The sequence below is a fragment of the Streptomyces sp. BE303 genome, from assembly GCF_036290945.1.
Lineage (GTDB): Bacteria > Actinomycetota > Actinomycetes > Streptomycetales > Streptomycetaceae > Kitasatospora.
On sequence record NZ_JAQYWZ010000717.1, the window covers coordinates 57,672 to 115,342 of the forward strand.

44 protein-coding genes (2 of these 44 cut by a window edge) are annotated in these 57,671 nt (G+C 73.7%); 35 read left to right on the forward strand and 9 right to left on the reverse strand.

Annotation, left to right across the window (positions count from 1 at the left end):
- A protein-coding gene (locus tag PUR56_RS20705; protein WP_329949994.1) for an IucA/IucC family protein crosses the window boundary here: on the forward strand, positions 1 to 729 show its final stretch. It extends 1,152 nt beyond the left edge of the window; 729 of the gene's 1,881 nt are visible here — the last part of the coding sequence; its start codon lies off the left edge, out of view; it ends in the stop codon at positions 727 to 729.
- A gap of 12 nt (positions 730 to 741) precedes the next feature.
- Positions 742 to 2,907 carry an ATP-dependent DNA helicase gene (locus PUR56_RS20710; RefSeq protein ID WP_329949995.1) on the forward strand — a complete coding sequence of 722 codons (2,166 nt, stop codon included), beginning with the start codon at positions 742 to 744 and terminating at the stop codon, positions 2,905 to 2,907.
- A gap of 185 nt (positions 2,908 to 3,092) precedes the next feature.
- Here PUR56_RS20710 and lexA read toward each other — a convergent pair whose 3' ends face one another.
- Positions 3,093 to 3,755 carry a transcriptional repressor LexA gene (gene lexA / locus PUR56_RS20715; protein WP_224281048.1) on the reverse strand — a complete coding sequence of 221 codons (663 nt, stop codon included), beginning with the start codon at positions 3,753 to 3,755 and terminating at the stop codon, positions 3,093 to 3,095.
- A gap of 565 nt (positions 3,756 to 4,320) precedes the next feature.
- Here lexA and nrdR point away from each other — a divergent pair.
- Together nrdR and PUR56_RS20725 are read left to right on the forward strand one after the other, a co-directional pair.
- Positions 4,321 to 4,818, forward strand: a complete 498-nt coding sequence (gene nrdR / locus PUR56_RS20720; RefSeq protein WP_329882581.1) for a transcriptional regulator NrdR — start codon at positions 4,321 to 4,323, stop codon at positions 4,816 to 4,818.
- A 214-nt stretch (positions 4,819 to 5,032) separates the two neighbouring features.
- Positions 5,033 to 7,930 (forward strand): vitamin B12-dependent ribonucleotide reductase, encoded by a 2,898-nt coding sequence (locus PUR56_RS20725; protein ID WP_329949996.1) that lies wholly within the window; start codon positions 5,033 to 5,035, stop codon positions 7,928 to 7,930.
- A gap of 221 nt (positions 7,931 to 8,151) precedes the next feature.
- Here the strand turns inward: PUR56_RS20725 and PUR56_RS20730 are convergent, their stop codons facing one another.
- Positions 8,152 to 8,547 carry a winged helix-turn-helix transcriptional regulator gene (locus PUR56_RS20730; protein ID WP_329949997.1) on the reverse strand — a complete coding sequence of 132 codons (396 nt, stop codon included), beginning with the start codon at positions 8,545 to 8,547 and terminating at the stop codon, positions 8,152 to 8,154.
- A 68-nt stretch (positions 8,548 to 8,615) separates the two neighbouring features.
- Here PUR56_RS20730 and PUR56_RS20735 point away from each other — a divergent pair, with 68 nt between their 5' ends.
- The 14 genes from PUR56_RS20735 to PUR56_RS20800 all read left to right on the forward strand — a co-directional run bounded on the left by PUR56_RS20735 (position 8,616) and on the right by PUR56_RS20800 (position 25,521).
- Positions 8,616 to 9,293, forward strand: a complete 678-nt coding sequence (locus tag PUR56_RS20735) for a nitroreductase family protein (protein WP_329882584.1) — start codon at positions 8,616 to 8,618, stop codon at positions 9,291 to 9,293.
- A 178-nt stretch (positions 9,294 to 9,471) separates the two neighbouring features.
- Positions 9,472 to 9,708 (forward strand): RNA polymerase subunit sigma-70, encoded by a 237-nt coding sequence (locus PUR56_RS20740; protein ID WP_329882585.1) that lies wholly within the window; start codon positions 9,472 to 9,474, stop codon positions 9,706 to 9,708.
- 3 nt (positions 9,709 to 9,711) lie between these two features.
- Positions 9,712 to 10,275, forward strand: coding sequence for a Clp protease N-terminal domain-containing protein (locus PUR56_RS20745; RefSeq protein ID WP_329949998.1), 564 nt, complete (start codon positions 9,712 to 9,714; stop codon positions 10,273 to 10,275).
- Between the two features lie 223 nt (positions 10,276 to 10,498).
- Entirely contained in the window at positions 10,499 to 12,256 is a 1,758-nt protein-coding gene (locus PUR56_RS20750; RefSeq protein WP_329949999.1) for an ATP-binding protein, read from the forward strand.
- Positions 12,256 to 12,711 carry a roadblock/LC7 domain-containing protein gene (locus PUR56_RS20755; protein WP_329882588.1) on the forward strand — a complete coding sequence of 152 codons (456 nt, stop codon included), beginning with the start codon at positions 12,256 to 12,258 and terminating at the stop codon, positions 12,709 to 12,711. Before PUR56_RS20750 ends, PUR56_RS20755 begins: the two co-directional genes overlap by 1 nt.
- Positions 12,708 to 13,097 carry a DUF742 domain-containing protein gene (locus PUR56_RS20760; protein WP_329882589.1) on the forward strand — a complete coding sequence of 130 codons (390 nt, stop codon included), beginning with the start codon at positions 12,708 to 12,710 and terminating at the stop codon, positions 13,095 to 13,097. The genes PUR56_RS20755 and PUR56_RS20760 overlap by 4 nt, the downstream gene beginning before the upstream one ends.
- A complete protein-coding gene (locus PUR56_RS20765; protein ID WP_380520159.1) occupies positions 13,078 to 13,797 on the forward strand; it encodes a GTP-binding protein in 720 nt (239 codons plus the stop codon). Before PUR56_RS20760 ends, PUR56_RS20765 begins: the two co-directional genes overlap by 20 nt.
- Positions 13,794 to 15,041, forward strand: coding sequence for a cytochrome P450 (locus PUR56_RS20770; RefSeq protein WP_329882591.1), 1,248 nt, complete (start codon positions 13,794 to 13,796; stop codon positions 15,039 to 15,041). The genes PUR56_RS20765 and PUR56_RS20770 overlap by 4 nt, the downstream gene beginning before the upstream one ends.
- Positions 15,042 to 15,088: 47 nt before the next feature.
- The gene (locus PUR56_RS20775) at positions 15,089 to 16,318 is read left to right on the forward strand and encodes a cytochrome P450 family protein (protein WP_329950000.1); all 1,230 of its coding nucleotides are present in this window, start codon (positions 15,089 to 15,091) and stop codon (positions 16,316 to 16,318) included.
- 226 nt (positions 16,319 to 16,544) lie between these two features.
- Entirely contained in the window at positions 16,545 to 17,933 is a 1,389-nt protein-coding gene (locus PUR56_RS20780; RefSeq protein ID WP_329950001.1) for an ABC transporter substrate-binding protein, read from the forward strand.
- A gap of 284 nt (positions 17,934 to 18,217) precedes the next feature.
- On the forward strand, positions 18,218 to 19,225 hold the full coding sequence (locus tag PUR56_RS20785; protein ID WP_329882594.1) for a carbohydrate ABC transporter permease: 1,008 nt from the start codon (positions 18,218 to 18,220) through the stop codon (positions 19,223 to 19,225).
- Entirely contained in the window at positions 19,222 to 20,139 is a 918-nt protein-coding gene (locus tag PUR56_RS20790; RefSeq protein ID WP_329950002.1) for a carbohydrate ABC transporter permease, read from the forward strand. Before PUR56_RS20785 ends, PUR56_RS20790 begins: the two co-directional genes overlap by 4 nt.
- A gap of 119 nt (positions 20,140 to 20,258) precedes the next feature.
- A complete protein-coding gene (locus tag PUR56_RS20795; RefSeq protein ID WP_329950003.1) occupies positions 20,259 to 23,432 on the forward strand; it encodes an Ig-like domain-containing protein in 3,174 nt (1,057 codons plus the stop codon).
- Positions 23,433 to 23,781: 349 nt separating this feature from the next.
- Positions 23,782 to 25,521, forward strand: coding sequence for a DUF4153 domain-containing protein (locus PUR56_RS20800; RefSeq protein ID WP_329950004.1), 1,740 nt, complete (start codon positions 23,782 to 23,784; stop codon positions 25,519 to 25,521).
- A 267-nt stretch (positions 25,522 to 25,788) separates the two neighbouring features.
- Here the strand turns inward: PUR56_RS20800 and PUR56_RS20805 are convergent, their stop codons facing one another.
- A complete protein-coding gene (locus PUR56_RS20805) occupies positions 25,789 to 27,336 on the reverse strand; it encodes an MFS transporter (RefSeq protein WP_380360498.1) in 1,548 nt (515 codons plus the stop codon).
- A gap of 160 nt (positions 27,337 to 27,496) precedes the next feature.
- Here PUR56_RS20805 and PUR56_RS20810 point away from each other — a divergent pair, with 160 nt between their 5' ends.
- The 3 genes from PUR56_RS20810 (at position 27,497) to PUR56_RS20820 (ending at position 29,818) form a co-directional block, all read left to right on the forward strand.
- On the forward strand, positions 27,497 to 28,213 hold the full coding sequence (locus tag PUR56_RS20810; RefSeq protein WP_329950005.1) for a TetR/AcrR family transcriptional regulator: 717 nt from the start codon (positions 27,497 to 27,499) through the stop codon (positions 28,211 to 28,213).
- Positions 28,214 to 28,316: 103 nt separating this feature from the next.
- Positions 28,317 to 29,027 (forward strand): ribonuclease HII, encoded by a 711-nt coding sequence (locus PUR56_RS20815; protein ID WP_329950006.1) that lies wholly within the window; start codon positions 28,317 to 28,319, stop codon positions 29,025 to 29,027.
- Positions 29,028 to 29,422: 395 nt separating this feature from the next.
- Positions 29,423 to 29,818 carry a hypothetical protein gene (locus tag PUR56_RS20820; RefSeq protein WP_329950007.1) on the forward strand — a complete coding sequence of 132 codons (396 nt, stop codon included), beginning with the start codon at positions 29,423 to 29,425 and terminating at the stop codon, positions 29,816 to 29,818.
- A gap of 163 nt (positions 29,819 to 29,981) precedes the next feature.
- Here PUR56_RS20820 and PUR56_RS20825 read toward each other — a convergent pair whose 3' ends face one another.
- A complete protein-coding gene (locus tag PUR56_RS20825) occupies positions 29,982 to 30,701 on the reverse strand; it encodes a hypothetical protein (protein WP_329950008.1) in 720 nt (239 codons plus the stop codon).
- A 368-nt stretch (positions 30,702 to 31,069) separates the two neighbouring features.
- Positions 31,070 to 33,268 carry a RecQ family ATP-dependent DNA helicase gene (locus PUR56_RS20830; RefSeq protein WP_329950009.1) on the reverse strand — a complete coding sequence of 733 codons (2,199 nt, stop codon included), beginning with the start codon at positions 33,266 to 33,268 and terminating at the stop codon, positions 31,070 to 31,072.
- A 230-nt stretch (positions 33,269 to 33,498) separates the two neighbouring features.
- Between PUR56_RS20830 and PUR56_RS20835 the strand changes: the two genes are divergently transcribed.
- Positions 33,499 to 35,283, forward strand: coding sequence for a DUF4192 family protein (locus tag PUR56_RS20835; protein WP_329950010.1), 1,785 nt, complete (start codon positions 33,499 to 33,501; stop codon positions 35,281 to 35,283).
- 86 nt (positions 35,284 to 35,369) lie between these two features.
- Here the strand turns inward: PUR56_RS20835 and PUR56_RS20840 are convergent, their stop codons facing one another.
- A complete protein-coding gene (locus tag PUR56_RS20840; RefSeq protein ID WP_329950011.1) occupies positions 35,370 to 36,686 on the reverse strand; it encodes an alpha/beta fold hydrolase in 1,317 nt (438 codons plus the stop codon).
- Positions 36,687 to 37,472: 786 nt separating this feature from the next.
- On the opposite strand from PUR56_RS20840, the gene PUR56_RS20845 reads away from it, so the two are divergent.
- The 7 genes from PUR56_RS20845 (at position 37,473) to PUR56_RS20875 (ending at position 48,198) form a co-directional block, all read left to right on the forward strand.
- Positions 37,473 to 39,593, forward strand: a complete 2,121-nt coding sequence (locus PUR56_RS20845; RefSeq protein WP_329950058.1) for a glycogen debranching N-terminal domain-containing protein — start codon at positions 37,473 to 37,475, stop codon at positions 39,591 to 39,593.
- A gap of 112 nt (positions 39,594 to 39,705) precedes the next feature.
- Positions 39,706 to 40,464: an NUDIX hydrolase gene (locus tag PUR56_RS20850; RefSeq protein WP_380360510.1), complete on the forward strand. Its 759-nt coding sequence runs from the start codon at positions 39,706 to 39,708 to the stop codon at positions 40,462 to 40,464.
- 342 nt (positions 40,465 to 40,806) lie between these two features.
- The gene (locus PUR56_RS20855; RefSeq protein ID WP_329950012.1) at positions 40,807 to 42,930 is read left to right on the forward strand and encodes an ATP-binding cassette domain-containing protein; all 2,124 of its coding nucleotides are present in this window, start codon (positions 40,807 to 40,809) and stop codon (positions 42,928 to 42,930) included.
- Positions 42,931 to 42,933: 3 nt separating this feature from the next.
- Positions 42,934 to 43,839: a hypothetical protein gene (locus PUR56_RS20860; protein WP_329950013.1), complete on the forward strand. Its 906-nt coding sequence runs from the start codon at positions 42,934 to 42,936 to the stop codon at positions 43,837 to 43,839.
- A gap of 198 nt (positions 43,840 to 44,037) precedes the next feature.
- Positions 44,038 to 44,970 carry a FadR/GntR family transcriptional regulator gene (locus PUR56_RS20865; RefSeq protein WP_329950014.1) on the forward strand — a complete coding sequence of 311 codons (933 nt, stop codon included), beginning with the start codon at positions 44,038 to 44,040 and terminating at the stop codon, positions 44,968 to 44,970.
- Positions 44,971 to 45,437: 467 nt separating this feature from the next.
- A complete protein-coding gene (locus PUR56_RS20870; protein WP_329950015.1) occupies positions 45,438 to 47,072 on the forward strand; it encodes an RNA polymerase sigma factor in 1,635 nt (544 codons plus the stop codon).
- Between the two features lie 286 nt (positions 47,073 to 47,358).
- Positions 47,359 to 48,198 (forward strand): S1 family peptidase, encoded by an 840-nt coding sequence (locus tag PUR56_RS20875; RefSeq protein WP_443034540.1) that lies wholly within the window; start codon positions 47,359 to 47,361, stop codon positions 48,196 to 48,198.
- 154 nt (positions 48,199 to 48,352) lie between these two features.
- Here the strand turns inward: PUR56_RS20875 and PUR56_RS20880 are convergent, their stop codons facing one another.
- The gene (locus PUR56_RS20880; RefSeq protein WP_329882610.1) at positions 48,353 to 48,583 is read right to left on the reverse strand and encodes a DUF7455 domain-containing protein; all 231 of its coding nucleotides are present in this window, start codon (positions 48,581 to 48,583) and stop codon (positions 48,353 to 48,355) included.
- A 539-nt stretch (positions 48,584 to 49,122) separates the two neighbouring features.
- On the opposite strand from PUR56_RS20880, the gene PUR56_RS20885 reads away from it, so the two are divergent.
- The 6 genes from PUR56_RS20885 to PUR56_RS20910 all read left to right on the forward strand — a co-directional run bounded on the left by PUR56_RS20885 (position 49,123) and on the right by PUR56_RS20910 (position 56,318).
- The gene (locus PUR56_RS20885) at positions 49,123 to 51,234 is read left to right on the forward strand and encodes a DNA gyrase/topoisomerase IV subunit B (RefSeq protein WP_329950017.1); all 2,112 of its coding nucleotides are present in this window, start codon (positions 49,123 to 49,125) and stop codon (positions 51,232 to 51,234) included.
- Positions 51,235 to 51,390: 156 nt separating this feature from the next.
- The gene (locus PUR56_RS20890; protein ID WP_329950018.1) at positions 51,391 to 51,762 is read left to right on the forward strand and encodes a DUF1453 domain-containing protein; all 372 of its coding nucleotides are present in this window, start codon (positions 51,391 to 51,393) and stop codon (positions 51,760 to 51,762) included.
- A 216-nt stretch (positions 51,763 to 51,978) separates the two neighbouring features.
- The gene (locus PUR56_RS20895) at positions 51,979 to 53,139 is read left to right on the forward strand and encodes a sensor histidine kinase (RefSeq protein WP_329950019.1); all 1,161 of its coding nucleotides are present in this window, start codon (positions 51,979 to 51,981) and stop codon (positions 53,137 to 53,139) included.
- A 104-nt stretch (positions 53,140 to 53,243) separates the two neighbouring features.
- A complete protein-coding gene (locus tag PUR56_RS20900) occupies positions 53,244 to 53,882 on the forward strand; it encodes a response regulator (protein WP_443034541.1) in 639 nt (212 codons plus the stop codon).
- A 127-nt stretch (positions 53,883 to 54,009) separates the two neighbouring features.
- On the forward strand, positions 54,010 to 54,585 hold the full coding sequence (locus PUR56_RS20905; RefSeq protein ID WP_329950021.1) for a DUF485 domain-containing protein: 576 nt from the start codon (positions 54,010 to 54,012) through the stop codon (positions 54,583 to 54,585).
- Complete coding sequence (locus PUR56_RS20910) at positions 54,582 to 56,318, forward strand: solute symporter family protein (protein ID WP_329950022.1); 1,737 nt, start codon at positions 54,582 to 54,584, stop codon at positions 56,316 to 56,318. Before PUR56_RS20905 ends, PUR56_RS20910 begins: the two co-directional genes overlap by 4 nt.
- Positions 56,319 to 56,442: 124 nt before the next feature.
- Here the strand turns inward: PUR56_RS20910 and PUR56_RS20915 are convergent, their stop codons facing one another.
- Together PUR56_RS20915 and PUR56_RS20920 are read right to left on the reverse strand one after the other, a co-directional pair.
- Positions 56,443 to 57,348 carry a sucrase ferredoxin gene (locus PUR56_RS20915; RefSeq protein WP_329882617.1) on the reverse strand — a complete coding sequence of 302 codons (906 nt, stop codon included), beginning with the start codon at positions 57,346 to 57,348 and terminating at the stop codon, positions 56,443 to 56,445.
- Between the two features lie 194 nt (positions 57,349 to 57,542).
- On the reverse strand, positions 57,543 to 57,671 hold the end of the coding sequence (locus tag PUR56_RS20920) for a DNA gyrase/topoisomerase IV subunit A (protein ID WP_329950023.1). 2,322 nt of this gene lie beyond the right edge of the window; 129 of the gene's 2,451 nt are visible here — the last part of the coding sequence; the start codon falls outside the window, past its right edge; it ends in the stop codon at positions 57,543 to 57,545.

The window sequence follows — 57,671 nt, forward strand, 5'->3', positions numbered from 1 at the left end:
GAACCGCTCGGCCCCGCCCTGGACCCGGGCGAGCACGGCCGCACCCTGGCGGCCCTGCTGCAGACCGGCACCGACGGCCGGGCGCTCGTCGCGGAACTGGTCGCCCGCTCCGGGCTCACCCCCGCCGAGTGGACCGGCCGGCTGTTCGCCGCGATGCTGCCGCCCCTGCTGCACTTCCTCTACCGGTACGGGCTGGTCTTCTCCCCGCACGGCGAGAACGCCATCGTCGTCTTCGACGAGCACGACGTGCCGGCCCGGCTGGCGGTCAAGGACTTCGTCGACGACGTCAACCTGAGCGACCAGGACCTGCCCGAACTCCGGGGCCTGCCCGCCGAGGTGGACTCCGTACTGCTGCGCGAGGACCCTCCGGGCCTCTGCCAGTTCCTGCACTCCGGGCTCTTCATCGGCGTCTACCGGTACCTGGCGCCGCTGCTGGAGGCGCAGGCCGGACTGCCCGAGGCGGAGTTCTGGGCGCTGCTGCGCGCCGAGGTCCTCCGGTACCAGGAGCGCTTCCCCGACCTGGCGGAGCGGTTCGCGCTCTTCGACCTGTTCCTGCCGCGGATCGACCGCCTCTGCCTCAACCGCAACCGGCTGTTGCTGGACGGCTACGGAGACCGCCCGCACCGCCCGCACGCGGCCCGGCACGGCACCGTCCCGAACGCGCTCGCGGAAGGGGGAACGGTGCAGCTGCCCGGCCGACGGGGCCGGATTGTCACCCCCGCCCCGTAGGCTGGGACGGTCATGACGAACGACTCCGAATCCCAGGTCCCCGCCGAGGACGCCGCCGACGGCGTCGACTCCGCGGACACCCCGGACGCCCCGGTCGAGGCCGTCCCCCGGTCCCGCATCCCCGAGCTGCTGCACGCCGCGGTGGCCTCCGTCGGCGGCGTCGAGCGCCCCGGCCAGCTCCGGATGGCCGAGGCCGTGGCCGACGCCGTCGACAACGGCGAACACCTGCTGGTCCAGGCCGGCACCGGCACCGGCAAGTCCCTCGCCTACCTGGTGCCGGCGCTCGCCCACGGGGACCGCGTGGTGGTCGCCACCGCCACGCTGGCGCTCCAGCGCCAGCTGGTCGAACGGGACTTGCCGCGCACCGTGGAGGCCCTGCACCCGGTGCTGCGCCGCCGCCCGCTGTTCGCGATGCTCAAGGGCCGCTCCAACTACCTCTGCCTCCACCGGGCCAACGAGGGCACCCCGGGCGACGAGGGCGAGGGCCTCTTCGACCCGGTGGAGGCCCTGGGCGGCCCCACCGGCAAGCTCGGCCAGGAGGTGCTCCGGCTGCGCGACTGGGCCGACGAGACGGAGACCGGCGACCGGGACGACATGAGCCCCGGCGTCTCCGACAAGGCCTGGGCCCAGCTCGCGGTCACCTCCAAGGAGTGCCTGGGCGCCACCCGCTGCGCGTACGGGCAGGAGTGCTTCGCCGAGAAGGCCCGCGAGCGGGCCAAACTCGCGGACGTGGTGGTCACCAACCACGCGATGCTGGCGATCGACGCCATCGAGGGTGCGCCGGTGCTGCCCGAGCACGAGCTGCTGATCGTCGACGAGGCCCACGAACTGGTCAACCGGGTCACCGGCGCGGCCACCGCCGAGCTCACCGTCGGCGCGGTGAACCGCGCGGTCAAGCGGGCCGCCCGGCTGGCCAACGAGAAGGCGGTGGACGCGCTCCAGGCCGCGGCCGAGAACTACCACGGCCTGATGGAGACCGCCCAGCCCGGTCGGGTCGAGGAACTGCCCGAGTACCTGGCGTACGCGGTCACCGCGATCCGGGACGCCTCCCGGCAGGTGATCACCTCGCTCGGCGAGACCAGGGACAAGGCGCTCACCGACGAGGACGCCGTCCGCAAGCAGGCGATGGCCGCCGCCGAGACGCTGCACGAGACCGCCGACCGGCTGCTCCGGGACTCCGAGTACGACGTGGTCTGGATCGAGCGCAGCGACCGCTTCGGCCTGGGCACCGCCTCGCTGCGGGTCGCCCCGCTGAGCGTCTCCGGACTGCTGCGCGAGGGCCTGTACAAGGAGCGGTCGGTGGTGCTCACCTCGGCCACGCTCAAGCTCGGCGGGGACTTCAACGGCGTCGCCGCGTCGGTCGGCCTGCCGTCCGACGCGCGGCTGCCGGACGCGCGCACGCCGGGCGACAACCCCGCTGCGGCCGGCTCCGGCTCCGGCGCTGCTTCAGGTTCCGGCTCCGAGGACGAGCCGGTGCCGCACTGGCGGGGCATCGACGTCGGCTCGCCGTTCAAGTACCCCAAGCAGGGCATCCTGTACGTCGCCCGGCACCTGGCCGACCCGGGGCGGGACCCGGAACGGCCCGACATGCTGGACGAGCTGACCGAGCTGATCGGCGCTGCGGGCGGGCGGACGCTGGGCCTCTTCTCCTCGATGCGCGGCGCCCAGACGGCCGCCGAGGCGCTGCGGGAGCGGCTCGACAACCGGATCCTGCTCCAGGGGGAGAACACCCTGGGCGAGCTGATCCGCGAGTTCTCCTCGGACGCGACCACCTGCCTGTTCGGCACGCTCTCGCTCTGGCAGGGCGTGGACGTGCCCGGTTCGGCCTGCCAGCTGGTGGTGATGGACCGGATCCCGTTCCCGCGCCCGGACGACCCGCTGATGAGCGCGCGCCAGAAGGACGTCGAACAGCGGGGCGGGAACGGCTTCATGGCCGTCGCGGCCACCCACGCGGCGCTGCTGATGGCGCAGGGCGCGGGCCGGCTGGTGCGCGCGGCGGAGGACCGGGGCGTGGTGGCGGTCCTCGACCCGCGGGTGGAGACCAAGCGGTACGGCAGCTTCTTCCGGTCCTCGATGCCGGAGTTCTGGTACACCACCGACCGCAACCAGGTGCGCCGCTCGCTGGCGGCGATCGATGCCGCTGCGGCCCCGATCAGGCCGGTGGCCGAGCGGGGCTGAGGAGGTCCGCGAAGGGCTGCTCCCGGGGCGCGCCCGTTCCGGGGCGGGGCCCGCGGCTCCCCCGGGGACGACGGAGGGGCTCCGCGCGATGTCGCGTGGAGCCCCTTCCCGTAGGCCGTTCCCCCGTCGGTTCGTTGGTGCGCCGGCGCGCCGGTCCTTTCGGTCCCGTCGCTCCCGGCCGGTGGTCAGAGTCGGCGGAGGACCGCCACGACCTTGCCCAGGATGGTCGCGTTGTCGCCGTTGATCGGCTCGTACGCGGGGTTGTGCGGCATCAGCCAGATCCGGCCGTCCTCACGCTTGAGACGCTTGACGGTGGCCTCGCCGTCGATCATCGCGGCCACGATGTCGCCGTTCTCGGCGACCGGCTGGCGGCGGACCGTGACCCAGTCGCCGTCGCAGATGGCCGCCTCGATCATCGAGTCGCCGCGCACGGTCAGCGCGAACAGCTCGCCCTCGCCGACCAGCTGGCGCGGCAGCGGGAAGACGTCCTCGACCGTCTGCTCGGCCAGGATCGGCCCGCCGGCGGCGATCCGACCGACCAGCGGGACGTACGAGGTGGACGGTCGGCCGGCCGTCTCGGCGGTGTTCGGGCGGGCCACCTCCACGCCGCGGACCTCGTAGGCGCGCGGGCGGTGCGGGTCGCGCCGGAGGAATCCCTTGCGCTCCAGGGCCATCAGCTGGTGGGCGACCGAGGAGGTGCTGGACAGGCCGACGGCCTGACCGATCTCCCGCATCGACGGCGGGTAGCCCCGGCGCTGGACCGAGTCCCGGATGACCTCGATCACCCGGCGTTGGCGTTCGGTGAGTCCCGCCTCGTCGGTGCGGATCCCGGGAGGTCGGCCGGGCATCGAACGGGTCGGCGCCGGGTGGGCGTCGTCCAGCGCGGGGGAGTGTTCGACCGGCTGGTCCGGAACGCGGCCCACGCCGGAAAGGCCCGGGCCGGAGAGGCGGTGTTCTTCGCTACGGTCCATGCTGATGTCCACACTCTGCTGATTCGTGGTGCGCTGCCCCACCTTGAGCTGGGAGTGTTCCTGCACCGGGATGGTGTTGGTTTCGACGGTGTTCATGGCTGCCCCTCTCGACGGCTGTCCTCTCCCTTTTTCCAGCCCAACGCACCTCGTATCGAAAGGTTGCGCCAAACACACGTTCGAGTGAATTATTCGGGAGTTGGCTGACTCGATCAAGGCTTTGTTGTACATCGATTAAATGTTCGAGCCGAAGTCGGCTCAGGCAGTTTAGTCCGGGCCGACACGCCAGCGCCTCTGGATCCGCCTCAGACCTACATGTAGTGGCTACAGTCCTCTCCGTGACCCAGAACTTGTGGTTGAGACCTCAGGATCGGGTTGCCTCGGGTGCCCCGGGATCGCATAGACTCGACTCAGTCCGCACGTCCTGCCAAGGAGGGATCCTCAGGTGCACTGCCCCTTCTGCCGGCACTCCGACAGCCGTGTCGTCGACAGCCGGACCACCGAGGACGGCAGCTGTATCCGCCGCCGTAGGCAGTGCCCGGACTGCGGCCGCCGTTTCACCACGGTGGAGACCGCCGCCCTGATGGTCATCAAGCGCAGCGGTGTCACCGAGCCGTTCTCCCGGGAGAAGGTCATCTCCGGAGTCCGCAAGGCCTGCCAGGGCCGCCCGGTCACCGAGGACGCCCTCGCCCAGCTCGGCCAGCGGGTCGAGGAGTGCGTGCGCGCCACCGGCAACGCCGAACTCACCACCCATGACGTCGGGCTTGCCATACTCGGCCCGCTCAAGGAGCTCGACGTCGTCGCCTACCTGCGCTTCGCCAGCGTCTACCAGGCGTACGACGGGCTCGAAGACTTCGAGGCCGCCATCGCGGAACTCCGCGCCGAGCAGCCCGTCCCCGAGGCGGACGGCACCTGCGTGCCCGTCCCCGCCGCCGCGCCCTAGCGGCCCGGCCCCATCACCGGCCCCTTCCGGGGTCGGCAGCAACCCGACGGCCCCCTTGGGTCGACGTGTGCCCGAAAACGGCGCACAGAACATGACAAAACGTGCACGGCCAGTCGGGGGACCCGCCTGTCCGCGCATCGGAACAGCGAACCGGTCGTGCCCGGATTTTTCGGTGCACTCCGGGCGTTTGCCCAACCAGGAGGAGGAGCGAGAAGTGACAGACACCACGAGCGGTTCCGCACGAGGGTCGAAGTCCGACAGGACCGGGGCCAAGGGTGCCGGCAAGGCGCCCAAGGGCGGCCTTCGGATCGAGCGCATCCACACCACTCCTGGCGTGCACCCCTACGACGAGGTCCGTTGGGAGCGGCGCGACGTCGTCATGACCAACTGGCGCGACGGCTCGATCAACTTCGAGCAGCGCGACGTGGAGTTCCCCGACTCCTGGTCGGTCAACGCCGTGAACATCGTCACGTCCAAGTACTTCCGCGGCGCCGTCGGAACCCCGCAGCGCGAGTGGAGCCTCAAGCAGATCATCGACCGCGTGGTGCTCACCTACCGCGCCGCCGGTGAGAAGAACGGCTACTTCGCCGGCCCGGACGACGCCGAGGTCTTCGAGCACGAGCTGACGTACGCCCTCCTCCACCAGGTGTTCAGCTTCAACTCGCCGGTCTGGTTCAACGTCGGCACCAAGCAGCCCCAGCAGGTCTCCGCCTGCTTCATCCTGGCCGTCGACGACTCCATGGAGTCGATCCTCGACTGGTACAAGGAAGAGGGCATGATCTTCAAGGGCGGCTCCGGCGCCGGCCTCAACCTCTCCCGGATCCGGTCGTCCAAGGAACTGCTCTCCTCCGGCGGCAACGCCTCCGGCCCGGTCTCCTTCATGCGCGGCGCCGACGCCTCCGCCGGCACCATCAAGTCCGGCGGCGCCACCCGCCGCGCGGCCAAGATGGTCGTCCTCGACGTCGACCACCCGGACGTCGAGGCCTTCATCGAGACCAAGGTCAAGGAGGAGGAGAAGATCCGCGCCCTCCGCGACGCGGGCTTCGACATGGACCTCGGCGGGGACGACATCACCTCCGTCCAGTACCAGAACGCCAACAACTCCGTCCGGGTCAACGACGAATTCATGACCGCCGTCGAGAACGGCACCGAATTCGGCCTGCGCGCCCGGATGACCGGCGAGGTCATCGAGACCGTCGACGCGAAGAAGCTCTTCCGCAAGATGGCCGAGGCCGCCTGGGCCTGCGCCGACCCCGGCATCCAGTACGACTCCACCATCAACAGCTGGCACACCTGCCCGGAGTCCGGCCGGATCAACGCGTCCAACCCCTGCTCCGAGTACATGCACCTGGACAACTCCAGCTGCAACCTCGCCTCGCTGAACCTGATGAAGTTCCTCCGCGACGACGACTCCTTCGACGCCGAGCGCTTCGCCAAGGTCGTCGAGCTGGTCATCACCGCGATGGACATCTCCATCTGCTTCGCCGACTTCCCCACCGAGAAGATCGGCGAGACCACCCGCGCCTTCCGCCAGCTCGGCATCGGCTACGCCAACCTCGGCGCCCTGCTGATGGCCACCGGCCACGCGTACGACAGCGAGGGCGGTCGCGCCCTGGCCGGCGCCATCACCTCCCTGATGACCGGCACCGCCTACCGCCGCGGCGCCGAACTCGCCGGCGTCGTCGGCCCGTACGACGGCTACGCCCGCAACGCGGCCCCGCACCAGCGGGTCATGAAGCAGCACGCGGACGCCTCGCTGGCCGCCGTCTCCCGCGACGTCCTCGACGCCCCCGTCTGGGCCGCCGCGAACGAGGCCTGGCAGGACGTCCTCCGGATCGGCGCGCAGAACGGCTTCCGCAACGCCCAGGCCTCGGTGCTCGCCCCGACCGGCACCATCGGCCTGATGATGGACTGCGACACCACCGGCGTGGAGCCCGACCTCGCGCTGGTCAAGTTCAAGAAGCTGGTCGGCGGCGGCTCGATGCAGATCGTCAACGGCACCGTCCCGCGCGCCCTCAAGCGCCTCGGCTACCAGGCCGAGCGGATCGAGGCGATCGTCGCCCACATCTCCGAGCACGGCAACGTGGTCGGCGCGCCCGGCCTGAAGACCGAGCACTACGAGGTCTTCGACTGCGCCATGGGCGAGCGCGTGATCTCGGCCATGGGCCACGTGCGGATGATGGCGGCGATCCAGCCGTGGATCTCCGGTGCCATCTCCAAGACGGTCAACATGCCGGAGGCCGCGACGGTCGAGGAGATCGAGGAGATCTACTTCGAGGCGTGGAAGCTGGGCGTCAAGGCGCTCGCCATCTACCGCGACAACTGCAAGGTCGGCCAGCCGCTCTCGGCCAAGACGAAGTCCGGGGACCAGGTCAAGGCCGACCAGGCCCCGGCCGCCGCCGCGGTGGAGAGGGTCGTCGAGTACCGCCCGGTCCGCAAGCGCCTGCCCAAGGGCCGCCCGGGCATCACCACCTCCTTCACGGTCGGTGGCGCCGAGGGCTACATGACCGCCAACTCGTACCCGGACGACGGCCTCGGCGAGGTCTTCCTGAAGATGTCCAAGCAGGGCTCCACCCTCGCGGGCATGATGGACGCCTTCTCCATCGCCGTCTCGGTCGGCCTCCAGTACGGCGTGCCGCTGGAGACCTACGTCTCGAAGTTCACCAACATGCGCTTCGAGCCGGCCGGCCTGACCGACGACCCGGACGTGCGGATGGCGCAGTCGATCGTCGACTACATCTTCCGTCGCCTGGCGCTCGACTTCCTGCCGTTCGAGACCCGCTCGGCGCTCGGCATCCACTCCGTCGAGGAGCGTCAGCGCCACCTGGACACGGGCTCCTACGAGCCGCTGGAGGCCGAGGAGGAGCTGGACACCGAGTCGCTCGCCCAGTCCGCTCCGGTGCCTCCGGCCCCGGTGGCAAAGCCGGTCGCGGCCGTCGCCCCGGCCGCCAAGGCGAGCCCGGCGCAGGCCCACAACTCGACCGAGCTGATCGAGATCCAGCTGGGCCTCAACGCCGACGCGCCGCTCTGCTTCTCCTGCGGTACCAAGATGCGCCGCGCCGGCAGCTGCTACCTCTGCGAGGGCTGCGGCTCCACCAGCGGCTGCAGCTGACACCGGGCGGGGCCGCGTCGGACGCACCATCCGGCGTGACCGAACCCGAGGCGTGATCCTGTGAGGGAGGGGCGCCGGCCCCGGGCCGGCGCCCCTCCCTCACGCGCGGTCGGTGCCCGTGAACCAGGCACCCGCCGGGCGTGGTTCGTCCGGTCGGAGCGGGGAGCCGGGGAGTGCCGACTCCCCGCCCCCGCCGGGCGGGTGGCACGCACCGCACCTGCTCAGAGGGCCTTCCCGGCTGCCGGAGCGGCCCGGGCCCGGGCCTGCTCGATCTCGTTGATATGGGCCTCCGTCCACCGGCGGAGCGCGGTGATCGGCTCCGCGAGGCTGCGGCCGAGCTCCGTCAGGTCGTATTCGACCCGGGGCGGCACGGTGGGGTACACGGTGCGGGCGACGAACCCGTCGGCTTCGAGGACGCGCAGGGTCTGCGTGAGCATCTTCTGCGACACGCCCTCGATGCGCCGACTCAGTTCGGTGTACCGCAGGGTGCCTTCGAGGAGGGCGTCCACGACCAGAACGGTCCACTTGCCGGAGATGTGATCGAGGACCTGACGGGTCGGGCACTTCGCGGAGTAGACGTCGGCGGGCAGCCCGGACGACTCCACAGTGGTCTTCATGCGGGGAGAGTAACGCACTAAATAGTGCCCTCTTCCCCGTGGAGAGCGACTCTCCAATAGTGAGTGACATGACGAGTCCCACGATGTCCGTCGCGGAAGCGATCCGCACCCGCCGCACCGTCCGCCACTACCGGCCCGACCCGATCCCGGAGGCGGCGCTCGACGCGCTTCTCGATCTCGCCGTCGAGGCCCCCACCAGCTGGAACCTGCAGGACCGGTCGATCGTCGCGGTGTCCGGGGGCGAGGGCCGCGCCGGGCTGGCCCGGGCCACGGGGGGCCAGCCCCAGCCGCAAGAGGCTCCGGTCGTCCTGGTCTTCGTCGCCGAGCCCCAGTCCTGGCGCGAGGACCACGGCGACGTCTACGAGCAGGCACGGCGCAGCGGAGCGTGGAGCGAGGAGTTCGCCGCGATGTTCTCCGCCGCGGCCCGGGTGTTCCAGGAGGATCTCGACCGGCGGGGGCTGCTCCGGGAGTACGCGGTCAAGGACGCCATGATCGCGGCGTCCTTCGTGATGCTCGCCGCCACGGAGCTGGGCCTGGCGACGTCGCCCATGAACGGCTGGGACGAGGCGAAGGTGAAGAAGGTGATCGGGATCGACGACCGTGACGACCTGGCCATCGCCCTGTTGGTGTCGGTCGGCTATCCGGCGGAGGAGCGGCGCCATCCGGGCCGCCGTGCCCGGGAGCGCACCGTCTTCCGCGAGGCGTACGGGGCCGACGGGGCGGGGAGCGCCGAACGCCGGGAGTAGGCCCCGCGCCGGGAGTGGTCCCATGCCGGGTGCAGGTCCTGCACCGGAGTGTTCGGGCGCCTCGCGGGTGAGGTCAGGGCTGAAGGCGGGGTGGGGACATCGTGTCCTCGCCCCGCCTCTTCGGTTCTCTTTGTCAACCAGGGTTGACGCCGGGCGATTGTCAACCTAGGTTGACATCATGAGCGAGAGCGGAGAGCTCGCCGCTGCGGCGAGCAGCAGGGACCCGGCCGTGGGGTTGCGGGCGGTCCGTGCCCTGCGGGAGCTGGCGGACCGGCTGGAGGGACTCCAGGTGGGGAACGCGCGCGAGCGGGGGTGGTCCTGGCAGGAGATCGCGGTGTGTCTGGGGGTGACCAGGCAAGCGGTGCACAAGAAGTACGCGAAGCGCGGGACGGTCGACGTGAAGGACGGGGATTGAGCCATGTTCGAACGATTCACCGAAGGGGCCCGGCGGGTGGTCGGCCGGGCGGGGCAGGAGTCCGCGGAGCTCCGGCACGGCCACGTCGGCACGGAGCACTTGCTGCTGGCGGTCCTGACCGAGCCGGAGGACCCCGCGGCGCGCGTGCTGATCGAGGCCGGGCTGGATCACGAGGAGGCGCGACGAGCCGTCCGGCGGCTCCTCGGGGAGGGGGACGACGCGCAGGCGCTGGCCTCGATCGGGGTGGACCTGGACGCCGTCCGGGAGGCGGTGGAGTCGGTGTTCGGGGCGGGCGCCCTGGACGCGTCGCCGGAGGGCGGGTCGCGCAGGCGCGGGTGGTTCCGGTCGGACGGTCGGGCGGGGCGCAGGCCGTTCGGCGCGCGGGCGCGGAAGGCGATCGAGCTGTCGTTGCGCGAGTCGCTGCGGCTGAAGTCCGGTCACATCGCGGTGGGGCACCTGCTGCTCGGGGTGGTGCGGGAGGGCGAGGGGCTCGGGGCCCGGGTGATCGCCGCCCACGGGCTCGATCCGGTGGCCGTGCGGCGGGCGGTGGAAGTGGGGTTGGAGTGAGCGCGGAGTGACGGTGCGGTGAGCCAGGTGGACGGCTCGGGTGTGGTGCGGTGTACGGAGCGTTCGTGGACGAGACGGACCGTCAACTTGTCGGTTGAGCACATCGTCTGAATGGATATGATCGGCCGACTGCGTGTACCGAATCACCCGCCCGGAGACGTTTCGCGACGTCGGCCGGGCGGTCGCGCATTCGCCCCTCCCCGCTGCCGAGGACACCGCACCGATGACAGATCGCACCAGCCCCGACGGTGGTCCGCGCCGACGGCCCGCCGCGCGTACCAAGGCCCTGATGGCGGCCGCCGCCCTGCTGGCGGCGGTGGCCGGACCGGTGGGGGTGCTGCGGGCGATGGACGCCGGGCAGCCGCAGACCGCCGCCGCCGTGTGCGCGGTCGCCGCACTGTGGCTGATCGCGGTCTGGCAGGCGGGAACCGCCACCGAGCGGGCCCGCCGACTGGGCGAGGAACTGGCCGGGCACGACGACGCGGCCACGGCGGCGCTCGTGGTCGCCGATGCGGCCAGGCAGGCCAGGACGGCCGCCCTGCAGCTGGCAGCGCTCCGGGAGACCGAGCGGGACGAGGCCCTCGCCGAGCAGGCGCGCGCCGAGGCGGACGCCGCCACCGCCCGGGAGGAACTCGCCCTCGCGCGGGCCGAGGCCGAGACGGAGCGGGCCGAGCGGGCGGCGCTGGACCGGCTGGCCGACGAGGTGCTCCCCGAGGTGGCGAAGCGGCTGCGGACCGGCACGTCCGTGGACGGCGCACTGGCCGCGCACCGCGACCACCCCCAGTACCCGCTGCTGCGCGCCGTCGCGGAGGAGATCGGCCGGGGCGAGCGGCTGCGGGCCGCCGCCCTGGCGGTCTGCGCGACCGCCGCCGGCCGGGTCCAGGCACTGGCGACGAGCATGCACGCGGAGCTGCGCGAGATGCAGCACCGGCACGACGAGGAGGTCCTCGGCGACCTGCTCCGGCTGGACCACTCCACCGCGCAGGCCGGTCGGATGGCGGACGGCATCGCGGTGCTCACCGGCGCCCGTTCGGGCCGCCGCTGGGCGAAGCCGATCGCGGTGGAGTCGGTGCTGCGCGGCGCGCTCGGCCGGATCGGCGCCTACCAGCGCGTCCGGCTGCACAACGCGAGCACGGCCGCCGTGGCCGGGTTCGCCGCCGAGGGCGTGATGCACGCGCTGGCCGAGCTGATGGACAACGCCACCACCTTCTCCGCCCCGCCGGCCGAGGTGCACGTCTACGTCGAGGAGGTCCCGGCCGGTCTGGCGATCACCGTCGAGGACAGCGGCCTGGGGCTCGGCGACAGCTGGCTGCGCCGGGCCGAGCGGGCCGTCTCGGCCGAGCCGCTCGACCTCGCCACGTTGTCCGCGGGGACCAGGATCGGCCTCGCGGTCGTCGGTGTGCTGGCCCGCAAGTACGGGTTGCAGATCTCCTTCCGGCCCTCGGCGCGCGGCGGTACCGGGGTGGTGATGCTGATCCCGCAGCAGCTGGTCACGCACGCCGCGCCGGAGCCCGCCCCGGCGCCCGTCGCATCCGAGCAGATCGTGCCGGCCGGCCCGCGCCCCGCGCTCACCCCCGCGCTCACCCCCGCGCTCACCGCTCCCGCACCGGCCGTTCCCGCACTGGCCGTTCCCGCACTGGCCGCTCCCGCACTGGCCGCTCCCGCTCCCGTTCCCCAGACCCCGTCGGCCCGGGTGGCGGACCGGACTCCGGACCGGGCGCAGGCCCCGGAGTCGCGGTCGGTGCACGTCCCGGCGCCGGTCACCGACAGCGGCCTTCCGCAGCGCCGCCGCGGTCAGACGCTGACCTCGGCCGCCCCGCCGGCCGAGCCCGCCGAGCGGCCCGCCCGCACCGGCACGGCGACCGCCGCCGCCCGGTTCGGCGCGTTCCGCCGGGCCGCCCAGCAGGCCGCGGGCACCGACGTGCCGACCACGGACCCGACCACGTCCGACGCTTCCCCCGTCACCGAGAAGGACTCCTGATGAGCAGCGCCACCGACCGCGACCTCGACTGGCTGTTGGAAAACCTGCTGACCGCCACTCCCGGCACCCGGCACGCCCTGGTGCTCTCCGCCGACGGCCTCAAGCTCTGCCACACCTCCGGGCTGAACGCCGACCGGGCCGACCAGCTGGCCGCCATCGCCTCCGGGCTGCAGAGCCTGGCGCACGGCGCGTCCATCGAGTTCGGCGACGGCAGCGGCGGCGTGCGGCAGTCGATGACCGAGTTCCACGGCGGCATCCTCTGCATCGTGGCCGCCGGTGAGGGCGCTCACCTGGCGGTGGTCACCGACGAGGACGCGGACGTGGGCGTGGTCGGCCACAACATGCACGGCCTGATCGAGCAGATCGGCGCCCACCTCAGCGCCCCGGCCCGGGACGACGCCCGGCCGGACGGCGGGTCGGGGGACGTCGTGACCGGTGAGGGTGCCCGGGCATGAGCGAGCGCGGGGGGAGCACCGACGGGCGGCCGGCCCTGCCGGGCCGGGACGACGAACCGGACCGCCTGTACACCATCACCCGCGGTCGCAGCCGGGCCCCGGAGAACGCCTTCGACCTGGTCACCCTGATCGTCGCCGAGCGAGAGCCGGCGCCGGGCATGCAGTCGGAGCACGCGCGCATCCTGCGGATGTGCGGGGCGCCGACCGCCGTGGTGGAGGTCGCGGCCGAGCTGGCCCTCCCGGTCTCGGTGGTGAAGATCCTGCTCGGCGACCTGCTGGAGGCGGGGTCGATCACCGCCCGCCACCCCCGGTTCGCGCCGAACAAGGCCCGGCTGCCCGATCTCGACACGCTGAAGCAGGTGTTGCATGGACTCCAACGGCTCTGAAGCCCCGGACACCGCCACCACCCCGGACGGTGCCCCGTCCCCGTCCCCGGAGGCGGCCCCCGACACCCGGCCGGCCCGCCGGACCCCGCTGCGCCGCACCGCCGACAACGCGTTCAAGATCGTCGTGGTGGGTGGCTTCGGCGTGGGCAAGACCACGCTGGTCGGCTCGGTCAGCGAGATCCGCCCGCTGAACACCGAGGAGACCATGACCAAGGCGGGCGAGGGGATCGACGACCCCTCGGGCGCCTGGGGCAAGCGGTCCACCACGGTCGCGTTCGACTTCGGCCGGATCACGCTCTCCGCCAGCCAGGTGCTGTACCTGTTCGGCGCGCCGGGCCAGGAGCGGTTCTGGTTCCTCTGGGACCGGCTGTTCAGCGGCGCCCTCGGCGCGGTCGTCCTGGTGGACACCCGGCGGCTGGCCGACTCCTGGTACGCCATCGACCGGCTGGAGCACCACGGCACGCCCTTCATCGTCGCCCGCAACAACTTCGGCGAGCCGACCCACACCCTGGAGCAGGTCCGGGAGGCGCTCGACCTGCCGCCCGAGGTGCCGCTGGTGGACTGCGACGCCCGCGACCGGGAGTCCGGCAAGCGGGTGCTGATCGAGCTGGTCCGCCACCTGGCCGCCCGGGCCGAGGCCGAGGCGGCGGGCACCCTCGTCGCCGCCACCGCCACCGTCTATGAGGAGAGCACCCCGTGACCGAGCCCGCCGTCACCCCGCCGCCGGGCTGCCCCGCGCACGCCGGCGCCGCCACGCCGCTGTACGGGCCGCGCTTCCAGACCGACCCGGCCCAGCTCTACCGTGAGCTGCGGGCCGCGCACGGCCCGGTCGCCCCGGTCGAGCTGGCCGGCGGCGTTCCGGCCTGGTTGGTGATCGGGTACCGCGAACTGCAGCTGGTGACCGGTCAGCCGCAGCTGTTCGGCCGGGACTCCACCCGCTGGACCGGCTGGGCGGGCGTTCCGGCGGACTGGCCGCTCAAGCCGATGATGGCCCCGGTGCCGTCGATCCTGTACGCCGAGGGCGAGGAGCACGTCCGCCGCTCCCGCGCGGTCACGGACGCGCTGGCCGCCGTCGACCCGTACGAGCTGCGCAAGCACTGCGAGGAGCTCGCCGACCGGCTGATCGACGGGTTCGCCGGGCGCGGCGAGGCCGATCTGGTCGCCGAGTACGCGCACCGGCTGCCGCTGCTGGTGCTCTGCCGGGTGCTCGGGCTGAGCGAGGAGCAGGCGCCCGTCCTGATCGAGGGGGTGCTGGCCATGCTGGACGGAGGCCCGGACGCGCCGGCCGGCGCGCAGCGGCTGCTCGCCACCATGCTCGACCTGGTGGAGGAGAAGGCCGGGCACCCGGGCGACGACGTCGCCTCGCGGATGCTGGCGCACCCGGCGGGCCTGGACCACGAGGAGGTCATGCGGGACCTGCGGGTGCTGTTGATCGCCGGCCACCAGCCCACCTCGTACTGGATCTCCAACGCGATGCGGCTGATGCTGACCGACGAGCGGTTCGCCGCCTCCCTCTCCGGCGGCCGGCGCAGCATCAGCCAGGCGCTGAACGAGGCGCTCTGGGAGGACAGTCCGACGCAGATCTTCGCCGGGCGCTGGGCGACCCGGGACACCCGGCTCGGCGGGCAGCGGATCGCCGCCGGGGACATGCTGCTGCTGGGCTTCGCGGGGGCCAACGCGGACCCGTCGGTGCGGCAGGCCGACGGCCGTCCGGCCGAGGGCAACCGGGCGTACCTGAGCTACTCGTACGGCGAGCACGGCTGCCCGTTCCCGGCGCAGGAGGCGGCGGAGGTGATCGCGACGACGGCGGTCGAGGTCCTGCTGGACCGGCTGCCGGACCTGCGGCTGGCGGTGGCCGAGCACGCGCTGGTGTGGCGCCCGTCGGCGTGGGTGCGCGGGCTGGTGGCCCTCCCGGTGTCGTACACCCCGGGGTACGCGGGCTGAGGCCCGCCGTCGTGAGCAGGACCAGGACCGAAGGAGAGTTGTCACCGATGACCGCAGCCCCCGCCCCGATCGTCCCCGCCCCGATCGTCCTCGACCCGCTGGCGCGCGACAACGCCGCCGAGGGCGCGTTGCTGCGGGCCGCCGGCCCGGCGGTTCCGGTGGTGCTGCCCGGTGGCGTCGCCGCCTGGGCGGTCACCCGGCACGCGGCCGCCCGTGACCTGCTGACCGACGCCCGGCTGGTCAAGGACGCCCGGCACTGGGCGGCTCTCCAGCGCGGCGAGGTGCCGAAGACCTGGCCGCTGATCGGTCTGGCCGTGCCCGGTCCGAGCATGGTGACCACCGACGGTGCCGAGCACCGGCGGCTGCGTGTGCTGGTGGCGCAGGCGTTCACGCCGCGTCGGGTGGAGCTGATGCGCCCGCAGGTCGAGGCGATCACCCGGGGCCTGCTGGACACGCTGGCGGCGGGGGACCCCGTGGTGGACCTCAAGTCGGCGTTCGCCTTCCCGCTCCCGATGACGGTGATCTGCTCGCTGCTGGGTGTGCCCGAGTCCGACCACGCCCACCTGCGGGACCTGTACGAGCGGTTCTTCGGTGCCCGGCCCGACCCGGGGGGCATCCAGGCGACCGTCGCGAGCCTCAACGCCTTCGTCAACGACCTGGTGGCGCGGCGTCGTTCGGCGCCCGGCGACGACCTGGCCAGCGCGCTTCTGCTGGCGGACACCGAGGGCGGGGCGCTGACCGACGCGGAGGCGGCGGCCACCCTGCGGGTGATCATCGCGGCCGGCCACGAGACCACGGTCAACCTCATCGGCAACGCGGTCCGGGCGCTGCTGGCGCACCCGGACCAGCTGGAGCTGGTGCGGGCGGGGCAGGTCGGGTGGGACGCGGTGGTGGAGGAGTCGCTCCGCTGGACGCCGCCGACCAGCAACTTCCTGTTCCGTTTCGCCGCCGAGGACGTTCCGGTGGGCGACGCGGTGATCCCCCAGGGGGACCCGGTGCTGATCTCGTACAACGCGATCGGCCGGGACCCGCTCCAGCACGGGGCGACGGCGGAGCTGTTCGACGTCACCCGGGACCCGATCCGGCACCTGTCCTTCGGCCACGGCCCGCACGTGTGCCCGGGTTCGCCGCTGGCCCGGCTGGAGGCGGGGATCGCGCTTCCGGCGCTGTTCGAGCGGTTCCCGGGGCTGGCGCCGGCGGTGCCGGACGAGGAGCTGCGGCCCAGCGGCTCGCTGGTGGTGAACGCACTCAAGGAGCTTCCGGTCAGGCTGTTCTGACGCGTCGTCGGCTGCGGGACGGCCGGGCGCGCGGGCGGCGTGGCAGGGTCACAACTGGGGCACGTGGTGGTGAAGACGGTACGCGCACCTTGGCGGCACGTGGCGGCTGCGTTAACGTCATCAGATCGGCCGTCCGCCGCGTCCATGCCGAAACCGATCTCCGGTACAGCGCAATGTCGTTCTGTCGTTTTGCCGAGCGTTTCACGCCCTGGCGAGGAGGACCGCATTGACCCCCACCCCGACCGTGCCGTCCACGCGTGCCCGCCGCCGTCTGCTCGCCCTGCCGGCGCTGCTGGCCGCGGTGGCGCTGACCGCGGCCTGTTCCAACAGCTCCGGTGGTTCGGACGGCGATGCCGACGGCGGGGCCAAGACCCTGTCCGGTGACTGTGCCAAGTACCAGCCGTACGCCGGACACTCGGGCAAGACCGTGACGGTCTTCGCGTCGATCCTCAGCCCCGAGTCGGACAACCTGGAGAAGTCCTGGGCGGAGTTCGGCTCCTGTACCGGCATCCGGATCAGCTACGAGGGCACCAACGACTTCGAGTCGCAGCTGCCCGTCCGGGTGAGCGGCGGCAACGCCCCGGACTTCGCGATCATCCCGCAGCCCGGCCTGCTGGCGCAGATGGTCAAGAGCGGCAGGGTGGCCAAGCCGCCGCAGCAGACCGTGGAGAACCAGGCGAAGTGGAGCCCGGTCTGGAAGACCTACGGCTCGGTCAACGGCACCTTCTACGCCGCGCCGATGAGCGCCAACATGAAGTCCCTGGTCTGGTACTCGCCGAAGTCGTTCAAACAGGCCGGCTACGAGGTCCCGAAGACCTGGGCCGACCTGATGGCGCTCAGCGACCGGATCGCCAAGGCCGGCGGCGGCAAGCCGTGGTGCGGCGGCATCGGCTCCGGGACGGCGACCGGCTGGCCCGCCACGGACTGGCTGGAGGAGGTGGTGCTCGGCTCGTTCGGCGGCGAGGTGTACGACCAGTGGGTCAGCCACCAGGTGAAGTTCTCCGACCCGAAGATCGCCGCGGCCATGAAGACCGTCGCCGACTGGATGCAGAACCCGGCCTGGGTCAACGGTGGGTACGGTGACGTGAAGTCGATCGCGACCACCACCTTCCAGGACGCGGGCGCGCCGATCCTGACCGGCAAGTGCTTCCTGCTCCAGCAGGCCTCGTTCTACAAGGCGCAGTGGCCCAAGGAGGCGACGATCGGTCCGGACGGTGACATCTTCGCCTTCCGGCTGCCGGCGGTGAACCCCTCGGTGCCCAACCCGGTCGAGGGCGGCGGGGAGTTCCTCACCGCGTTCGCGAGCCGGCCCGAGGTGCAGGCGGTGCAGAACTACCTGTCCAGCGCGGAGTGGGCGAGCAGCCGGGTGAGGACGGCCACCGGCTGGGTCTCCGCCAACCAGGGCGTGGACAAGGGCCTGTACACCGACCCGATCGACCGGCTCTCCGCCGACGCGCTGACCGACCCGGCGGCGACCTTCCGCTTCGACGGCTCGGACCTGATGCCGGCCGCGGTCGGCGCCGGGCAGGAGTGGAAGTCGCTCACCGCCTGGTTCGCCGAGGGCCAGTCGATCCAGAAGACCGCCGCCGACATCGACGCCGCCTGGCCGCAGTAGCCGCCGCCCGGGCCGCGGTGCCGCCGCCCGGGCCGCGGTGCCGCCGCCCGGGCCGCGGTGCCGCCGTCCGGCGGCGGGCCGCGGTCCGGGCGCTGTCGGAGGACCGCCCGTCGAGGGCGGTGCGGGGCCACCCACCCGCACCGCCCGTCCTCCGCCCTCCCCTCCTCCGCCCTCCCCTCCTCCGGTCTCCGGTCCTCGGGTCGCCGACCCTCCCGCCTCCCGGACTTCCGTCCCGGCCCGTCGTTTCCTCCCTTTCGCCGACCGCAAGGAAAGGACGCCCAGCCATGTCCCTCCCCGCCTCCGCACTCGCCGACGGCGCCTGGGGCGACGCGGTGGTCAAGTTCGGCAACGGCTTCGGCGCGATCGCCGGCTTCCTCGGCATCCTGTTGCTGGTCTTCCTGGTCGCCGGCCGCGCCTCCGGCCGTCTCGCCCGCCCGCTGGCGGTCGCCGTCTTCCTCGGTCCGGCGGTGGTGCTGCTGCTGGTGGGCCTGGTCGCGCCACTGGTCCGCACCGTCTGGCTGAGCCTCCACAACGACGACAGCAGCCGGTTCGTCGGTGGCGAGAACTTCGGCTGGGCGTTCACCACGGACTCGCTGCACGAGGTGCTGGTGAACACGCTGCTCTGGCTGGTGATCGCACCGCTGGCGGCCACCGGGCTCGGTCTGGTGCTGGCACTGCTGGTGGACCGGATGCGCGGCCAGGCGGTGTACAAGTCGCTGATCTTCATGCCGATGGCGATCTCCCTGGTCGGCGCGTCGATCATCTTCAAGTTCGTCTACGAGTCCCGGGACGCCTCGCAGCGGCAGATCGGCCTGTTGAGCCAGGTCGCCGTCGCGCTGGGCTGGGAGCACCCGCCGAACTGGATGCTCGCCCAGCCGCTCAACACCTTCCTGCTGATGGCGGTGATGGTCTGGGTGCAGACGGGCTTCGCGATGGTGGTGCTGTCGGCGGCGATCAAGGCGATCCCGGACGAGGTCACCGAAGCGGCCCGGCTGGACGGCGCGGGCGGGATGCGGCTGTTCTGGTACGTCACGGTGCCGATGATCCGCACGACGGTGGTGGTGGTGCTCACCACCGTGATGATCACCACGCTCAAGGCCTTCGACATCGTCCGCACCATGACCGGCGGCAACTTCGGCACCCAGGTGCTGGCCAACGAGATGTACTCGCAGTCCTTCGTGCAGTTCAACACCGGGCGGGGCAGCGCGCTCGCGGTGGTCCTCTTCCTCGCGGTGCTCCCCCTGGTGGCCTACAACATCGTCCAGCTGCGGAAGGAGCGTGGGGTGCGATGAGCGCACGGCGTGACGGCGGTCCCGTCCGGAAGGCCTTCTCCACCCCGGCGGCCTCGGTGTTCGTGATCGTGGTGACGGTGCTCTGGACCGTTCCCACGCTGGGCCTGCTGGCCACCTCGCTGCGGCCCAAGAAGGACGTCACCGCCGACGGCTGGTGGAACGTCTTCGTCCACCCGGACCTCGGCCTGGACAACTACCACACGGTGCTGTTCGAGGGCGGCTCCGGCGTCTCGACCGGTCTGATGCCGTTCCTGGTGAACTCGCTGGCGATCAGCGTCCCGGCCACCCTGTTCCCGCTGGCGCTGGCGGCGATGGCCGCGTACGCGCTGGCCTGGGTGCGGTTCCGGGGCAGCGACACGGTGTTCTTCGTGGTCTTCGCGCTCCAGGTGGTGCCGCTCCAGATGGCGCTGATCCCGCTGCTCCAACTGTTCTCCGGGGGCGCCCACCTGGGCTCGGTGACGCTGGTCCCGGCGCTGGACCTCGGCGGCACGTACGCGCCGGTCTGGCTGGCGCACACGATGTTCGCGCTGCCGCTGGCGATCTTCCTGCTGCACAACTTCATCGCCCAGCTGCCGCGCGACCTGATGGAGGCGGCGGTGGTGGACGGCGCCTCGCACTTCAAGATCTTCCGCTCGATCGTGCTGCCGCTCTGCACCCCGGCGCTGGCCTCGTTCGCGATCTTCCAGTTCCTCTGGGTCTGGAACGACCTGCTGGTCGCGCTGACCTTCGCCGGCGGTACGCCCGACGTGGCGCCGATGACGGTCCGGCTGGCGCAGTTGTCCGGATCGTTCGGGGGGCGCTGGGAGCTGCTGACCGCCGGGGCGTTCCTGTCCATCGTGATCCCGCTGGCGGTGTTCTTCGCCCTCCAGCGGTACTTCGTCCGCGGCCTGCTGGCCGGATCGGTCAAGGGATAGCCGGGTCGCCCCCCGGAGGCGTTTCGATTCACGCCGAACGTGTCGGTCTCGTGGACACGGTCGGCACGGAACCGGTACACCGTTAAAGGCAGTTGGCCGAGGTGACACAGGGGGCGGTCATGGCAGACGCAGGCATACGCTCGGGCCGGCGGTGGCGGCCGTGGGGGCGGAGGGCCGGGGGGCTGCCGGCGGCCCTGGCCGTGGCGGCGGCGCTGGTCTCCGGACCGGGGGCCGCACCGGCCGCGGCCGATCCCGCGGCGGCCGTGACGCTCACGCTCGGCACCACCGAGGCCGGTACGGCCACGGACTCCGCCGACTCCGGCTACCTCAACGCCTCGCGCTACGTGACCGGTTCGGCCGGTGGCACGGTCACCGGCCTGTCGGTGTTCGTGGACGCGGTGGACGCGGCGCCCAACAACCGCTACCAGGTGGCGATCTACCGGGACAACGGCGGCAGCCCGGGCAGCCTGCTGGTGAGCAGCGCCACCGGGACCCTCACGGCCCACGGCTGGAACAGCGTCCCGCTGACGGCGACCCTGGCCGCCAACACGCCGTACTGGCTGGCCTACAACACCAACGGGACCAACGCGGCGGTCAACAACCTCCGGTACAGCCCCGGCGGCACCAGCGTGTACGGCAACGGCGGCCAGCCGTTCGGCAGCTGGCCGTCCGACGTCGGCCCGGTCACCTCCGGCGGCCTGAGCCTCTCGATCCACGCGACCTACACCGCCGACCCGGAACCGCCGACCACACCGCCGGGCCCGGGTCCGGGCGGGGAGGGCCCGATCCTGCTGGTCACCAGCCAGGCCAACCCGTACACCCGGTACCTGGCCGAGATCCTCAAGGCGGAGGGCCTCAACGCCTACCACCAGGTGGACATCTCCGCCGTCACCGGTCAGCTCCTCGCCGCCGCCGACGTGGTGCTGCTCGGCGAGATGCCGCTCACCGCCGCGCAGGCGGACCTGTTCACCACCTGGACCGGCGGCGGCGGGCGGCTGGTCGCCATGCGCCCGGACCGGCAGCTCGCGCCGTTGTTCGGCCTCACCCCGGTCACCGGAACCCGCTCCGACGCCTACCTGAAGGTGAACACCGGCGCCTCGCCCGGCACCGGGATCACCGGCGACACCATGGGCTACCACGGCGCCGCCGACCTCTACACCCTGAGCGGCGCCACCGCCGTCGCCACCCTCTACAGCGACGCCGCCACCGCCACGGCCAACCCGGCGGTCACCCTGCACACCGCCGGCAGCGGCCGGGCCGCCGCGTTCAGCTACGACCTGGCCAGGTCGGTGGTGCAGACCCGCCAGGGCAACGTCGCCTGGGCCGGGCGGCAGCGCGACGGAGTCGACGGCTACGAGGCCAGCGAGATGTTCTTCGGCACCGACGGCGGGCCCGACTGGAACGACCTGGACAAGGCGTTGATCCCGATCGCCGACGAGCAGCAGCGGCTGCTCGCCAACCTGCTCACCCGGCTGGAGTCCACGGCCAAACCGCTGCCCCGGTTCTGGTACTTCCCACGGGACGTCAAGGCCGTCGTGGTGATGACCGGCGACGACCACGGGGTCGGCGGCACGGCCGGCCGCTGGGACGGCTACCTCGCGCAGAGCCCGCCGGGCTGCTCGGTGGCCAACTGGGAGTGCATCCGCGGCTCCTCGTACATCTACACCGACGACCCGCTCACCCCGGCCCGGGCCAAGGCCTACAGCGACCAGGGCTTCGAGGTCGGCGTGCACGTCACCACCGACTGCCGACCCTGGGGCTCCGCCGCCGCCCTGCAGGGCTTCTACCGGGACCAGTTGGCCGGGTGGCGGGCCAAGTACCCGACACTGCCGTCCCCTTCGAGCAGCCGCACGCACTGCGTCGAGTGGGACGACTGGGCCACCCAGGCGAAGACCAAGCTGGCCAACGGGATCCGGCTGGACACCGACTACTACTTCTACCCGTCCGCCTTCACCAAGGACCGGCCCGGCTACTTCAACGGCACCGCGCAGATCATGCGGTTCGCCGACACCGACGGCAGCGTGATCGACGAGTACCAGGCCACCACCCAGCTCACCGACGAGTCCGGCCAGTCCTACCCGGGCACCGTCGCCACGCTGCTCGACGCCGCCTACGGCGCCAAGGGCTACTACGCGGCTTTGACCGCCAACATCCACACCGACTTCGCCGCCTCCGCCGCCTCCGACACGATCGTCGCCGCCGCCAAGGCGCGCGGTGTCCCGGTGGTCTCCGGCCGGCAGATGCTCACCTGGCTGGACGGCCGCAACGGTTCGGCCTTCTCCCGGCTGGCCTGGAACGGGAGCGCGCTCACCTTCGACATCACCGGAGGAGCCACCGGGCTGCGGGCGATGCTGCCGGTCGACGCCGCCGCCGGGACGCTGACCGGCCTCAGCTCGGGCGGCCGGAGCCTCCCGTACCGGATCGAGACGGTCAAGGGCGTGCCGTACGCGTTCTTCGACGGCACGGTGGGCTCGTACACCGCGACCTACGGTCGCGACACCACCCCGCCCGCGGTCACCGGCACCGCGCCGGCCGGCGGGGCCACCGGTGTGGCGCCCGGGGCGGCGGTCCGGTTCTCGTTCGGCGAGCCGCTGGACCCGGCGAGCGTGACCGCCTCCACCGCGACCCTGCGCACCACCGCGGGCGGCGCCACCGTGGCGGGCACGGTGGCCTACGACGCGGCGGCCAACGGCGTCGTCCTCACCCCGGGTTCCCCGCTCGCCCTCACCACCGGGTACACCGCGACCGTCCAGGGCGTGCGGGACAGCTCGGGCAACGTCCTGGCCGGTCCGTACGCCGTCTCGTTCACCACCGGGGGAGCGGAGCCGCGGACGATCGGCAACACCGCGGTGGGCTCGCTGATCGACGACACCGACTCCAACCACCTGAACGGCAACAGGGTGACGACCGGCGCCGCCCCGGTGGCGCTGACCTCGATGAGCGTGCACGTCGGACCGGTCAGCGCGGCGCCCGACAACCGCTTCCAGCTGGCCGTCTACACGGACGTGGGCGGTTCGCCGGGCGCCCTGGTCGCCGCGACCGGGAGCGGCACGCTCACCGCCAACGCGTGGAACTCGCTGGCGGTGGACATCACGCTGAGCGCGGGCACGTCCTACTGGTTCGTCTACAACAGCAACGGGACGGGCGCCACGGTGAACAACATGAACTACTCGACCGGCGCCGGCGGGCAGGGCGCGTACAGCAACACGGTCGTGCCGTTCGGGACGTGGCCGGTGAACTTCGGGCCGGCGGTGAAGGACGCCTTCCAGTACTCGCTGTACGGGACGTACTGAGGAGATCCGCCGAGGGGCGCCGAAGGGACGCGCTGAAGGGGCGCGCTGAGGGGACGCGCTGAGGGGACGCGCTGAAGGGGCGTGCTGAGGGGTGCCGCGGGGCTTGCGCGGAGGGGCTCCGCGAAGTCGGACCCGGCTCTGTCACAGGCGTGCGACAGAGCCGGGTCCGGTGTTTTTGAACTTGTTCAGAATGGTCTACAGTCGGCTTCGGCCGCGGCTCCTGACGCCTTCACCGGTGTGGTTCCGCGCGCCCGTCGGCGCCGCACGCCCCGTGCTGCCGCGTCGCTCGGCGGACCGCCCCGAGGGCGGCTTCCGCGTGCCCGCCCGCCCGACCACTGAGGGGGAACCCATGTCCGGACCCACCACGCCCGCCCCGGACGGAGCACCGTCCGGGGCGGGCTCAGGACCCGCAGCCGGCGCCGGCCCCGAGGCAGTCCCGGGCGCCGGTACGGGCGGCCGTACCGGCGCGGACGTGCCCCCGGGCGCGGTCGGCGCAGCCCCGCGCGCCGCCGGTGCGTGGGGTGCGGGCCCGGTCGCCGCGGCCGCGTACGGCCCCTACCGGGCGCCCGGCGCGCCGGTGCCGCAGCCGTTCCAGTGGCTGCGGCTCAGCGACCCCGAGCGGAAGTCGCCGGCCACCGGGCGGGCCCTGCTCGCGGCGCTGCTGACCGGCCTGCTGGCGTCCTGGTTGCTGATCGACGGGCTCGGCGTCAACCTGCTCCTCTGCGCCGCGCTCGCCACCGCGGGTGCCGGGCTCGCCGCCCGCGCGGCAGGGCGGCGGGTGCGCGGCTGGACCGTCCTGTGGAGTGCCCTCGCGGTCGCCCTGCTCGCCGTCCCGGCGCTGTACGAGGCCGGCTGGCCGGTCCTGCTGTCCACCGTCTGGGCCCTGGGCCTGGCCTCGCTCGCGCTGCACGGGGGGCGCCGCTGGGCCGGTGTCCTGCTCGCGCTGCCCGGCGTGCTGTGGAACCTCGTGCCCGGCCTGCGCTGGGCCCGGAGCGGGCTGCGCGGCGGCAGGGTGCCCGGCCGGAGCCGGGTGGTGCCGGTGGTCAAGGGAGTGCTGGTGGCCGCCGTCCTGCTGGCCGTCTTCGGCGCGCTCTTCGCCGGCGCCGACGCGGCCATGGCGGACATGTTCGAGAGCCTCACCCCCAGCGTGGACCTCGGCGAACTCCCGGTCCGCTTCGTGCTCTTCACGATCGGCCTGGTGACCGCGCTGGGCTTCGCCCACATCGCGGCGGGCCCGCGGCGCTGGGACCGCACGCCGGTCCCGCCGGGCCGGGCCCGCGGCCGGCTGGAGTGGGCCCTGCCGCTGGGCGCGCTCAACCTGATGTTCGGCGCCTTCGCGGTGGTCCAGGCCGTGGTGGTGCTCGGCGGCCGGGACTCGATCATGGAGAACACCGGGATGAGCCGCTCCGAGTACGCCCGCCAGGGCTTCTGGCAGCTGCTGGTGGTCACCGTGCTCACCCTGGTCGTGGTCGCCCTCGCCAAGCGCTGGGCGCCGCGCGGCACCGAGGCCGACCGCCGGCTGGCGCGGCTGCTGCTCGGCACGCTCTGCCTGCTCACCCTGACCGTGGTGGCCTCCGCGCTCGGACGGATGTGGTTCTACGTGGACGCCTCCGGGCTGACCGCGCTCCGGCTCTGGGTCCTGGTGGTCGAGGTCTGGCTGGGCGTCGTCTTCCTGCTGCTCATCGCGGCCGGCCTGACCCGCTCGACGGCCTGGCTGCCGCGCGCCGCCGTGCTCAGTGCGGCGACGGCCGCCGCGCTGTACGGGCTGATGGGGCCGGACGCGGTCGTCGCGGAGCAGAACGTGGCCCGCTTCGAGCGGACCGGGCAGATCGACCTGCGCAACGTCCGGAGCCTCTCGCTCGACGCGGTTCCGGCCCTGGACCGGCTGCCGGGCGACCACCGGACCTGCGCGCTGGACGTCCTCGCGACCGGGCTCGCGGACGACACGCCCTGGTACGCCACCAGCCTGGCCGAGTCCCGGGCCCGGCGGATCCTCGCCGCCCGTCCGCCGGCGGACCGTTCGGCCGAGGACGACGGGGCGTGCGCGCGGCTGGGACTGTACGGCGGCGACTACCGCGGCGAGCGCTGAGCCCCGGGCTCGGCGCGGGGCGTTCGGCGGGGTGCCTCGCGGGGCCGCTCGGCGGGGTCGGGCAGGAACCGGCGGGGAGAAGGCGTGCGGGCCGGCCGGGAGCTGCTCCCGGCCGGCCCGTCATCTCCGGCGGTCGACGCCGGATCGGTCCGCGCACACCGTCCGGCGTCCGCCGATCAGGTGCGTGGTGCGTGGTGCGTGGTGCGTGGTGCGAGGTGCGAGGTGCGAGGTGCGAGGTGCGTGAAGTGCCGTGCGGGTGCGCCGCGCTCAGTGCATCGCGACGCCGGAGGCCTCCGTCGGCAGGTCGGAAGCCTTGGCCTTCACCACGAAGACCGCGACCACCAGGGCGACGGCCGCCAGCGCGGCGCCCGCGATGAAGCCGTGCGATATGCCCTGGGCGAGGACCTCGTTGGCCGCGCCGGTGCCCTGCGGGAACTCCTGCTTCTCCATCAGCCAGGCCTTCTGTTCCGGCGTGGCCGTGGCCATGAAGCCGGGCAGCTGGACCTTGGCCTCGGCGGTCGCGTAGTGCGCGAACACCGTGGTCAGGATCGACAGGCCGAGCGACCCGCCGATCTGCTGCATCGAGTTGAGCAGGCCCGAGGCGGCACCGGTCTCGTCCCCGGCGACGCCCGCGACGGCCAGCAGCATCACCGGGACGAAGACCAGGCCCATCCCGAAGCCGAACACGACCGTGGGGCCGAGGACGCCGTCCAGGTAGCCGCTGTCCGCGTCCATGAAGGTCAGCCAGGTGAGCCCGATGGTGACCAGCAGCGAACCACCGGCCATGAACGGCTTCGGGCCGTACTTGACCTGCAGGCTCGACGCGAGCTGGGCGGCCACGATGATGGACGCGCTGATCGGCAGGAAGGCGAAGCCGGACTTCAGCGGGCTGTAGCCCAGCGGGCCCTGCACGAAGAGCGTGATGTAGAAGAAGATGCCGAACATGGCCGCGGCCAGGCAGAGCATCATCACCAGGCCGCCGGTGCGGTTCCGGTCGGCGAACAGCTTCAGCGGGGTGATCGGCTGCGCGGTCCGGGTCTCGATGACCAGGAAGGCGGCCATCAGCACCACACCGGCCGCGAACGAGCCGAGCGTCAGCGGGTCGGACCAGCCGTCCGAGGCGGCACGGATGAAGCCGTAGACCAGGCCGACCAGTCCGAGTGTCGAGGTGAGCGCGCCGGGCACGTCGAAACGGCCCGCCTGGCGCTCCGACTCGGCGATGTGGCGCGGCGCGGCGAAGGCGATCAGGACGGCGATCGGCACGTTGACGAAGAAGACCCAGCGCCAGTCCAGGTACTCGGTGAGCACGCCGCCGGCCAGCAGGCCGATCGCGGCGCCCGAACCGGCCACCGCGGAGAACACCCCGAAGGCCTTGTTGCGTTCGGGCCCTTCCTCGAAGTTGGTGGCGATCAGGGCGAAGGCCGTCGGCGAGCAGATCGCGCCGCCGATGCCCTGGAGCGCGCGGGCGGCCAACAGCATGCCGCCGTCCTGTGCGAAGCCGCCGAGCAGCGAGGCGAACCCGAACAGGAGCGTGCCCGCGATGAAGACCCGGCGCCGGCCGAGGATGTCGCCCGCACGGCCACCGAGCAGCAGCAGGCCGCCGAAGGTCAGCGTGTAGGCGTTGATCACCCACGACAGGTTGGTCGTGGAGAAGTTCAGCACGTCCCTGATCTGCGGCAGGGCGATGTTCACGATGGTGGCGTCGAGCACCACCATCAGCTGCGAGGCCGCGATGACGGTCAGGGTGAGGTTTTTGTTCCGTCCTTGACGGCCCTGCGTTGGAGAGTTCTTGCTGAGTGTGTCGGAGATAGCCAAGTTGATGCCCCCTGCTGGCTACTGCTTCGTGTACTCCGGACCCGGGGTCCGGAACGGTCCGGCGGCGTCCCGCGGACTATGAAGGAACGGAATCGTTCACTACTGTGGACGATAGCGTGGGCGTGATTATGAACGCAACCGTTCCCTAAGGTTGGTGACAATGGATCAGTTGGTGCGGCGCCAGGCGGCGGTTCGGTCGACCGGCCGGGCGGTCGAACGGCCGGGCGAGAGGCCCGTCGAGCGGTCGACCGAGGCCGCCTCGGGACCCTGTCCCGTACGGATCGCGGCCGAGGCCCTGCGTCGACCGGTCCGGCGGCGGGGGAAGGAGCTGGAGACCGCGATCTTCGATGCGACGCTCGACCAGCTCACCTCCGGCGGGTTCGCGCGGCTGACGATGGAAGGGGTCGCCCAGGCAGCCCGGACCGGAAAGGCCGCGCTGTACCGGCGCTGGGCCTCCAAGGTCGAACTGGTCATCGACGCCCTGGACTCCACTCTGCCACGCCCCTCCGACACTCCGGACCTCGGGTCCGCCCGCGAGGAACTCCTCTACCTCGTCGAGAGCTTCGCCGCCGTCGTGCACTCCCGCTCCGGTGGTGCGATGCACGCGCTGATGGCCGAGTTGGATCACGAACAGGCCGCGCTGTTCAAGGACTTCATGGCCCAGCGGGTGATCGAACCGACCAAGGGGGTCATTCTGGACATCCTCCGGCGCGGCGCCGAGCGCGGCGACGTCCGGCCCGGCGCGGTCACGTCGATGGTCGCCGACCTGGCGCCGGCGATGCTGCTGTACCGGGTCAAGATCTGCGGCGGGCGGGTGGGCCCGGAGTTCGCGACCGAGCTGGTGGACGAGGTCATGGTCCCGCTGATGCGGAACTGAGGCCGGGGGCCGGGGTGCGGGTGTTCCCGGCCCGCCCCGGGCCTTCCCGGGTCCTGCGGCGGGTGGAATACGCTGGAGTCCGCCCAGCTGAACGGATTCCGACATGCCCATCGTCCCGCCGACGCACTCCGTCGAGCGCTCGCTCCGGCGGGCCGGCGCCAAGGTCGTGGCCGGTCTCGACGAGGTCGGGCGCGGCTCCTGGGCCGGGCCGGTGACCGTCGGCGCGGCCGTCACCGGACTGCGCCGGCCGCCGGAGGGGCTGACCGACTCCAAACTGCTCACCGAGCGCCGCCGCGAGGCGCTCGCCCCGGTGCTCGCCGACGGGGTCGGCGCGTACGCGCTCGGTCACGCCTCGGCCCTGGAGTGTGACGAGCTGGGGATGACGGCGGCGCTGCGACTGGCCGCAGTCCGGGCGCTGGAGGCGCTGCCGGTGGAGCCGGACGCGGTGATCCTGGACGGCAAGCACGACTACCTCGGCGGTCCCTGGCAGGTGCGCACGGTGATCAAGGGTGACCAGTCGTGCATCTGCGTGTCGGCCGCCTCGGTGCTCGCCAAGGTCCACCGCGACGGACTGTTGGCCGAACTGGGGGAGGCGCACCCCGAGTACGGGTTCGCCGACAACGCCGGCTATCCCTCCCCGGTCCACCGGGCCGCGCTGGAGGAGTTCGGGCCGACCGAACACCACCGCCTCTCCTGGTCATATCTGGACGGACTGCCCAAATGGCGCCACCTGAAGCGGAGCCGGCCCCTTCCCGGGGTGGGCGGAGCGGGTTCGGCGGAGCCGGTCGGCGAACAGCTGGCGCTGGGTTTCTGACGGGCCGTCGGGGAGGGTCGGGGGCCGGACCGCGAGGTTCGCGGTGACCAACAGGTGGGGCGCCCGTGCGCGTCCGACCGGCATTTGATAGATATCCGGGTATGCCTGTCTTCCCCGAGGAGCCGGAGATCAGCGAGAGCCTCCCGGGCCCCGGCGTTCCAAGCCCCCGTGAGTCGGACGCACACGCCCTCCGTACGCCTGCCACCGGCAGCGCGAACACCGCCGTACCGTCGGCCGCCACCGCGTCGGCCCCGGTACCGGGCCCGCGTCCGGCACCGCCGCGTCCGGCACCCGCGCGTGCGAACCGTCCGGGGCCGCCGCCGCGCCCGAACCAGATTCCCAAGCCCACCCCGCCGCCCCCGCCGTCGCGGACCGCGTCGATCGAGATCCGGCATGTGCCGGCCACCGGGGCGGAGGCCCTGGACCGGGCCGACGAGACGGTCGACCGGCTGCTGGACTCCGGCCGTGACCCGGGAGACATCCTGGTGCTGACGGTCGGCGCGGCGCATCCGTGGCAACAGCACGAACTCACCTTCGGCGAGGAGCGCTACTGGGCGCAGCTCGCCGAGGGCGGCGACGTGTTCTACGCGGACGCCGACCTGACCCGCCCGGCCCGCCGTGCGGTCGTCGTCCTGGCCGTCGCTGCCGGCTCGGCCGGCCGCGTCGCCGCAGCACATGCCAAGGCACTCCAGCACGCGGACTCGCTGCTGGTGGTCTGCGGTGGCACCGCTCCCGCCCCGGCCGCCCTCGCGGGCGCCGGAGCACCGACCGGCGGCCGGCTGCCCGCCTGAGACCCTTCGGATCTTCGAGGCCCGGTACCGCTGGTGCCGGGCCTCGACGTTTCCGCGGGGCCTGCGCCACTCCCGGTCGGCGTCCGGACTCCCCGACCGCCTCGCTCGGCCGGTGGGCCGGGTCCGGTGCAGGCGCCGGACCCGGGACGGGCGGGTGGTCGCGTCAGCGGGTGCCGGTGCGGCGGGTCGGCTCGATGGCCGTGACCCGGGCGGGTGTCCACGGGTGTTCGGACTGGCGGGACCGCTGTGGCCGTTCGCCGCGCCGGGGCCGCTCGGGCGCCGCCTGCCGCAGTGTCCGCTGGCCGCGCTGGCCGTCGAGGGCCGAACGCGGGGGCAGTTCCGTCACGGTGTGGACCGGTCCGTCCGCCCATGAAGCCGCGTTCGGATTGCGCCCGCTCCGTCCGTCGCCGAGGATCTGCCAGCCGACCGGGGTCAGGGCCACGTACGCGCCGCAGCGCAGCCCGTGCAGGGTGGCCGCGTCCTGGAGCGCCCACATCCAGGCGCCGTCCTGCTCGGTCCAGCCGGCCGCGCCCTCCCGGCAGCTCAGCAGCACGGCCGTCCGGGTCGGGGCGGGAAGGCGCAGGTCGTGCGGGACGACCTGGCGCAGGTGCGTGAGGATCGCGTTGCGGTGGAGCCAGCCGTCCTCGTTGTGCGGGCGGGGTGCGAACGAGGCCGACCCGGTCAGCCGGTGCAGCGCGTCCAGGACTGCGACCACGACCGTGCCGGGCTGGGGCAGGTGGCGCTGGTGCAGCTCCAGCACGAAATCGCGCGGATCGCGGAGCAGCGGGATCCCCGAGGCCGTCCAGGTCTGCAGGTCGAGCACCCGTCTGGGCGAGGAGCTCCGGGCGAGGGGATACTGACCTCGGTCGATGCCGTTGATCACAATCCTCCTTCCCGACCCACGGGCGCGCGGGTGCCTGCGTACGCCGAAGACCTGGTCGACGGGACCGGGTTCCGGGTACGGTCCGATTCTCAGGGTAGCCGGGCGGGAGCGGCAACGATGAAATGATGAACGCCGCCCGAAAGCCAACGTTCTGCCGGATATATTCCACGTTCGTGCGAGTGCTACCCGACTGCTGCCGGATCGTGATCCGGGCCGCCTGAGGGATGCCGCGAAGTGTCCCGCGCAACTCCGTCCCGCCTTTCCGCCGGTGGCGGCCCCGGCGGTGTCCGCCGGGGCCGGCCGCGTTCCGGTGATCTCCTTAATTACTCCATTCGGGTGATATGAGTCGATCGGCTCCGGACCGGCCGTCAGCCCTGCACCGCCAGCACCAGCGGCAGCACCGCACCGGCACCGGCCCGCCGCAGCAACCGGGCGGCCACGGTGACCGTCCAACCGGAGTCGACCAGGTCGTCCACCAGCAGGACCGGCCCGCCCGCGGCCGCCACCGCCGCTTCCAGCTCCGGCGGCAGGACGAGGGCACCGGCCAGGGCGTTCAGCCGCTGGGCGCTGTTGCTGCGCGACCCGTGCGGGGGCTGTCCGGTCGCGTACTCGATCTGTCCGAGCAGGGGGAGCCGCCCGATCTCGGCGATCCGGGCCCCCAGACTGCCGACCAGCCGGGGCCGGCGGGACGAGGCCATGGTCACCACGCCGACCGGCCGGTCGAGTCGGCCGCCGTCGGCCGCGGCCGGGCCGGCCCAGCCGCCCGGACCGCGCGCCCAGTCGGCCAGGACGGTCACCAGGGCGTCCACCGCCTCGCCCGGGACCGGCCCGTCGGGGGCCTGGTCGGCGAGCAGCGCCCGCAGGCGGTTGCCCCAGCCGATGTCGGAGAGCCGGCCGAGGGCCCGGCCGGTCTCGGCCTGCTCTCCGGCCGGGATGCGGCCCTTGAGCGGCACGCCCAGCGCGTCCATCCCGGTGGGCCAGAGCCGACGGGGCTCGAAACCGACCCCGGGTCGGCCGAGGGAGGCCCGGGCCGCCTCCAGGGCCTCGGTCGAGACCTCCGGACCGTGCAGCGGTCCGGCGCAGTTGTCGCACCGGCCGCAGGGGGCGGCCTGCTCGTCGTCCAGCTGCCGGCGCAGGAACTCCATCCGGCAGTCGGTGCCCGCCGCGTACTCGCGCATCGCCCGCTGCTCGGCCTCGCGGGAGGCGGCGACCTTGGCGTAGCGGGCGGTGTCGTACTCCCAGCTCTGCCCGGTGGCCGTCCAGCCGCCCTTGACCCTCCGGACGGCGCCGTCCACGTCCAGGACCTTGAGCATGGTCTCCAGCCGGGCGCGGCGCAGGTCCACCCGGGGCTCCAGGGCGGCGGTGGAGAGCGGGCGGCCGGCTTCGGCGAGTGCGTCGATGGTCCGGCGCACCTGCTCCTCGGGCGGGAACGCCAGCGAGGCGAAGTAGCGCCAGATCGCCTCGTCCTCCCGGCCGGGCAGCAGCAGGACCTCGGCCCGGTCGACCCCGCGCCCGGCACGGCCGACCTGCTGGTAGTAGGCGATCGGGGAGCTGGGCGAGCCGAGGTGCACCACGAAGCCGAGGTCCGGCTTGTCGAAGCCCATGCCCAGGGCGGAGGTGGCGACCAGCGCCTTGACCCGGTTGGCGAGCAGATCGGCCTCGGCGGTGCGGCGCTCGGCGTCCTCGGTGCGGCCGGAGTAGGCGGCCACCGCGAAACCCCGCTCGCGCAGGAAGGCCGTCACCTCGTCCGCGGCGGCGACCGTCAGGGTGTAGACGATGCCGGAGCCGGGCAGCCGGTCGAGGTGGTCGGCGAGCCAGGCCAGCCGGTGCGCCGGGTCGGGCAGTGCGAGCACGCCGAGGGTGAGGCTCTCGCGGTCGAGCGGCCCGCGCAGCACCAGGGCGTGCGCGTCGCCGGTGCCCGTGCCGAGCTGCTCGGCGACGTCGGCGGTGACCCGGGCGTTGGCCGTGGCGGTGGTGGCCAGCACCGGGACGCCCGGCGAGAGGTCGGCGAGCATGGTGCGCAGCCGGCGGTAGTCGGGGCGGAAGTCGTGGCCCCAGTCGGAGATGCAGTGGGCCTCGTCGACCACCAGCAGGCCGGTGGAGGCGGCGAGCTTCGGGAGCACCTGGTCGCGGAAGTCCGGGTTGTTCAGCCGCTCGGGGCTGACCAGCAGTACGTCGACGGCCCCGGCGGCGACCTCGGCCTGGACGGTGTCCCACTCGTCGGTGTTGGCGGAGTTGATGGTGCGGGCGTGGATGCCGGCCCGGGCGGCCGACTCCACCTGGTTGCGCATCAGGGCGAGCAGCGGGGACACGATGACCGTCGGTCCGGCGCCCCGGGCCCTCAGCAGGGAGGTGGCGATGAAGTAGACGGCGGACTTGCCCCAGCCGGTGCGCTGGACCACGAGGGCCCTCCGGTGGTCGACGACCAGCGCCTCGATGGCCGTCCACTGGTCCTCGCGGAGCGTGGCGCCCGGGCCGGCCAGCTCGCGCAGGACGGCCTCGGCCCGGGTCCGGACCTCGGCGCGGTCGGCGGCGGTGGCGGTGGTGTGGGTCTTCGGCTGCTGCATGGCGTCCATGTAACCCCGAGGTGCCGACAAGCGGCGAACGGCGGCCGGTCACGCGTGGGTGGATCGGGGCCGTATTTCATCATCTGTACTGCTGAACGGCCGTCAAATGTCCCCCTGGAGGGTGGTGCGTGTTGAGCCGAACGAGGGAGGAGTTATGCACAGGCGGGGTTTATCCACAGGGGAAAAAGAAAAATCCGGAGGCTCCGGCGAATTGCGCCAGTCTTCCGGCCATGAACAACGAACGCATCGCGCTCCCCTTCGGCGACGGCCCCGGCGGCCGGCCGATCACCATGCGGGGCCCGGCCGACATGGCCGAGCTGCTGCCCTACCTCCTCGGGTTCTTCCCCGACGACAGCATCGTCGCGGTCGGTCTCGGATCCCCGGACCTCCGCCAGGGCGGGGTGATCCGGCTGGACATCCCCGAGTCGCCGGAGGAGTGGCCGGCCGCCGCCGAGGAGACGGCCGACCTGCTGGTCGGGCTCTCCGAGCAGCAGGGCGAGCGGCCGGTCCAGGTCCTCCTCTACCTCTGTCAGGACCCGGGCCGTGATCACGGTCCGCCGACGGACGAGCGGCTGCGGCCGCTCGCCGAGCGGTTGCGGCTGGCCTTCGAGAGCCGCGGGGTGCGGGTCAAGGAGGCGCTCTGCGTCTCGGCCGGTCGCTGGTGGTCCTTCCTCTGCCGGCGTGACGGGTGCAGTTGCGATCCGGCGGGCAACCCGATCGGCAGCGCTCCCGGGCCCGGCCCGGTCGCGGTGGCTGCCACCGTCGCGGGCCTCGCCCCGCGCGGGAGCCGCAAGGAGATCGTCGCCGGGCTGGCGCCGGTCGGCCCGCCCGCCGCCGGCCCCCAGCGGCGGGCGATCGCCCGGGCCGAGGGCGGTCCGACGGCGGGGCGGCGGCCGTCGCTCGGCCGGGAGGAGAGCGCCCGGCTGCTCGACGGGGCCGTGGCCGCGTTCATGGCGGGCGCCGTCGAGCTCGACGAGGACCGGACGGCCCGGCTGCTGCTGGTGCTCCAGGACCGGGTGATCCGGGACCGCGCCGCCGAGTACGCCAGGCCGGCCGAGCTGGCGTCCGCCCAGCGGCTCTGGCGGTTCCTCGCCACCCGCTGCGTGCCGCCCTACACGGGCTACGCGCCGCCGCCGCTCACCCTGCTGGCCTGGGTCTCCTGGGTCGCGGGAGACACCGCCACGGCGCGTGTGGTGCTCGCGCACACGCTCCGTCTCGCGCCGTCCTACCTGCTGGCCCAGCTCCTGTACGAGTCGCTCAACGGTGGCTTCACGGTCGAACCGCTGCTGGCGAGCGTGGAGACGGAGCGCCGCCGCCGCACCGAGCGGGAGCGGACGTCGGCGGTGGGGCCGACCGTCGCTCAGGCTCAGGCTCAGGCCGACGGCGGGCGGGCCGGTACCGGTCCGGGTGGCGAGGCCCCCGATGCTGCCGGGCCGGTCGCGGTCGAGCCCGTGGAGGTCGATCATCCGGACACCGAGTCTGCGGAGGCCGAGCCCGCAGGTGGGGAGCCGACGGACACCGGGCCGGGCGGGGCAGGAGCGGGTGACCCGGCGCCGCCGGACCGGGCCGGCGGGTCCGACCGGCCGGGCGGCTCCGCGACGGCGAAGGCCCGCCGCCGTCGCAGGCGTGGCCGCCGGGCACGGCCCGAGGGATCGCCGCCGTCCGGAGGAGCGAGCGGCCCGGTGCCCGGCGCCGCCCCGGATTCCGGGCATCCGACGGAGACCCCGCCCGAGCCGGCCGCAGTCGTCGATGCGACCGGTCGGTCCGGCTCGTCGGACCTCGCGGGGCCGTCGGGCGCTGCCCGAGTGCGCGGCGGTCGGACCGGTGCGGAGCCGGTGCCGCGTCTCCTGCCGGGGCTGCCGGGCTGCCGCCCGGCGGAGCGGCCGCGCTCCACCCGGCGGGCACGGATCAGCCGCTCCTCGCCCTGGGCGGCACCGGTCTCACCGACCCCCGCCCGTCGAGGTCGGTGCCGGGGCGTGCGGAGTGCGCCGGCCGGAGCCCGGACGTCCCGGTGATCCGGGAGCCCCGCGCGGGCACCGCCCGGTCCGGTCCGGGTGCCCGCCGGGTGCCGGGACCGGCCGGGGCTCGCCGGCAGGCGCGGCTACGCCTCGCCGCGGGCCATCGCGATCAGGCGGTCGAGCACCTTGCCGTCGCTGACCCGGAGGCCGTCGTGCTCCCACTCGTTGGTGATCCAGGTCCGCAGCCCCCGGACGGCCCGGGCGGTCGCCAGGGAGTCGGCCGTGTCGACGTACATGTCGTCGTGGTAGAGGGCCGCCACCACCGGCACCTCGTTGGCGGCGAGCCGCGCCGGGTCGTACAGGTCGGGCCAGTCGGTCCGGGCGGCGAGCAGGTCCGCGGTCTCCTTCAGCGGTCGCAGCGCGGGGTCGGTGTCGAACATCCAGGGGTAGATCATCTCGCCGGTGAACAGCACCGGCGCGTCGGACTCCAGAGCGGCCCGGGCGTCGAAGGCCGGGAACTCCGCGCGGACCCGCTCGGCGGACCAGGCGGTGCCGGCGGGGTCCACCGAACGCTGGCCGTAGATCGACTCGTGCAGGACGGCGTAGAGCGGGCCCTGGGCGAAGGAGAGCTGCGCCTCGGCACCGGCCAGGAAGGTGTCGGAGAGCTCGGGGCCGTCGGTGCCCTCCACCCAGGCCTCCTCCAGCAGGTAGTGCAGGGTGCCGGAGCCGCTGCCGCTGCCGAGCAGCATGCCGAGTGCCTGGAAGGCCCGGACGGTGAGCAGCCCGCCGCCGGGCAGGGTGGCGGGGGAGTCGGAGAGGTGGGCGGCGATCCGCCGCACGCCTGCCACGTCCTCGGGGAAGCGGTCGTAGTGGCCCTCGTTCTTGCGGACGACCCGGGGGTAGGCCGCCCGGTAGACGTCGTCTGCGGAGCTGCGCAGCCCGGCGAGGCCACCCGTGACGAAGGCCTGGTCCAGTCCCTCGGGCGCGATCGAGAGGTAGGTGAGGGTGCAGAAGCCGCCGAAGCTCTGGCCGAGCAGGCTCCAGCGGCGGTCCTCGCCGAGCAGCCGGCGGCGGATCAGCTCGGCGTCCCGCACGATCGAGTCGGCACGGAAGTGCGCGAGGTAGTCGGCCTGCTCCTCGGCGCCACCGCGACGGGCGAGCGTCTGCCGGGTCGCGGGCGTGGAGCGCCCGGTTCCGCGCTGGTCGAGGAGGAGCACCCGGTAGTCGTCGAGGGCGCGCTCCAGCCAGCCGTCCCGGCCGAGCGGGCGGCCGGCCTTGCCTCCCGGGCCGCCCTGGAGGAAGAGCAGCCAGGGCAGGTCGTCGTCCTTCGCGCGGCCCGGGGCGACCACCTCGCGGGCGTACACCTCGATCTGCTCGCCCTGTGGGGCGCTGTGGTCGAGGGGCAGCTGGAAGACGTGGTCGGTGCTGACAATCCCGGGCAGCCGGCTGGGGGTGGACATACAACTCCTCGGTCTCTGCTGGTCACAGCGATCGCGTCGGCCCCCACCGGGGTTGCCGGTGGCGGGGCCGCGATCCCCGCACCGTATCCTGGCCGCGGCCGAGCACCGGCCCGGCGGTCACCGTCCAGGACGGCCACCCGACGGACCGGGCCTCGACGGCCCGCAGGACGGCGGGGAGGCGGCACCGGACCGGTACCGGAGCGGAGTCACAGCGAAAGCCCCGGCGGGTCCGCGAGAACCGACGGCACGCACGCCCGGAATCCCGGGCGGGTACCGCGGTCGAAGCCGGCGGGCGTGACCTGTGGACGGTCTCCGGCGTTGACCCCGGGGGCCCCGGGCCCGGCACCACGCCCCGTCCGGATCCGCCGTCGGGCCCGGAGTACCGTCCGGACGGTCGGCCGACACGGCACCCGTGCAGGTGGCGGTGCCGGCCCCGAGCGGCGGGGTGCGGAACGGACCGCCGCTCCGCGGCAGCGGTCCGCGCGGGGCACCGGCCGGGCATGACGTCACCGCCGCCGCGGGACGTCGGACCCGACGGCGCGCCGGGCGGGTCCGGTGAACGACCGGGCGCGACGGGACGCCCGGGAACGGCGCGGAGCCGATACCGACCCGGTATCGCGTCCCGCATGGCACGGCCCGGTACCGGGTACGGCCAGGCACGGCACACCGGCCGACGGAGAGGTCCGTCGGCCCGAGACACCACCAGCACGCGATCGAACATGCTCGCGGCCCACCGGCCCTGAACGGCCACCGGACCGCCGAGGGGAGGAGAGTCCGGTGACCGCGATGAGGCCACCACAGGCCATGCCGGCCGAGAGTGTGGTCGGCGCGCCCAGACCGGTCGGCCGACCGGATCCGGCCCAGCCCGGAGCGCCCGGCGGCCAGGCCCGGTCGGCGCCGCCGCGCCCGCAGCCGGCCGCCGCCCACCACGCGGTGCTCTGCGTCAACGCACCGGCGATGGCCGCCTCCGGGCCGGACGGCCAGCTGCGCGGGCACGGCCTGCACGGCTTCTACCGCTCGGGGGTCCGCGTGGTCGCCCGGATGGAGCTGCGGCTCGGCGGGATCGAGCCGCTCCCGCTCCAGGGCACCCTCACCACCGCGGCGCAGGCCCGTTTCCTCGGGGCCGTCCGGCTCCCCGGCGACCTCGACCCCGATCCGGCGCTCACCGTCGAGCGGCTGCGCCACGCCGACGGCGTCGAGACCGTGACGGTGCGGAACACCGGCAGCCGCGCGGCCCGGCTCCCGCTGGAGATCGCGCTCGGCACCGACCTCGGCCCGGTCGGCGAGATCGCCGCCGGCCACCGGCCGCCGGACCTGCCCGGCCAGGTGCAGTCCTCCGGGTTGCGCTGGGCGGGGCCCACCCACAGCGCCACGGTCAGTGCCCAGCCGTCTCCGCACGCCGTCCTGGCCGGCGCCGGTGTGCTGCGCTGGGACCTGGAGGTCCAGCCCGGGGCCCGCTGGTCGGTCGAGCTGCGGGCCGAACTGGAGACCACCCTGCCCGGCCCGCGACCGCCCGGCGGTCGGGGCACCGGAGTCCCGCTGCCCTGGGCCGAGCCCGAGGTGCGCTGCGACGACCCCCGGGCCGCACTGGTGGTGGCACGCTCCCTGGACGCCCTCGGCGGGCTGCTGTTCGCCGACCCCGACCGGCCGACCGACCTCTACCCCGCCTCCGGCGCACCCTGGCGGTTCGGGCTCGCCCCGGCCGACGCGCTCTGGGCGGCCCGGCTGGCACTGCCGCTCGGCACCCGGCTCGCCGCCGGCACCCTCCGGGCCCTGGCCCGCCGTCAGCAGCCGGCGCCCGCCCCCGGCCAGGGCGGTCACCGCCCCGAGGGTCTGCTGCCGGGGGCCCTGCGGCACGGTGGCCCCGAACTGCCGCCCACCTGTACCGCCACCGAGGCGACGCTGCTGTTCGTCACCGTGCTGGCCGAGGCCTGGCGCTGGGGCCTGCCCCGGCAGGAGGTCGCCGAGCTCCTCCCGGCCGCCGAGCGCGCGCTCGCGGCGCTGCGCGAGGGCCTGGTCGACGGCTTCGTCACCGACCTCAGCCGGCCGGTCGAGGAGAGGTCGGCCCACCCGGTGCCCGCCCGGGCCGAGGTCCAGGCCCAGGCGCACCGTGCCGCCCTGCACGGGGCCGACCTGCTGGCGGCCTTCGGCCGGCCCGGCGCCGAGGAGTGGCGGAGCTGGGCGGCCGGACTGCGCGCACGGTTCCGCGACCGGTTCTGGGTGGACGACCTCTCCGGCGGCCGTCCGGCCGCCGGTCTCGCCCCGGGCGGCCAGCCGCTGCCCGCCGTCGCCTCCAGCCTGGTCCACCTCCTCGACCCGGGGCTCTCGGCCGAGGGCGGTCGGCACGAGAGCCTGCTGGACCGTGAGCAGACCAGGCTGCTCGCCCATCGGCTGGCCGCGCCGGAGCTCGACAGCGGCTGGGGGCTGCGCACGCTGAGCGCCAAGTCGCCCCGGTTCAACCCGCTGGGCCACCGCAGCGGCGCGGTACGGGTCCACGAGACCGCCCTCGCCATCGCCGGGCTCGCCGAGGCCGGCCACGAGAACGAGGCCGGCGCGCTGCTGGAGGGTCTGCTCTCCGCCGCGGCCCACTTCGAGGGCCGGCTGCCCGAGATGTACGCGGGGGAGCAGCGCACGCCGGGCTGCCCGCCGGTGCCGCACCCGGGTGCCTGCCGCCCGGCGGCGGTCTCGGCCGCCGGGGCCGCGCACGCGGTGTTCGCGCTGGCCGGCGTCCGCCCCGATGTCCCGGGCGGGCGGGTACTGGTCCGCCCGGCCAGCACCGCGCCGCTCGGAGAGCTGGAGTTGACCGGTCTGCGGGTCGCGGGCGAGCCGTTCTCGGTGCGGGTCAGCCGGATCGGGGTCGCGATGGTGGAGGAGGCGTCCGCAGAGCTGCAACTGGTCGCCCGCTGACGCCGCCCCTGCCGCGCGAGGCGGTCCCGGCCGTCGGCCGGGCCCGCCCTCCTGCGGACTGTCCGTACGCGGGCCTGTGCTTATCGTCAGAGAGACGACTATGATCGTCGCCATGTCGCGTTATGACCCGTCGGCCTTCCCCCCGTTCGCTGTCACGGTCGACCTGGTGGTGCTGACGGTGCGCGAGCACGCGCTCTGTGCCCTGCTGGTCCGACGGGGTGAGCCTCCCTACCAGGGCTACTGGGCCCTCCCCGGAGGCTTCGTCCGCCCCGACGAGGGCCTCGCCGAGGCGGCCTCCCGGGAGCTCGCCGAGGAGACCGGTCTGCGCGCCCACTCCGCCCCCGGACACGACGCGGTCGGCCCCGGCACCGCCGGCGCCCACCTGGAACAGCTCGCGACCTACGGCCACCCCCAGCGCGACCCCCGGATGCGGGTGGTCAGCGTGGCGTACCTGGTCCTCGCGCCGGACCTGCCGACCCCGCGCGCCGGCGGCGACGCCAGCGGCGCACGCTGGGCACCCGTCACCGAACTGCTCGGCCCGGACCCCGTCGACGGGGTCCCGCTCGCCTTCGACCACGGGCTGATCCTGGCCGACGGAGTGGAGCGCGCTCGCTCCAAGATCGAGTACTCCTCGCTGGCGACGGCCTTCTGCGCGACCGAGTTCACCGTCGGCGAGCTGCGCCGGGTCTACGAAGCGGTCTGGGGTGTGGCGCTCGACCCGAGGAACTTCCACCGCAAGGTGACCGGTACACCCGGGTTCCTGCTTCCCTCGGGCGGCACCACGACGCGTCAGGGCGGGCGCCCGGCGCAGCTCTTCACCTCCGGCGGGGCCAACGTGCTCAACCCGCCGATGCTGCGCCCGGAGTCCTGAGCCCCCGAGCTCCCTCCGCCCCCGGCGTCGTCCGGACGCACCGCGTGCCACCGGTGCTGCGGCGTTCCCGCCCTGCCCCTCCCCGCCCCTCCCGGCCCCTCCCGGCCGCGTCGCGGTCCCCTCGCACGCCGTGGTGGTTCGCTCGCTCTCCCGGGCTACCCGGGTCTCCTCGCAGGATCGGATTGTCCCCTGATCGGGTGAGGTGCGCGGGCGTCGGGCCCGTGCCGCCCCCACAATGCCCGGAATCTCCGGACCGGCCCCCTAATGTGCTGGCGCGGAGCCGTGCGGGCACGACCCCGCGCCACGCAGACCGGGTCGGCCGAGGCATGGGAGCAGCCAGCGATGATCCAGATCACCGGACTGACCAAGGTCTACCGACGGGGCGGTCCGCCGGCGGTACTGGATCTGACCTTCGACGCCCGTCCCGGCATGGTGACGGCGTTGCTCGGTCCCGAGGACGCGGGCAAGTCCACCGCCCTGCGGCTGATGCTCGAACTCGAACGCGGCCGGGGCGTGACCCTCTTCGACGGCCGCACCTACCGCCGGCTGCGGCGGCCCGAGCGCGAGGTCGGCGTGGTGCTGCCCGACCCCGGCCGGGCCGGCGGAGCCGCGGACGCCGCGGGCCACCCCGGCCGGAAGGCGCGCGGTCACCTCAGGATGCTGGCGGCGGCCGTCGGGGTCCCGGCGAGCCGGGCCGACGAGCTGCTGGAACAGACCCGGCTGGCGGCCGTCGCCGACCAGCGCCTGCGGACCTTCTCGCCCGGGATGCACCGGCGGCTGGCCCTCGCCGCCGCGCTGCTCGGCGACCCGGGGATCCTGCTGCTGGACGCGCCGACCGAGGGGCTCTCGCCGCGCAACGCGGAGTGGTTCCAGTCCTTCCTGCGCTCCTTCGGCGTCGCGGGCGGGACGGTCCTGGTCACCACCCGCACTCCGCAGGACGCCGCCCGGTTCGCCGACCGGGTGATCACCCTGGACCAGGGCCGGCTGGTGGCCGACCAGCCGGTGACGGAGTTCCGCCGCACCCGGCTCAGCCCGGAGGTCGCCGTCCGCGGGCCGCAGATGGCGCGGCTCGCGGACCTGCTGGTCGGTCAGGGGGCGCAGGTCCGCCGCGACGGCGGGGCCGGTCTCGCGGTGGCCGGGATCGGCCGTACCGAGATCGGTGAACTCGCCTACCGCAACGGCATCCTGTTGCACGAGCTGGCCGACCGCGTGGTCGAGCAGCCCGCGCCCCGGGCCGCCCTGCCGGTCGGGTCCGGGCGCTCCGGGCACCTGCACCTCCAGAGCCGGGCGGGACAGGACCGCCCGGCGAAGGCGCAGCGGGATCAGGGGGCGCCGGAGGAGCGGCGGGAGCCGACCGGTGGAGGCCGGAAGGCGGAGCTCGGGGCAGGGGGAGCGGACCGGACGGTCGCGCTGCCCCAGGTGTCGACGGAGCCGGCCCCGGTGCCGCAGCCGGCCGCCGCCGAGCGGGACCAGACGCCCTCGCCCACCCTCGCGCTGCCGGTCGCACCCGGGCCGGCCGTGGCCCCGGTCGCCGTCTCGGCCGCGACCGCGCTGTCGGCGATCACGGGGCGGGCCGGCCGACGTGCGGCCCGCCGGCCCGGATCCGCACCGGCACCCCGGCTCCAGCCCCCGCTCACGCCGGCGGAGACCCCGCCTCCGGCCGAGACCCCGCCTCCGGCACCGGCGCAGGTTCAGGCCCCGACGTCCGTTCAGGACCCGGCCCGGGTGCGGCTCCAGGACCGGGCTCCGGCCCAGGCCCAGACCCAGGCCCGGGCCGCGCGCCCGGTCGAGGACGAGGACGCGGCCACCTCCCCGACGGTCGCCGTGGACCGGCTCTTCCGGGACGGCCTGAACGACCTGGCCCGGTCCGGCGTCACGCCGGTATCCACCTTCCCCGAACACGCGGTGCCCTCCGACGACCTGACGACTGACGACACCGTCCGTCTCGGCCGCCTCGCCCAACCCCTCGCGGAGTCGGGCGTACGGTCCCCGCGGACGCCCGTGCCGCCGACCGGGGCGGGCGACGACCGCGCCGTCACGGAGCGCCGGGCGGCCGACCCCGCAGGGGCGCGCGGGCTGCCGGCGTACTCCGGGCCCGCCGGTCACGGCCGGATGCCGACCGGGTCGCGCTCGCTGTCGGCGGCTGCGGCTGCGGCAACGACTCCGACTCCGGCGCCGGCTTCGGGCTCGCTTCGGGCCTCCGGATCCGACCCTGCTGCTGCCCCGGCGAATTCCGGGGAGGCCGGGCCGGCCCGCGGGGCTGCACCGGCGACCGGGACACCCGAGCACGCCTCCGCAGCCCTCCCGGCCGCGGCGCCGGCACACGCGCTGCCGGCTCTGCCCACGCCCACCCCCGCTCCCGCCCCGGTGTGGACCTCCGCCGGGTCGGCCGGGGCAGAGGCACCCGGCCACGGAGCCGCCGTCCTTCCCGTCACCCCCGCCACCATCGACCTTCGGAGCGAGTGAACCGTGCGAGTTCTGGCCTACGAGCTGCGCCGGTTGCGCGGCCTGCGTTCCACCTGGCTGCTGCTCGGTGCCGTGGTGCTCTGTGACGCGGCGGTGGCCGCCGTGCTGGCGGGGCAACTGCCCGACGGGGGGCTGGACGGTGCGGCGGCGGTGCGGCTGCTGACGGCGACGGTGCCGCTGGTGCCCCTGCCGTTCGCCGCGTTGGGGGCCGGGGTGCTGGGGGCGCTGTCGTACGGGCACGAGGTGCGGCACCCGGGGCTGGCGGCCTCGCAGGTGTCGTACCCGCGCCGGGTGCGGCTGCTGACGGCCAAGCTGCTGGTGACCGGTTCGGTGGCGGCGCTGCTGGCGCTGGTCACGCTGCTGGTCGACGCGGTGGCCGTGCACCTCGCACTGCCGGCAGGGGCGACGGTGACGGCGTGGTCCGAGCCGGCCGCGCTCTCCGGTCGGGTGGCGGAGGCGCTGGCCTCGGCCGGCCTGGGCGGGCTCGGCGACTTGCCGACCGTGCTGGCGCCCGTGGCACTGGCGGCCGGGCAGGGTGCGCCGGCCGCGTTGCTGGCCTTCGTCCTGCTGGTGGTCGTGGCGGGCTGGACCGGGGTGCTGACGGCCTCGCTCACCCGCAGCGCCGCTGCCGGGGTGCTGCTGCTCTGCGCGCTGCCGCCGCTGCTGGAGTCGGGCGTGGCGCTGCTGCTGCGGCAGACCGGGACGGCGTGGCCGACCCGGGCGGCGGAGCTGCTGCCGTTCCAGTCGGGGGTCGAGTGGGCGTACGGATGGGTGTACGGCGGGGACCGCCGGGTTGCGGAGAGCGGGTCGGCCCTGACCGACCCGGCGTTGCTGGCCGCGGTGACGGCGCCGGCCTTGGTACTGCTGCTGACCACCCTGCTGGTCCAGGCCCGGCGCCGGGCGCTCTGAGCCACCCCGCGGGCCGGGACACGGCCGCCCGGCGGACTGCGGACGGACTGCGGGTCGGCCGCCGGGGAGGTGCGTGGAGACGCGGAACGGCGGCGTCCGGCCCCTGACGGTTCGCCAAGATCGGCCACCAGTGACCGCAATGAGCGTTTCTTCCTGATAAGAAGTCAATTATCCAGTCACGGTCGATCACCCTTTCGTGTGCTTTTCACGAGAATTCTCAAGCTGTGCTCCCCGATCGCCGACAAAGGACCTGTGAGTACCCTTGCGCACCCCACCATGACCCCTGCCCGTTCCGCCGACGGGGCCATCCCCGGCTCCGGCGACCTGGACCGCTTCTCGTACGCCGACCGGCCGACCCCGCCGGCGCCCCGTTGGGAGGGCGCCGAGTCGGACCTCGCCCGGGTCGGCCGCAAGACCACCAGCAGCCGCGGCCGCGGCCTGCACGGCCAGCTGGTCCAGCAGCTCGGCCAGATGATCGTCTCCGGCGACCTCGGCGCCGACCGGCCGCTCGTCCCCGAGGAGATCGGCCAGCGGTTCGAGGTGTCCCGCACCGTCGTCCGCGAGTCGCTGCGCGTGCTGGAGGCCAAGGGTCTGGTCAGTGCCAGGCCGAACGTCGGCACCCGGGTCCGCCCCGTCAGCGACTGGAACCTGCTCGACCCGGACATCATCGAGTGGCGCGCCTTCGGCCCCCAGCGGGACGAGCAGCGCCGGGAGCTGTTCGAGCTCCGCTGGGCGATCGAGCCGCTGGCGGCCCGGCTGGCCGCCGGCCACGGCCGGGAGGACGTCCAGCAGCGCATGGTCGAGCTGGTCGAGATCATGGGTCACGCCGCAGCCCAGGCCGATCACTCGACCTTCAGCCGGGCCGACGCCGAGCTGCACGGGCTGCTCCTCCAGCTGGCCGGCAACCGGATGCTGGAGCACCTCTCCGGGATCGTCGCCTGCGCGCTCCAGGTGTCCGGCGGCCCGGTCATCTCCTGCGAGCGGCCGGTCGAGGCCTCCGTCAGCCTGCACGCCCGGCTGGTGGACGCGCTCGGGGCCGGCGACGGCACCGCGGCCGAGGCCGCGACGCGGGCGCTGCTCACCGTCCACCCCGAGATCGAGCCGTCGGTCCCGGCGCCCCGGGAGCACTGAGCGGTCCGTTCGGGGTCGAGTGTTCCCCCCGTTCCCCGCGACCACCGGCCCTCCGGCTGCCGCCACGGCGCAGCCGGAGGGCCTCTGCGTGTCCGGGCGGTGGGCGGCGGAACGGGCCGGGTGTCGCCCCGGTGGCCCAAGTGTCGTGTCCATGGTGACGGGCTTCGGCGCGAGTGAGGGATGATGGAAGTCGGCCCCGGGCCGCGGAGAGCGAACGGTGTGACCCGCGACACGAAGGCCATGCGTAACACTTGACGTGTAGCAGCGATGTCTCCTGAGCGGGAGCAGCTCCGGAATACCCCAACGTGTCAGAATGCTGTGTTGGTCCGCGGCGCTGCTGCCGTCCTGCAAACCCAGTCCTCAAACCCGAGTCGGTCGGAATCGACACCGCGTGCCCGACGCGCGATCTCCTTCCCCGCCCGCTCGGGCGGCCGGTACGGGTTCGAGTCCACTCATCGTCCGAGAGGTTGTTCGTGTCGGCCAGCACATCCCGTTCGCTTCCCCCCGAGATCGCCGAGTCCGCGGCTCTGCTGGCGCTCATCGAGCGGGGCAAGGCCCAGGGGCAGATCGCCGGTGACGACGTACGCCAGGCGTTCGAGGCGGACCAGATCCCGGTCACCAAGTGGAAGAACGTCATGCGCAGCCTCAACCAGGTTCTGATTGAGGAGGGGGTGGATCTCATGGTCAGCGCGGCCGAACCGGCCGGCGCCAAGCGCAAGAGCGTCGCTGCCAAGAGCCCCACCAAGCGCACGGCCACCAAGGCGGTCACCACCCGGACCCCCGCCACTCAGACCAAGCCGCCCGTGCGCATCGCGCCCGGTGCGCCCGTCTCCACCCCCGCGGTCGCGGCCGCTGCCGCGCCGGTCAGCACGGTGTCCGCCGAGATCACGGTCGAGGGGACAGGCGTCGCCGCCGACGTGAAGGCCGTCGCCAAGAAGGCCGTCGCCAAGAAGGCGGTCGCCAAGAAGGCCGCCGCGCCGGCCAAGAAGACGGCCGCCAAGAAGACCACCGCCACCAAGACCGGCAAGGCCGGCGAGGAGGAGCTGCTCGGCGAGGAGGAGCTGGAGGACGCGGCGCTCCCGGGCGACAAGCCCGCCGCCGAGGGTGACGCTCCGGAGGAGGAGTCGGAGGGGTTCGTCCTCTCCGACGACGACGAGGACGACGCCCCGGCCCAGCAGGTCGCCGTGGCGGGTGCCACCGCCGACCCGGTCAAGGACTACCTGAAGCAGATCGGCAAGGTCCCGCTGCTCAACGCCGAGCAGGAGGTCGAGCTCGCCAAGCGCATCGAGGCCGGCCTGTTCGCCGAGGACAAGCTCTCGGCCGCCGACAAGCTCGCCCCCAAGCTCAAGCGCGAGCTGGAGATCATCGCCGAGGACGGCCGCCGGGCCAAGAACCACCTGCTGGAGGCCAACCTCCGTCTGGTCGTCTCGCTGGCCAAGCGCTACACCGGTCGCGGCATGCTCTTCCTGGACCTGATCCAGGAGGGCAACCTGGGCCTGATCCGTGCGGTCGAGAAGTTCGACTACACCAAGGGCTACAAGTTCTCCACCTACGCGACCTGGTGGATCCGTCAGGCGATCACCCGCGCGATGGCCGACCAGGCCCGCACCATCCGTATCCCGGTGCACATGGTCGAGGTCATCAACAAGCTGGCCCGCGTCCAGCGCCAGATGCTCCAGGACCTGGGCCGCGAGCCCACCCCGGAGGAGCTGGCCAAGGAACTCGACATGACCCCGGAGAAGGTCATCGAGGTCCAGAAGTACGGCCGCGAGCCCATTTCGCTGCACACCCCGCTGGGTGAGGACGGCGACAGCGAGTTCGGCGACCTGATCGAGGACTCCGAGGCGGTCGTCCCGGCCGACGCGGTCTCCTTCACCCTGCTCCAGGAGCAGCTGCACTCCGTGCTGGACACGCTGTCCGAGCGCGAGGCGGGCGTGGTCTCGATGCGCTTCGGCCTGACGGACGGTCAGCCGAAGACGCTCGACGAGATCGGCAAGGTGTACGGGGTCACCCGTGAGCGCATCCGCCAGATCGAGTCGAAGACCATGTCCAAGCTGCGCCACCCGTCGCGCTCGCAGGTGCTGCGCGACTACCTGGACTGATCGTCGGACCGTCGCAGGTCCAGCCCGAAGGCCCGGAGCGAACGCTCCGGGCCTTCGGGCTGTTCGGGGGCGGTCACCGTCACCGTCCGGGTGGCCGTTGTCGCTCGTCCGGGTGGCTGTGCGGCCGCAGGAGGTCGCTCACCGTAGCCGGTCACCTACGCTGTGCCGGTTGCCTGCTGCTGCCGAGCCACCTGGAGACACGGTGTCGCCCAACCCGGACCGCCCGGACCGCGCCGACCTGCCGACCGCCGCCCCGACCCCGGTGCACTCGCCGACGGCGCACGCGGTGCGCCCGGTGCGCCGAGCCCGCCGGGCCGCCGTCCTGACCCTGCTGGCAGCCCTGCCCGCGCCGCTGATCGCCCTGGGGCCGGCGGTGCCCGCCGCCCAGGCGAAGGGGCGGATCGTCGGTGGTGTGACGGCGAGCACCGCCGACCGGCCCTGGGTGGTGGCGCTGGCCAGTCGCCAGCAGTTCGGCGCCGGGCGCTCGGGGCAGTTCTGCGGCGGCGCGCTGGTCACTCCGACCAAGGTGGTGACGGCCGCGCACTGCTTCTACGACGAGTCCAGGGGGCAGCGGGTGGAGCGCCCGGGCCTCAGGGTCGTGGTGGGGCGGGACGACCTGCGGGGCGGGGCGGGGCGCGAGGTGCCGGTCCAGGCGGTCTGGGTCCACCCCGACTACGCCTTCGCCACCAACATGAACGATGTGGCGGTGCTCACTCTCGGCGAGTCCCAGGAGGCCCGGCCGGTGATCGACCTGGTCGGTCAGGGCGAGACCGGGCCGTACCTGGCGGGCACCAGGGCGCAGGTCTACGGCTGGGGTGACAGCACCGGTCACGGTGACTACTCGCCCACGCTGCGTGGGGTCGACGTGCCGATCGTCCCGGACCAGACCTGCGCGCAGGCGTACCCGGGTGGTGCGGACGGCCGCTTCGACGCCCGGGGCATGGTCTGCGCGGGCGAGGAGCAGGGCGGCAGGGACGCCTGCCAGGGCGACAGCGGCGGGCCGCTGGTGGTCGCCGGCAGGCTCGCCGGACTGGTCTCCTGGGGCACGGGCTGCGCCGAGGCCGCCCACCCGGGCGTCTACACCCGGATCGGTTCGGTCGCGGACGCGGTGCGCGCCGTCCTGTAACCGGTCCGCCGCGGAGGGTCGACGGGAGTCCGGGCGTGAAAACGTCGGAGCCGGGCGGCCGGCCCCCGGAGGGGTCGGCCGCCCGGCTCACCGGTCGCGCGCCGTGCGCGACCGGACACAGCTCGACGCTCTTGCTGTTGCGTGGCGCCCGGGATCAGCGCTCGTCGGTGTCGGTCGTCGCGGCGGTGCCGCTCAGTCGACCGCTCTCGTCCTGTATCTCCACGGCGATCTTCTTGAGCTCGGGCTCGAACTTCCGGCCGTGGTGGGCGCAGAAGAGCAGCTCTCCACCGCTTGCGAGTACGACGCGCAGGTAAGCCTGGGCGCCGCAGCGGTCGCAGCGGTCAGCCGCGGTGAGCGGGCTCGCAGGGGTCAGAACAGTAGTCACGTCGCCTCTTCTCTAGCTCGACGAGCTGTCGTACCAGGGTCAACATCCAACCAGGCCGAAAACGTTCCCGCTCGTGGCTTTTCTTCTCTGAGGATTCTGCTGTGTTGATGAGGACGTGCCCCGGGGGCCGGTGGTTCATGCGTACCGAATCCCAGGATCCGTCTCTCGCTCGAACGCCCGATCGGAACCGAGTGTCGGAGTCCGCGTAGCATAATCCTCTGCTGGGTTGGAGCATAAGCCCCGTCCCCGGCCCCGGTAGCCTGCATAACGGCAGTTCCGGAGCCTGTGCCCGGTCCCACGATCCGCCAGGACCGCTGGTACCGGGAGGAGATGGAGCCCCGGCGTGGCCAATCCGGCGCGGCGCTTGTTCGCGCAGCGCGTACAAGCTGCGCGGGACCGGCTCGTCGTGCTGTGCACCCAGCGGAGGGGTGTGCACACACAGGGGAACGGCTGTCGGTGCGGTGTGCTGCACTGGCGGACGGTCCGGACCCGTCCGGACGTGACCGATGAGACAGAGACTTCACCGAGGAGAGTGCCGCGTGAGTGCCGAAACGACCGTGCCGTCCGCTCTGCTGGCCGGTGACGACGGTTCCAACTACACCGCTCGGCACCTGCTCGTCCTGGAGGGCCTGGAGGCGGTCCGCAAGCGCCCGGGCATGTACATCGGCTCCACCGACAGCCGCGGCCTGATGCACTGCCTCTGGGAGATCATCGACAACTCCGTCGACGAGGCGCTCGGCGGCTACTGCGACCGGATCGAGGTCGTGCTGCACGACGACGCCTCGGTCGAGGTCCGCGACAACGGACGCGGCATCCCGGTGGACGTCGAGCCCAAGACCGGGCTGTCCGGCGTCGAGGTCGTCATGACCAAGCTGCACGCCGGCGGCAAGTTCGGCGGCGGCTCCTACGCGGCCTCCGGCGGTCTGCACGGCGTCGGCGCCTCCGTCGTCAACGCGCTCTCCGCCCGGCTGGACGTGGAGGTCGACCGCAGCGGTCACACCCACGCGATCAGCTTCCGCCGCGGCACCCCCGGCATCTTCACCGAGACCAGCCCGGACGCCCCGTTCGAGCCGGCGAACGGCCTGACCAGGGTCCGCAAGGTGCCCAAGACCCGCACCGGGACCCGGATCCGCTACTGGGCCGACCGGCAGATCTTCCTCAAGGACGCCAAGCTCGCCCTGGAGAGCCTGCACAGCCGGGCCCGGCAGACCGCCTTCCTCGTCCCGGGGCTGACCATCGTCGTCCGTGACGAGAGACTGACCGAGAGCGACAAGGTCGAGGAGACGACCTTCCGCTTCGACGGTGGCATCACCGAGTTCTGCGAGTTCCTGGCGCCCGACAAGCCGATCAGCGACGTGCTGCGGCTCAACGGCGAGGGCACGTTCAAGGAGACCGTGCCCGTCCTCGACGACCTCGGGCACATGACGCCCACCGAGGTCACCCGCCAGCTGGAGGTGGGCATCGCGCTGCGCTGGGGCACCGGTTACGACACCACCCTGCGCTCCTTCGTCAACATCATCGCCACCCCCAAGGGCGGCACCCACGTCACCGGCTTCGAGCGCTCGCTGGCCAAGACCGTCAACGAGGTGCTGCGGGCCAGCAAGCTGCTGCGCGTCGCCGAGGACGACGTCACCAAGGACGACGCGACCGAGGGCCTCACCGCGGTGGTCACCGTCCGGCTCGCCGAGCCGCAGTTCGAGGGCCAGACGAAGGAGGTGCTCGGCACCTCGGCGGCCAACCGGATCGTCGCGGCCGTCGTCGCCAAGGAGCTCAAGGCGTTCCTCACCTCGGGCAAGCGCGACGAGAAGGTCCAGGCCCGGGCCGTGCTGGAGAAGGTGGTCGCGGCCGCCCGGACGCGCGTCGCCGCCCGCCAGCACAAGGAGGCCCAGCGCCGGAAGACCGCGCTGGAGACCAGCTCGCTGCCGGCGAAGCTGGCCGACTGCCGCAGCGACGACGTCGACCGCAGCGAACTCTTCATCGTCGAGGGGGACTCCGCGCTCGGCACCGCGAAGCTGGCCCGCAACTCCGAGTTCCAGGCCCTGCTGCCGATCCGCGGCAAGATCCTCAACGTGCAGAAGGCGTCCGTGAGCGACATGCTCAAGAACACCGAGTGCGCGGCGATCATCCAGGTGATAGGGGCCGGCTCGGGCCGCACCTTCGACATCGACCAGGCGCGCTACGGCCGGGTCATCTTCATGGCCGACGCCGACGTCGACGGGTCGCACATCCGCTGCCTGCTGCTGACGCTCTTCCAGCGCTACATGCGGCCGATGGTCGAGCAGGGGCGGGTCTTCGCGGCCGTGCCGCCGCTGCACCGGATCGAGCTGACCAACCCCAAGCGCGGGCAGGAGAAGTACCACTACACCTACTCCGACGCCGAGCTGCGCTCCACCCTGCTGGAGTTCCAGCGCAAGAACCTGCGGTGGAAGGACCCGGTCCAGCGCTACAAGGGCCTCGGCGAGATGGACGCGGACCAGCTGGCGGAGACCACCATGGACCCGCGCCACCGCACGCTGCGCCGGATCAACCTGGGCGACCTCGACCAGGCCGAGAAGGTCTTCGACCTGCTGATGGGCAACGACGTCGCGCCGCGCAAGGAGTTCATCGTCGACTCGGCGGCCACTCTGGACCGCTCGCGCATCGACGCCTGAGCACCGCCGCGGACCGCAGGGCCCTCCACCCGTGGGTGGAGGGCCCTCGTGCCGCCGGGTCCACCAGGTGTCCACCCCGGCTCCGATCAGCGGGGGCGGCCGGATCCGTAGCGTCGGAGAGGTCAGCCCGCCCCTCCCGCCGGTACGGAGAACCCGATGCCCGACCTCGTCAACACCGTCGTGATCGTCGCGGTGACGGTCCTGGTGGCCGGACGCCAGATGCGCGCCAGGCGCCTCGACACCGAGCACCGCTCCTGGCTGCTCCCGCTGGTCCTCGGCGGCCTCGCGCTGCGTGATCCCGGGCTGGTCGACGCCGGGCACCCGGTGGCCTCCGTCGTGCTGCTGGTCGGCGGGCTGCTGGCGGTGCTCGCGGCGGGCTGCGCGTGGGGCTGGACCGTCCGGCTCTGGAAGGCGGAGGACGGCACGCTGTGGGCCCGCGGCACCCGGGCCACGGTGGCGGCCTGGTCGGGCATGGTCGTCGTCCGGCTCGGCCTGTTCGGTGTCGCCTCGGCGCTCCACGTGCACTAGGGCGGCAGCGTGCTGCTGCTCGGGCTCGCGGTCCTGCTGCTGGTGAGGTCGCTCGTGGTGAACTGGAGGGCCCGGGACCTGGCGGGCACCGGCGGCGGCGCCGTGACCGGCTGAGCGCTTGCCCGGGCGCTCGGCCGCGGCAGGGCGCCCGGGCTTTCCGTCCGGCCGTCCGGCCTCCGGCCCGATCGCGACCCCGTCGACCTCCGGAGAAGAACCGTGCCCGAGTGGAGCTGGACCCGCTGGCCGTCCCGTGAGGCGATGGAGCGGGAGGCCGAGAGCCCGGCCCGCCGGACCCTCACGATGCTCGGCCGGGCCGCCCTGCTCGCCGCCGTGACCTGGGGGATGTTCTCCCACGGCGAGTACGGGGGCTGGGCGGTCGTGGCCGCAGCGGCGGGGCTGTCGGCGGCCCTCGGCGTGTACGCGGCCTACCTGCGCGTCAGCCGGGAGCAGCGGCTGGCGCCCTCGCTGGTCCTCGCCGCGGTGCTGGTCGGCGGTGCCTGGGCGGCCGAGGGCCTCCAGGCCGACCTGCTGGCCGGCGCCCTCTGGGTGGGGCTCGCCGTCACCACCGTGGTGCGGCTGCCGGCCGGTCCCGCGGCCGTGGTCGCGGCGGTCGCGCTCGCCTCGTACGCGGCGGCGGGCTGGGAGGACCGGCTGAGCGTCACGGTCACCGTCTGCGGCCTCGCTGTGCTCGGCTACCTGCTCCGGCTGGACGCCGAGGCGCGGGGGACCGCCCGGCGGCTGCTCGCCCAGGAACGGGCGGCGCGGGCCGCCGAGGCGGAGAGCGCGGCACTCGCCGAACGGGCCAGGATCGCCCGGGAGATCCACGACGTGCTGGCCCACAGCCTCTCCGCCCAGCTGGTCCACCTGGAGGCGGCCCGGCTGATGCTGGACGCCGGCACCGACCGGGAGCAGATCCGGGAACGGGTGGTGGCCGCCCGGCGGATGGCGCAGGACGGCCTGGTCGAGACCAGGCAGGCGCTCTCCGCGCTGCGCGGCGAGCTGACGCCGGTCGGTGAGTTCCTGGTCGAGCTGACCGGCCGGGAGCGGGCGGTGCTCACCGTCGCCGGTACACCGCGCCCACTGCCCGCGGAGGCGGGGCTCGCGGTACGGCGCACGGCTCAGGAGGCGCTGACCAACGTGCGCAAACACGCCCCCGGCGCACGCTGCACCGTCGAACTGCGCTACCTGCCGGGAGAAGTGGGACTGGAGGTGCGCAACGGGCGGCCCGCGCGTGGCGATGTGCCGCCGGAGCTGGCCGGTAGCGGCGCCGGGTACGGTCTGCTCGGGATGCGCGAACGCGCGGAACTGCTCGGCGGCACCCTGCTGGCGGGCCGTCACGAGGGAGGATGGCGCGTGCTGCTGCGGGTGCCGACGTGAGGACGGGTGCGGGACCGGGTGCGGAACCGGGTGCGGAGCCGGGGGCGGGGTCGGTCCGGGTGGTGGTCGCGGACGACCAGACGGTGGTGCGCGAGGGCATCGTGATGCTGCTCGGGCTGCTGCCCGGCATCGCGGTGGTCGGCGCGGCGGCGGACGGCGAGGAGGCCGTCGCCCTGGTCGAACGGCACCGTCCGGACGTGGTGCTGATGGACCTGCGGATGCCGCGCTGCGGCGGGGTCGAGGCGACCCGGCGGATCCGTGCGGCCCACCCGGGGACCGAGGTGGTGGTGCTCACCACGTACGCCGACGACGACTCGCTGTTCCCGGCGCTCCGGGCCGGGGCGCGCGGCTACCTGACCAAGGACGCCGGCGCGGAGGAGATCGCCCGGGCGATCTCGAACGTCCGCGCCGGGGCTGCCGGGCTCTCCCCGCAGGTGCAACTGCGCCTGCTGGACCGCCTGGCGGCCGGAGGCGAGGACCCGGGCCCGGGCGGAGGAGCGGCGCGCGACGGCGCGGCGGCCGAGCGGCAGGCGGACCCGCCGGACGGGCTGACCGCGCGGGAGGCCGAGGTGCTGGGGCTGATCGCCGAGGGGTTCTCCAACACCGAGATCGCCCGGCGGCTGTTCGTCAGCCCGGCCACCGTGAAGACGCACATCAACAACCTGTTCGCCAAGACCGGCGTGCGGGACCGGGCGCAAGCGGTCGCGTACGCCTTCCGAAAAGGAATCACCGGGACGCCGTAGTAGTCCGATGAGCGCCTGTCGGATGATCGCTCACCTTATCGAGTGAACGTATCTGCGTTGGCGGTTTGGCGGGTTCGGGCGCCGCCATCATGGTTCGGGACACAACCCCCCGGGTCCAGGAGCAGCGGTGCCACAACAGCAGACGAGCAGTCCCGAACAGGGACGGCAATCCGAGCAGGGGCAGCGATTCGACTGGTGGGCCGAGCCCGCAGCCGTCCCCGGACAAGCCCCGCGACCGACGGACCGGACAGCGGAGGCCCGGGCGGCGGCCCGGGTGGCGATGGGCCGGACGGTCGCGGACCGGACGGCGGACCGGGCCCCGGCGGACGGACCGAGGACGGACGGCCCGGGGGCGGAGGATCCGGAGACCGGCAGACCGGAGCCGGACGGCAGTACCGAGGTCTACCGCTCGGTCCAGCACAGCGAGGCCTTCCAGCAGATCCGCCACAGCTACCGCGCCTTCGTCTTCCCGGTCAGCGGCGTCTTCCTCGCCTGGTACCTGATGTACGTGGCCGCCCAGGCGGTCGCGCCCGGCCTGATGCGGAGCCCGGTCGCGGGACCGGTCAACGTGGCCTGGCTGCTCGGCCTGCTGCAGTTCGCCTCGACCTTCCTGCTGACCTGGCTCTACGCCCGCAACGCCCGCACCAAGCGCGACCGGGCCGCCCTGTCGCTCCGCTGGGACACCCAGGACCAGCTGCGATGACGACCGCGACCCCGCCGCCCGTCGCCCCCGCCGGCGACCACCACGACCTGGCCGTCGTCCTGTTCGCCGTCATCGTCCTGGTCACCCTGGCGATCACCCTCTGGGCCGGTCGCCGAGGCAGCGCCGCCGAGGACTTCTACGCCGGCGGCCGCGACTTCACACCGTTGCAGAACGGCTTCGCGCTCTCCGGGGACTACCTCTCCGCCGCCTCCTTCCTCGGCGTCGCCGGGCTGATCGCGCTGTACGGGTACGACGGCGTGCTCTACAGCATCGGCTTCCTGGTCGCCTGGCTGGTCGTGCTGATGCTGGTCGCCGAGCTGGTCCGGAACGCCGGCCGGTACACCCTCGCCGACGTGCTGGCCCTGCGGCTTCGCCGGCGCAAGGTCCGCGCGGCGGCCGGTGGCGCCAGCGTGGTCGTCACGCTGTTCTACCTGGTCGCCCAGATGGTCGGCGCGGGCAGTCTGGTCGCCCTGCTGCTCGGGACGAACAGCGCCCAGGCCCGGACCTGGACCATCGTGGCCGTCGGCGGTCTGATGATCGTCTACGTCACGGTGGGCGGGATGCGGGCCACCACCTGGATCCAGATCGTCAAGGCGGTCCTGCTCGTCGCCGGGTCGGTGCTGCTGACCGTGCTGCTGATGGTCCGGTTCCACGGTGACGTCGCCGAGTTGATGCGGCAGGCCGCCCAGCACAGCGGCGCCGGCCAGCGCTACCTGGAACCCGGGCTCAAGTACGGACACAGTTTCACCAGCCGACTGGACTTCTTCAGTCTCGGGCTGGCCCTGGTGCTGGGCACCGCCGGGCTGCCGCACATCCTCTCCCGCTTCTACACGGTGCCGACCGCGCGGGCCGCCCGGCGCTCCACGATGTGGGCGATCGGGCTGGTCGGCGGGTTCTACCTGATGGCCATCGCGCTCGGCCTGGGGGCCACCGCGCTCGTCGGCTCGGCCGAGGTGCGGCACGCCAACCCGGCGGGCAACACGGCCGTTCCGCTCCTGGCCCTGGTGCTCGGCGGCGGCAACGGCTCGACCGGCGGGGTGCTGCTGTTCGCGGTGATCTCGGCGATCGCCTTCGCCACCATCCTCGCCGTGGTCGCCGGGCTCACCCTGGCCTCCTCGGCGGCGTTCGCCCACGACATCTGGGCGGGGGCCTGGCGGGGCCGTCCGCGCCGTTCGCGCGGCCTCCGCGCCCGGCGGGCCGCCGTCCCTGCCTCCCGACGGGCGCGGGGCGAGCCGGCGAACGGGGCGTCGGCGGCCGTGGAGTCCTCGGGCACGATCGCGGTCGCGGAGCGGAAGGAGGTCGGCGTCGCGCGGGTCGCGGCGGTGGGGATCGGCGCGGTCGCCATCGCGCTCAGCCTCTTCGCGCAGCAGTTGAACGTGGCCTTCCTGGTCGGACTGGCCTTCGCCGTCGCCGCCTCGGCCAACCTCCCGGTGCTGCTCTACAGCCTGTTCTGGCGGCGGTTCACCCCCCGCGGCGCGGTCTGGTCGGTGTACGGCGGGCTGATCCCGGCGGTGGTGCTGGTGATCTTCTCGCCGGTCGTCTCGGGGACCAAGGTGGCGTTGTTCTCCGGGGTCGACTTCCACTGGTTCCCGCTGGAGAACCCGGGCATCGTCTCCATCCCGCTCGGGTTCCTGGCCGGGTGGATCGGCACCCTCACCTCCCCGGAGCCGGCCGATCCGGACCGGTACGCGGAGCTGGAGGTCCGGGCCCTGACCGGGGCGGGGGCCGCGTAACGGGCACCGGCCGCGCAGGCGGGCGCGACCCCGGCGGGTCCTGGTGGACCCGCCGGGGTCCTTCCGTGCCCGGCTCCCGTCGCGTCGCTCCCGCCGGCGTTTCCGTTGGCGCTACCGCCGGCGCTCAGCGCTGCCGCACCGCCGCGACGTCCATCCGGGACGGTGTGGCCGCCGCCTTGCCGCAGCTCTCCGCGCGGGCCGGCTCGCTCACCCCCTCGACCACCTCGACCTCCCAGGACCGGCCGTCCTCGTGCCGGACCTCGACCAGCCAGCGGCCCTCGCCGTCCGGCCGCCGGGCCGCCACGGTCAGCGCGTCCACCCTGGTCTCGCCCGTCGACACCCGTACCGCGTGGTCGGCCGCCTGGCCCGGACGGTCCCAGCCCGAGCAGCCCCGCGACCACTCCGGGACCATGTGGCCCACGGCCGTCGCCGACAGCACCTCCTTGGCCGCCTCCGGCGTCAGCCGCCCGTACGCGTACCCGTACGGGAGCACCAGCATGGTCGGGGAGAACCGGTGCCCGCCCAGGTGCGTCACCTCCCACACCTCGCTGTGCCCGGCGACGGCCAGCTCCGCCGCCAGCGGGCGGCCCAGCAGCGCGCAGCACCGGTCCCGGCGGCCGTTGGTGCACACCAGGGCGATCGGTCCGCCGACGTGCGGCACCCCGAAACCGCCGTGGTCGCCCGCGCCCAGCGCCGCGAAGTCCAGTCCCAGCAGCTCGGCGGGGTCGCTCACCGCGGACCGGCGCACCCACCCGCGTCCCGGCACGGCGTGCGCGATCAGCACCTCCTGCCGCGGCGTCGGCAGGCAGTCGGCGTGGCGTCCCGGCCGCCGGATCAGGGCCACCCGCACCCCGGTCCCGGCGGTCGCCGCCTCCAGGGCCCGCCCCGTCGCGGCGTCCAGATGGCTCTCGGCGAGCGCCTTCGCCCCCCACGGGCCGGTCTGCTCGACCAGCAGCCAGGTGGTGGCGGTGGCCGCCGTGGCGGCCAGCGGCTCCGACAGTTCACGCGACAACGTCGCACAGGTGCTCACGCCGGTAAGGCTACCCTCGCCCGTCGTGCGGAGGCGGATCGGATCTTCGCGCCGGCGCCGGGTTCGGGGAGGCCGGGAGCCGGGTTCGGCGGGCGGCCTGCGACGCCGGGGAAGCCCCCCGACGGGGATCCGGAAGAGCCCGGAGGGGCCCGGACCGAGGTCCGGGCCCCTCCGGGCTCCTGGCGGGGCGCGCGTCAGGCAGGTCCGGCGACGGTGTCGATCGGAGTGGTGACGGGGGTCCCGGAGCCGTCGCGGCGCGGGTCGCGCTCGGGCAGGTCGACCGGGGCGCCCTTGGCGGTGGTGGCGCGGGCCGGGGCGGGGCC

Excerpts from the sequence above, each read along its gene's own strand:
- PUR56_RS20710 (WP_329949995.1), top strand. The coding sequence starts at position 742 with ATGACGAACGACTCCGAATCCCAGGTCCCCGCCGAGGACGCCGCCGAC.
- lexA (WP_224281048.1), bottom strand. The coding sequence starts at position 3,755 with ATGCCCGGCCGACCTCCCGGGATCCGCACCGACGAGGCGGGACTCACC.
- PUR56_RS20730 (WP_329949997.1), bottom strand. The coding sequence starts at position 8,547 with ATGAAGACCACTGTGGAGTCGTCCGGGCTGCCCGCCGACGTCTACTCC.
- PUR56_RS20735 (WP_329882584.1), top strand. The coding sequence starts at position 8,616 with ATGACGAGTCCCACGATGTCCGTCGCGGAAGCGATCCGCACCCGCCGC.
- PUR56_RS20740 (WP_329882585.1), top strand. The coding sequence starts at position 9,472 with ATGAGCGAGAGCGGAGAGCTCGCCGCTGCGGCGAGCAGCAGGGACCCG.
- PUR56_RS20745 (WP_329949998.1), top strand. The coding sequence starts at position 9,712 with ATGTTCGAACGATTCACCGAAGGGGCCCGGCGGGTGGTCGGCCGGGCG.
- PUR56_RS20750 (WP_329949999.1), top strand. The coding sequence starts at position 10,499 with ATGACAGATCGCACCAGCCCCGACGGTGGTCCGCGCCGACGGCCCGCC.
- PUR56_RS20755 (WP_329882588.1), top strand. The coding sequence starts at position 12,256 with ATGAGCAGCGCCACCGACCGCGACCTCGACTGGCTGTTGGAAAACCTG.
- PUR56_RS20760 (WP_329882589.1), top strand. The coding sequence starts at position 12,708 with ATGAGCGAGCGCGGGGGGAGCACCGACGGGCGGCCGGCCCTGCCGGGC.
- PUR56_RS20765 (WP_380520159.1), top strand. The coding sequence starts at position 13,078 with ATGGACTCCAACGGCTCTGAAGCCCCGGACACCGCCACCACCCCGGAC.
- PUR56_RS20775 (WP_329950000.1), top strand. The coding sequence starts at position 15,089 with ATGACCGCAGCCCCCGCCCCGATCGTCCCCGCCCCGATCGTCCTCGAC.
- PUR56_RS20785 (WP_329882594.1), top strand. The coding sequence starts at position 18,218 with ATGTCCCTCCCCGCCTCCGCACTCGCCGACGGCGCCTGGGGCGACGCG.
- PUR56_RS20790 (WP_329950002.1), top strand. The coding sequence starts at position 19,222 with ATGAGCGCACGGCGTGACGGCGGTCCCGTCCGGAAGGCCTTCTCCACC.
- PUR56_RS20795 (WP_329950003.1), top strand. The coding sequence starts at position 20,259 with ATGGCAGACGCAGGCATACGCTCGGGCCGGCGGTGGCGGCCGTGGGGG.
- PUR56_RS20800 (WP_329950004.1), top strand. The coding sequence starts at position 23,782 with ATGTCCGGACCCACCACGCCCGCCCCGGACGGAGCACCGTCCGGGGCG.
- PUR56_RS20810 (WP_329950005.1), top strand. The coding sequence starts at position 27,497 with ATGGATCAGTTGGTGCGGCGCCAGGCGGCGGTTCGGTCGACCGGCCGG.
- PUR56_RS20815 (WP_329950006.1), top strand. The coding sequence starts at position 28,317 with ATGCCCATCGTCCCGCCGACGCACTCCGTCGAGCGCTCGCTCCGGCGG.
- PUR56_RS20830 (WP_329950009.1), bottom strand. The coding sequence starts at position 33,268 with ATGCAGCAGCCGAAGACCCACACCACCGCCACCGCCGCCGACCGCGCC.
- PUR56_RS20835 (WP_329950010.1), top strand. The coding sequence starts at position 33,499 with ATGAACAACGAACGCATCGCGCTCCCCTTCGGCGACGGCCCCGGCGGC.
- PUR56_RS20840 (WP_329950011.1), bottom strand. The coding sequence starts at position 36,686 with ATGTCCACCCCCAGCCGGCTGCCCGGGATTGTCAGCACCGACCACGTC.
- PUR56_RS20845 (WP_329950058.1), top strand. The coding sequence starts at position 37,473 with ATGAGGCCACCACAGGCCATGCCGGCCGAGAGTGTGGTCGGCGCGCCC.
- PUR56_RS20850 (WP_380360510.1), top strand. The coding sequence starts at position 39,706 with ATGTCGCGTTATGACCCGTCGGCCTTCCCCCCGTTCGCTGTCACGGTC.
- PUR56_RS20855 (WP_329950012.1), top strand. The coding sequence starts at position 40,807 with ATGATCCAGATCACCGGACTGACCAAGGTCTACCGACGGGGCGGTCCG.
- PUR56_RS20890 (WP_329950018.1), top strand. The coding sequence starts at position 51,391 with ATGCCCGACCTCGTCAACACCGTCGTGATCGTCGCGGTGACGGTCCTG.
- PUR56_RS20900 (WP_443034541.1), top strand. The coding sequence starts at position 53,244 with ATGCTGCTCGGGCTGCTGCCCGGCATCGCGGTGGTCGGCGCGGCGGCG.
- PUR56_RS20910 (WP_329950022.1), top strand. The coding sequence starts at position 54,582 with ATGACGACCGCGACCCCGCCGCCCGTCGCCCCCGCCGGCGACCACCAC.